A 56981-nucleotide genomic window follows, 5' to 3' on the forward strand; every position below is an offset into this window, starting at 1 on the left:
GCTCGGGCGGCAACGCTTCGCCTTCGTCGGCGATGCCGGGCTGCCCGAGTTCGGCCAGCGGCTCGCCGGTTTCCGCGAGGGGCTGGCGGGGGCGGAAGTCGCGATCGTGACGGCGGCGGCGACGCTCGATGCGGCGGGTGCGGCGGTGCGCGACTGGTGGCAAAGCGGCGGGCGCGCCGACGCGCTGTTCGCCGCGTCCGACGTCGCGGCGATCGGCGCGATGCAGGCGCTGGTCGCGGCGGGACTGCGGGTGCCGGAAGAGGTCGCGATCGTCGGCTATGACGACGTGACGATGGCGGCGCACGTCACGCCCGCCCTGACGACGATCCGCCAGGACGTCGCCGAAGGCGCGCGGCGGCTGGTCGCGGCGCTGTTCGAACGGCTCGCCGGGCGGGCCGCGCCGTCCTGCCTGCTGCCCGCCGAACTGGTCGTGCGGGGCTCGACCGTCTCAGCCGGCATGGCGCGGGCCGCGGACGGCTAGGATCTCGATTGCCGTTCAGACATCTTGAGAAAATTCCTCCCCCGCCAGGGGGAGGTGGCGCGGCGAAGCCGTGACGGAGGGGGAGGTAAGCGACGTCTTCCGTTCCGTGTCCTCCCCCTCCGTCATGCCTTCGGCATGCCACTCCCCCCTTGCGGGGGAGGACTTCGATCGAGTGTCGACCACGGCCAGGGTCGCGACCGCGGCGGCGATCATCAGCCCGCCGGCGAGCATGACGACGTGGCGCGGATCGCCGCCGAGCAGCGAACGGTAGAGCAACGGCATCGTCACGCTCTCGATCATCATCGGCACGACGATGAACATATTGAAGATGCCCATGTAGACGCCGTTACGCTCGGCCGGGATACTGTCGGTCAGCATGACATAGGGATTGCCCATCAGGCTCGCCCAGCCGAAGCCGATGCCGATCATCGGCAGCAGCAGCGTCCACCGATCGGGGCAGACGGGGATGGCGAGCATCGCGACGCCGGCGAGCGCGACGCAGGCGGCGTGGACGATCTTCGGCCCGGCGCGCCGGGTGAACGGCACGAGCGCGAAGGCGGCGACGAAGGCGACGAAATTGTAGACTCCGCCGAGCAGCCCGACGTCGAGCGCCGCCTGGCGGAAGCCGGCGCTGGCGGGATCGCTGGTCTGATAGAGCGAGACGGCGACGCCGTGCGCGATGAACTGCCAATAAGCGAACATCGCATACCATTGGCAGAACATCGCGATCGCCAGCCGCCGCATCGCCAGCGGCATCTCGCGGATCGCCGCCGCGATGTCGGCGAGCGCGGTCGCCGCGGACAGCGGCCGGCGCCGCATCGCCGCGACCGCCGCGGGATCGAGCGGCACCTCGGGCACCCGCCACACCGACCAGAGGATCGTGCCGAGCGACAGCGCCGCGCCTATCAGGAAGGCGATGCGGGTGATGTCGGGAATGCCGTTGGCGTCGACCGTGTCGCGGCTCATGCCGAGCGCGACGAGCAGCGACGGCGACAGATAGGCGAGCGTCTGCGCGAGGCCGGTGAACGCGCTCTGCATCAGGAAGCCGAGCGGCCGCTGCCGCGCGTCGAGCCGGTCGCCGACATAGGCGCGATAGGGCTCCATCGTCACGTTGTTGGCGGCATCGAGGATCCACAGCAGGCTGGCCGCCATCCACAGGCTGCGGCTGTACGGCATCGCCAGCAGTCCCAGCGAACATAGCACAGCACCGATCAGGAAATAGGGCGTGCGCCGCCCCCAGCGACTCACCGTGCGATCGGACAGCGCGCCGACGATCGGCTGGACGAGCAGCCCGGTCACCGGTCCGGCGAGCCAGAGCAAAGGCAGCGTCGCCTCGTCGGCACCGAGATAGCCGTAGATCGGCCCCATATTGGCCTGTTGCAGCCCGAAGCTGAATTGCAGGCCGAAAAAGCCGAGGTTCATCTGGACGATATGCCCGATTCCGAGCCGCGCCCTCGTCGTGCCGCTTGTGCCGTCGTGCATCGTCGCCTCTCCCCCGGAGCCGCCGTCATATGCGCTCGGCTTGACGACCACAATCGATTGTGAAAGGCGGCGCGCATCATCGGGGCAGGGCGCCGTCGCTGTTGATACCCGCGGCGGCAGGGAGAATGGGCATGTGGGGTTCACCAGCGGCGGGCGGCGGGCCCGCCGATCGCGGCGCGGCGCTGATCGCGTTGCTCGATCCGCTGTATCGCGATCATCCGCATTGGGCCGACGAGCAGGTCCGGCTGCGCGGAATGCTCGATGCCGCCGCCGAGGCGCGCGCCTATGATCTGCGCACGCTCGACCGCGATCGCGCCGGGGACCCGCGCTGGTTCGGGGCACCCGACATGATCGGCTACAGCTTCTACGTCGATCGCTTCGCGCGCAATCTGTCGGGGCTGCAACTGCGGCTCGGCTGGCTCAACCGGCTGGGGGTGCGGTTGCTCCACCCGCTGCCGATGACGCTGCCGCAAGCGGGCGACAGCGACGGCGGCTTCGCGGTCGCCGATTATCGCGCGGTCGATCCGCGGCTCGGCAGCGTCGACGACGTGCGCGCGATCGCCCGCGACCTGCACGAGCGCGGCATGGCGCTGGCGATAGACTGCGTGCTCAACCATTGCGCGCGCGATCACGCCTGGGCGCAGGCGGCGCTGGCCGGCGACGCCGACAAGCGCGGCTATTTCCGGATCGTCGCGCAGGCCGAAGAGGTCGCCGCGTGGGAGGCCGGGCTGGACGAGGTCTTCCCCGATACCGCGCCGGGCAATTTCACCCACGAGCCGGCGCTCGGCGGCTGGGTGTGGACGACCTTCTATCCGTTCCAATGGGATCTCGACTGGTCGAACCCCGCGGTGTTCCGCGAGATGCTCGACGTGCTGCTGTTCTGGGCGAACGTCGGCGTCGACGTGTTCCGGCTCGACAGCGCGCCCTACCTCTGGAAGCGGCAGGGGACGGCGTCGCGCAACCTGCCCGAGACGCACCGGCTGGTCGCCGCGCTGCGCGCCGGGCTCGACGCGGTGGCGCCCGGCGTCGCGCTGCTCGCCGAGGCGATCGAACAGACGCGCGAGGTGCTGCCCTATCTGGAGCCGGCGGACGGCAGCCGCGCCTGCCAGATCGCCTATCACAACGGCGCGATGGCGGCGCTGTGGACCGCGCTGGCGACCGGGGATGCGGCGCCGCTGGTCACCGTGCTCGACCAGACGCGGCTTGCGCGCCCGGACACCGCGTGGCTGACCTATCTGCGCTGCCACGACGACATCATCTGGACCGCGTTGCGCGGCATCGTGCCCGAGGCGGTGCTGCGCGATTGTTCGGCCTTCTTCGCCGGCGCGGGCAGCTACGCGCAGGGCCGCTCGTTCCAGGCGCGCGCCGATGCGCCGGTCGCGACGGTCGGCATGCTCGCGTCGCTGCTCGGCGGCGAGGGCGCGGCGACGCTCGCCCGCTATCGGCTGATGCTGGGGGTGCTGCTGGCGCTGCCGGGCATGCCGATGCTCTATATGGGGGACGAGATCGGCCTGCCCAACGACGAAGCGGGTGCGGCGGCGCTCGATGCGCGCTGGCTGCACCGGCCAGCGATGGACTGGACCCGTGCCGAGGCGGCGGCGAACGACGACGGTCCGGGCGCGTCGTTCCTCCGCATCACCCGCGCGCTGATCGCGGCACGCGCCGGCAGCCCCGCCTTCGCCGCCGCGGCGCCGGCGCGCGCCGAGGTCACGGCGGACGGCGTGCTGGCGATCGATCGCGGCGACGTCCTGGTGCTCGCCAATTTCCACGACGCGGCGCGGCCGATCGATCGCGGCGGCGGTCGTGTCGACATGTTGACCTGCGCACCGGCGGGCGAGACGATCCCGGCCTACGGTATCCTCTGGCTGGCGCGCGACTGAGACGTTGCTCCCGGCAGGCTCTTATCGCTAAGCTTCCGGTATCGAGCGGAGGCGGAAGCGATGCGGCGTCGTGGCTGGACGAGGTGGGCCGGGCTGCTGGGGCTGGCGGGGGTGATCGGCGGCGCGGCGCCGACCCCCGTCAAGCAGAGCGGGATCTGGCGACCGCCGTCGGGCCTGCGTCAGGAGCCGATCTGGCCCGGTGCGGCGCCCGACATGGCAGCGGCCGGCCGGTCAGCCGAGCATAGCGAGACCAGCGTCAACCCGCGGCGCTTCGCCGGGCGGCCGGTCACCGGCGTCTTCGACGTCGCCACGCCGACGATCACCGTCTTCCCGGCGAAGGGCATCGCCAGCCATGCGGCGATGCTGGTGTTTCCGGGCGGCGGGTTTCAGATGCTGGCGATCGATCTGGAGGGCAGCGAGGCGTGCGACTGGCTGACCGCCCGCGGCATCGTCTGCATCTTGGTCAAATATCGCGTGCCGAACAGCAACCATCATTGGGATCCCGTCTGCAAATGCGCCGTGACGCCGAAGCGTCTGCTCGCGTTGCAGGATGCGCAGCGCGCCATCCGGCTGGTCCGCAGCCGCGCGGCGACGCTGCGGATCGATCCGCACAGGATCGGCGTCATCGGCTTTTCCGCTGGCGGCTATCTGGTGGCGCAGACCAGCAACATCCTCACCCCCGCCTACCGGCCGGTGGATGCGATCGACCGGGTGAGCAGCCGGCCCGACCTCGCCGTGGCGCTGTATCCCGGCCACCTGTGTCGCGCCGGCGCCACGCTCGATCCGGGTATCCACGTGTCCGCCCGCACGCCGCCGACGCTGCTGGTCCAGGCATGGGACGATCCCACCGATCCGATCTGCAACAGCATCGTCTATGCGCGCGCGCTGGACGAAGCCGGAGTGCCGGCGGAGGTTCATCTGTTCGGCAAGGGCGGCCACGCCTTCGCGTTGCGGCGCACCGGTCTTGCCGTCGATGGCTGGACCGGACTGCTCGAACGGTGGCTCAAGGACAATCGCTTCCTCTAGCCGCCGGTCACAGCATCTCGAGCGGTACCGGGCGGGTCGGGCGGGGGAAGAGGTGGTCGAGGCGGGCGAGGTCGGCGGGGGTGAGCGTCAGGTCGGCGGCGGCGCGGTTGGCGTGGACGTGGGCGAGCGTGCCCGCTTTGGGGATGGCGATGACGTCGTCGCGGGCCAGCAGCCAGGCGAGCGCGAGCTGCGCCGCCGTCACATGCCTGTCCGCCGCCAGCGCGCCGAGGGCGGGGTGGCCGGCGAGGCGGCCCTGTTCGACCGGGCTGTAGGCCATCACCGGGATCCCCCGCTGCGCCAGCCAGGGCAGCACATCGTGTTCGGGGCCGCGGCGGGTGAGATTGTAGAGGATCTGGTCGGCGGCGCAGCCGGCGCCGCCGGCGGCGACCAGCTCTTCCATGTCGTCGGTATCGAGGTTGCTGACGCCCCAGCGCAGGATCTTGCCCGCCGCGACCAGCCGCTCCATCGCCGCGACCGTCTCGGCAAGCGGGACGCCGCCGCGCCAGTGCAGCAGATAGAGGTCGAGCCGGTCGGTGCCGAGCCGGCGCAGGCTCGCCTCGCATGCCTGCGGCAGCCGGTCGCGCGAGGCGTTCTGCGGATAGGCCTTGCTGACCAGGAACATCGAATCACGACGGCCGGCGATCGCCTCGCCGACCAGCCGTTCGGACTCGCCGTCGGCATACATTTCGGCGGTGTCGATCAGCGTCAGGCCGAGGTCGATCCCGGCGCGCAGCGCGGCGATCTCGTCGGCGCGGCGCGCGGGGTCCTCGGCCATCATCCAGCTGCCCTGACCGAGCGCGGGAACAGCGGTGCCGTCGGGCAGGGCAATCGTCTTCATATCGCATCGAACGCCCGAGCGGCGATTTGGATCGACGCGGTCAGAAGCGCAGCGAGCTCTCCACGCCGATCTCGCGCGGCCGGCCGGGCGTGAAGCGATCGATGCCGAAGCCGCCGAAGAAGCCGGTGCGCGCCTGCTGCGTCACCTTGTCGAAGAGGTTGGTGCCCCACAGGCCGATCCGCCACGGCCCGTCGGCGCGCGGGGCGAAATCGAGCCGGAAACCGACCAAGGCATAGGCGGGCAGGCGGCAGACATAGTCCGCCCCCGATTGGCAGGCGGGCTTGGCTCCGACACCGCGCACGTCGACGCTCGGTGTCAGCGTGCCGCCGTCGCCGAGGTGCAAATCATAGGCCAGCGCGGCGCTATAGGTATATTTGGGCGCGGAATTGACCGGCGTGTCGAGCGTCAGCGTCACCGCATTGGGACGGATGCTGTCATAGCCCTGCGTCAGATAGGCGGCGTTGCCGCGCAGCGTGAGGTCCGGCACCGGGCGCAGCACCACCTCCGCTTCGAACCCCGCCTCGTGCGCGGAGGCGGCGCTCTGCACCTGGCGGGTCGAGACGTTGCCGATCAGCACGTTCACGCCCGCCTGGATGTCGGTATATTTCTGGTAGAAGCCGGACAGGTTGATGACCGCGCGGCGTGCGAGCAGGTCGAGCTTGATGCCGGCCTCGTACGACCACAATTTCTCGGGATCGTAGGAGGAGGGGAAGCGGCCGTCGCTCGACGGGCCGCCGATCTGCTGGTTGAAGCCGCCGGCGTTATAGCCGTGCGCCGCGGTGAGATAGGTGAACACGGTGTTCGACCAGCGATAGGACAGCTGGACCTTTGGATCGAAGCCGTCCCAATGATCCCGGCCGCGCGCGGTGAACGGCGCGCCGCCGCAATTGGCGATGCCGCCGAGGAAGTCGCCGGCGAAATAGCCGCACGACGTCGGCACGCCATTGTAGAGGAAGGTGTTGGTGCGGCCGGCGAAGAAGACGTAGCTCGATCCGGTCTTGCGATCGTAGGTGTAGCGCGCGCCGAGCGTCAGTTCGAGCTTCGGCGTGACCTTGTACGATGCCTGCGCGAAGCCGGCGTAGCTGCGGTAGGTCAATGCGGCATCGTAGACATAGCCGAGCGGATCGATCCAGTCGGGGCCGGTGTCCTGCAGGAAGCGGGTCTTCTGCTGGAAGTAGAAACCGCCGGCGAGGAAGGTGAGGCGATCGTCGGCGACGGTGCCGCCGATCGTCACTTCCTGCGTGAACTGGCTGGTGCGGGTGTCGTCATATTCGGCGTAGATGTCGTTGGGGGCATCGTTGACCGGCGTGTAGAAACGCGCGCGCGAGCGGCGATAGGCGGTGACGCTGTGCAGCGAGACGCCGCCGCCGAGATCGTAGCCGAGGCGACCGTTGAACGTCGTCGCCGTCGTGCGGTTGAACGGGCCGAGCCCGCGATAGCGGCCCGCGCCGTCGGCATCGCCGCCGCGGGCGAGGTCGGTGACCGCGGCGCTGGTCGGTGCGAGCAGCGTCGCGCCGCCATAGACCGTGTCGCTGCGCCCGAGTACCGGATAAGCGGTGCAATAGGGCACGCGGTGCAGCGCATCGTAATTCTGGATATAGTCCGCGCCGGGCAGGCAGGCGAGCGGGATGGTCGCGCCGCCGTCGGTCGAGGAGCGGTTGTACTCGCCGAGCAGGTCGACCGTGAGCGGGCCGCCCTTGTCGAAGCGCAACTGCAGCCGGCCCGACTGGTTGTTGACGTTGCCGCTGCGCCCGTCGTCGAGCAGGTGCTTGATGAAGCCGCGGACGCTCTGCGTGCGGAAGCTGGCGCGGGCGTAGATGCCGTCGGCGAGCGGCAGGTTGAGCGCGCCCTCGGTATCGATGCGGCGCAGGCTGCCGGCGCGGACCTGCGCATAGCCTTCGACCCGGTCGGTCGGCCGCTGCGTGGTCAGCAGCACCGCGCCCGCGGTGGTGTTCTTGCCGAACAGCGTGCCCTGCGGACCCTTGAGCACCTGCAACGATGCGATGTCGTAGAAATAGAGGTCGTTGCCCTCCTGCCGGCTGACGTACATTTCGTCGACGTAGAAGCCGGCCTTTGTATCGGAATTGACCTGGTTGAAGGTCTGGCCGATGCCGCGGACGGTGAAGCTCGTCCCGCCCGACAGCAAAGGCACCAGTTCGAGGTTGGAGACCGCGCCGCGCAGGTCCTGAAAGCTGCGGACGTTCTGCTGGAGCAGGTCGCTGCCGGACAGGACGGTGGCGGAGACCGGCGTGGTGGCGAGGCTTTCCGTGCGGCGGCGGGCGGTGACGGTGATCTCGGCGATCTCCGACGATGCGGGGCTCGCGACCGCATCCGGCTGGGGCGCGACCGATTGCGCCGCGGCGGGGGCGGCGGCGATGCCGGTGCCGAGCGCGAGCGCGCACAGGACGTGCGGCGCCGATGATCGAAATACTGCCATGATACCCCCGTCGCGGGCGTGTCGCCCGTCGTCCCCGTCTGCCGATAGCGGCATGAGCGATGATTCCTACCGGACGGTTCGGATTGGCGGACAGAGGAATTGTTGGCCGCGGCATCGCTCGGCTTGGGGCGGCCGGCCGCCGGTGCCGCAGCGTTATGCCGGCGGCGCGACCGCGGTGTGCGCAGCGGGGCAGCTTCCCGGGGGTTGGTGCGGCGGCGGCTCGATGCCGTCGTCATCGGATCGGCTGCCGGCCCTCCGCCGCCTAGGGCCGATCGCCATTCATCGTCGTGACGTAAGTCCTCCCCCTGGCGGGGGAGGAATTTGGCTACGACGATGAGTGTCGATCCTGCCTAGAAGTGAACGTTCGCGCCGAAGCGGAAGGTGCGGCCGACCGCGCCGATCTGCGTATAGGTCGGGTTGTAGTTGGTCGCGGCGTAATTGCCCGCGTTGAGCGGTGCCTTGGCATCGAGCAGGTTGATGACGTTGAAGTAGAAGTTGAACTTGTCGTTGACCTTGACGCTGCCGGTCAGGTCGACGTCGATGAAGCGGCGGACGTGGCAGTTGAAGTTCGGATCGCTGCCGCCATAGGTGCTGCCGCCGTTGCAGTCGGTGGTGCCGAACTGATCGTAGGCGACCGCCTTGTAGCCGGCCACGTAATAAGCGGTGCCGGTGAGCGTATAGGCGCCATATTCGACGCTGTTCTGCCAATTGCCGCGCCATTGCGGCGTGCCCGCGCCCGACGAGGTGATATAGGGCGCCTGCGTGCCGACGAAGTCGCTGTACGGCTGGTCGGCGCTGGGCTTGAACAGATAGTGGAGGATGTAGGTCGCCTCCGCGCGGCTGGTGAAGTGCAGGTCGTCGCTGGGATGGAGCTGGACCAGCGCCGATACGTCGATCCCCGAGGTCTTGAGCGCCGCGGCATTGGCGAAGGGCGAGTTGACGAACAGCGCGCGCTGCGGCGCGTTGGGGAAGGCCGGGTCGATCGCGTCCGGCGTCACCGAATAGCCGTTGGGCAATTGGGTACCGGCATAATAAGCCGCGAGCGCCTGGTTGGACAGCGGACCGCCCGAGATCACGTCGGTCTTCTTGATGTTGTAGTAATCGGCGGTGAAGCTGAGCCAGCGCAGCGGCTGGACGACGACGCCGCCGGTGAAGCTGCGCGACAGTTCGGGCTTGATGTTGGGATTGCCGACGGTGTTGAAGCCGATCGAATAGCTCTGGTTGTAGGCGCTGCCGCCCGAACAGGTGCCGTCGGCGGCGACGGTGCCGCCATGCTGCGCCTGGATCGAACAGGGCGCCTTGGTGGTGGTGAAGCCGATCACCGAGCCCGAGGTTTCGGCGAAGCTCGGCGCGCGGAAGCCCTTCGAGAAGGTGCCGCGGATCGCGAGCTGGCGGAACGGCGTGAACTTGGCGCCGATCTTGGGCGAGAAGCGGTTGTAGCCCTCCTCATAATGATCGAACCGGCCCGAACCGTTGATCTCCAGGCTGGTCAGCACCGGCGCGTTGACCTCGAAATAGCCCGATTCCACCGTGCGGCTGCCCACCGCGGTATACTGGTTAAGCCCGATCGTGGTGAGGTTCGGGTTCTGGTTGGGATCGTTCTGCGCCTCATAGCGGAACGAGCCGCCGACGCCGAGCTGCAGCGGACCGCCGGGCAGCGCGAACAGGTCCTTGGTGATCGTCGCCTGGATCATGTCGAGGTCGCTGGTCGCCTGCGTCCGCACCGCCGGCGACAGCGCGCTGCGCACCGCCGCGCTGTTCTGCGTCGGGTCGACGAAATTGTAGCTGCCGGTGTTGATCGCGTTGGTCAGCGCGTTGAGGTTGAGATAGCCGTTCTGCGTGATGTCGAGCCACGAATGCGCGACCGTCGCCGACACCGAATAGCCCCAGCCGTCGCCGAACCGGCCGTCGATCCCCGCCGCCCCGCGCAGCACGTGGTTCTTGTAATCCGACGAACCGGGGATGTCGCCGAACCGGTAATAGATCGACGCCGGCTGGCCGGTGGCGGCGAAGGGATTGTTGGGGTTGAGCTGACCGTTGCTCAGCAGCACCGGCAGGACGATGTTCTGCGTGTTGATCGGATTGTACGAGCGGATGTTGGCGGCGTTGCTCGACGCCTTCACCTCGTTCTGGAAATAGGAGGCCATGATATAGGCCTGGGTCTGGTCGTTGACCTGCGCCGTCGCGTGGACGGTGACGCCGAAACGGGTCTGTTCGGGCTGGATCTGGCCATAGTCGGAGACGAGGTTCTGCTGGCAGCCATTGCCGGCGCTACCGCTGATCGGCGTCGTCGAACCGGTGCAGCCATTGGGGTTGAGCACCTGGAACGGCCCGTTCGCCAGACCCGATCCGGACAGGATGTTGCCCGGGGTGAGCTGCGTCGTCGGCGCGACCACCGCGCTGCTCGTCGTGCCGGGGACGGCGGAGCCGGCATTGTTGTTGTCGCCGCCGATGCCGCTCAGATCGGCGGTGTTGAGCGGGAAGCCGCGGTTGCGCGCCCAGATCGGGTCGTCGTGCTGATATTCGCCGCTGATGTAGAGGTTGAACCCCTTGTCCTTGAGGTGACCGGTGCCGAGCGTCAGCGTCGCGCGCTGCTCGCCGCCGTCGCCGCGCTGCGACACGCCGCCCTCGACGGTGCCGTAGACGCCGGTGATCTCCTTCTTCATGATGATGTTGACGACGCCGCCGATAGCATCGGCGCCATAGCTGGACGAGGCGCCGTCCTTGAGCACCTCGACCCGGTCGACGATCGCATCGGGGATGGTGTTGAGATCGACGAACGAGCGCTGGCCGTCGTCGGACAGCGGGTAATTGGCGGTGCGCAGCCCGTCGATCACGGTCAGCGTCGAATTGACCGTCAACCCGCGCAGCGACACGCCGGACGAACCCGCGCCGAAGCCCGAGGAGAAAGCGGTCGGGATCGAGCCGCTGCTGTCCGCCGAGATCGAGCGGATCGCGTCGGAGACGGTGGTGATGCCCGCCTTGGCCAGCGATTCCGCGGTCAGCGTGGTGACCGGGGAGGGCGTCTCGGTATCCGTCCGGCGGAACAGCGATCCGGTGACGATGATGTCGGTCCCGGTCGCCGGGGTGGTCGCCTGGGTAGGCGGCGGTGCCGCTTGGTCGGGCGCGGCGGCCGGCGCGGCGGCGGTGTCCTGCGCGGCGGCCGGGCTGACCGCGATCGTCATGCCGATCATCGCTGCGGGCAGCAGCACGGGCAGCGCCGCACCGCGCATCAGGGACGTCCGGATCAGGGAAACTCGGGTCAAGGCTAGATACTCCACCTGACATCCGCGGGACCGGCGACACGGCCCATTGTCGTGTCGCGTGCGGAAGCAGCACTCGCTGTCGGGCGAGTTAGGAGGGTGCCGAGCCCGGTGTAAACGACTGGGACGAGCGGGTTTTCGGAAGCAAATCCGGTGTTGCCCGGCCGCTACGGATAATGACGGATACACCATGGTCCGTCATGGACATGAATGCTGTCATGACGTCTAAGTGTCTCATTTAGAGCGAAAAATTATCGTATACGCGATCGTAAGCTGATCGTAAGCAAACACTTGTCATCAAGCCGTCATACGGCTGATTGGCGGCTGCCGTGGTGTGCGACGGGGATCAATAGCGGATGCGCAACTCCGCGCGTGCGCCGGGCGGGATCTCCACCGACCAGGTCGCCACGCCATCCACCGGCCGGAGCGTCGCATCGTCCGCGGTGATCGTCTGCCCGGCGCGGCCGATCGGCACGTCGAGCTGCACCGGCCGCGGCGAGGCGTTGCTCGCCTCGATCAGCGCCGCCTTCGGGCCGAGCGACGTCTGCGCGACGGTGACCTGTTCGCTGGTGCCGGCGGCGATGCGGATCGTCTCGCCCTCCGCCTTGTCGCCGAGCGATCCCAGGCCGATCAGCAGCCGGTCGTCGCCGCGACGCGCATAAGCGGCGGTGCTGCCCGACGGGAGCGGCAGGCCGAGGCCGCCCTGCGCGCGGTTGCGCAGCACCAGCGTCACGGCGGTCGGCATCGGCGGCGTCGTCGCGCCCGGATCGAGCTGCCGCCGATAGCGCCGCTCGAAGGGCACCGCGGTCCGCGCGAGCAAAGCGACCTGCTTCTGCCCGCGCGCACCGACCGTCACCGGCGCCGGCACGCGATACAGTTTCAGGTCGCCGAGATCCTCGGGCGGGGGCGGCGGCGGGGGCGGCGGTGGCGGCGGTGGCGGTGCGGCCGGCGCGGCCATGTCGCGCATCACTCTTATGCCGGTGACGATGATCTCGGCGGACGCCATCGCCGCAAGGTCCGACGTCGTCGTCCCCAGCGGATAGCAGCGCAGCGACAGCGCCCCCACCGCGGCGCGCAATTGTGGCGTGTAGACGCGGTTGAGCGTGCCCGCGACCGCCGCGACATCCGCGTGCGCGAACGCCCTGGCATTGCCGTTGGCCAGCGTCAGCCAGGCGAACAGATCGAGCGTTCGCCCGTCGGGCGCGAGGGTCGCGACATACGCGGCGCGCCAGTCGAAATCGCTGGCGATATAGCTCAGCCGCACCGTCACCGTGCGTGCCGTCGGGCTGATCGTGGTGACGCTCAGCACCGGTTTGCTGGACAGGCCGGCGGGCACGCCGGGGAACGACAGCCGTTCGGGCAGGCCGGAACAGCGCAGCGTCTCGATCCCCGTGGCGGTGCGCAGCACCACGCCGGGGTGCGGCCCGGTGACGATCGTCGCGCTTTCGCTGCTGGTGCGGCTGGTGGCGCGGTCGGTGCGGGTCAGCGTCACCTGGCGACCGAGCGTGCCGTCGACCAGCGCCGCGGGCGACAGCAGCCGCAGGTCGCGGTTCTTCTCGACCACGCCGCCCGGCAGGCCATCGATCACCGCGCTGGCCGGCACGATCCCGTCGGCGACGCCTTCGAAGCGCAGCGTCGCGCGGCCGCGCGGCAGGGCGATGCGGCGCGTCTCGGTGACCTGCGCGAAGCCGCCCAGCCAGCGCAGGTCGATCGCGCCGCGGCCATAAGCCGCACGATAGACGGTCAGCGCCACCCGCTGCGACGCGGCGGAGGTCACCACCGGCTCGGCGAGCGCCGGACCGGCGACCGCCGCCGCGATCGGCAGCAGCGTCGTAACCAGCACGGCGCGCAGCAGGGCGGCGAGCATCAGTTGCGGGTGTCGAAGGTGGCGGTGACCACCGCTTCCCCGCTGGCGGGCACCGGCACCTGCCATATCGCCGTGCCGGCGCTGCGCCGTTCGCTGCTGCGGCTTTCCTCGACGATCCGGTCGTCGCCCGCATCGAGCCCGGCCTGCGCCAGCTCCACCGTCACGCCGCGGTTGCGGGCGTTGGTCAGGCGATAGCGCATTTGCGTGCGCCAGCGCACATTGCCCAGCTTGGTCCGCGACAGCATGATCGGCTGCACCTTGACGTCGAAGGCGTCGCCGGTCGGCAGCGCGATCGTCGACCCCTGCGGGATATGGTCGATACGGTTCTCGCCGGTGAACTGGGGCTGGCCGCGCGCGTCGCGGACGTACACGCGCACGACGCCGGCGGGGAGCGCATCGCCGAGGCCCGCCGCCCCCGAATTGGCGAAGCGCAGGATGCTCTGCGCGCTGCGCGGTTCGTCGGCGGCGCCGAGCCAGCCATTCTCGAAACGATAGCCGGCGCTCGCGGTGACGCCCTTGGCGTCGAGGAAACTGACCTGCTTGGTCTGCTTGTCGGCGATCGTCGTCCGCTCGGCGAGCGGATAGACGTAGAAGTCGCCGAGCTGCTCGCGCGTCGCGCTCTCCGTGCCGGGCTGCATCCGCACCGGCCGTCGCGGCCGCGGGCGATAGCCGTTCTCGTCGTCGGTGTCGCCGCTGCCGACGTCGCCCGCGACGAGCAGCGTCCGCGCCGCGTTGAAGGTCGTGCCGCTCGTATTGCGCAGCGTCACCCAGCCCTGCATGTCGATCGTGCCGCTTTTGTCGTCGAACAACGCGACGTAATCGGCGCTCCAGCCGAGACCGCGGCTGAGATAGGACAATCGCGCCGGCCGCGTGCCGGCGCGGCTGCTCGCCAGCGTGACCGTCAGCGTCGGCCGCGCGCGCAGCGAATCGGGCACCCGGTCGAACACCGCGCGGACCGGCAGGCCGTCGTCGCGCAGCACCTCGATCCGGCCGGCGATGTCGAGCACGACGCCGCCGTTGACCGCCAGCACCTTCGCCCGCTCGCGCGTTTCGGCGCCGGTCGCCGGGTTGGTCCGCACCAGCGTGATCGTCTCGCCGACCGCTTTCTCCATCAGGCTGGACGGGCTCAGCAGGTCGAAATCGAAATTCTGTTCGACGATCGTCGCGTCGGGCACCGACAGCGACACCGTCTCGGGCCGGATCTGCGCGCTGACGTCCGGGAAGCCCTGCCGCACCCGCCCCGCCGCCAGATCGAGCGTGCGGACGTCCTGTACCAGCGCGACGTCGTTGTTGTAGATGGTGACGGACACGTCGCCCTGCGCGCTGCCCGCCCCCGGCGCGGCGGCGGGCGGCGGCACCTGCTGCGCCCCCGCGCTTGCCGGCACGGCCAGCAGCATCGCCAAAGTCCAACTGCCCCGCATCGCTCCACTCCCCCTCGGCCCGCGCGCATCATGCGGGGCGGGGCGCCGGAACGCAATCGGCGCTGCCCGGTCGCGCGCGCTTGTCACGGCCCCGCCGGTGCCGGCATGATGTGTCTTCATCTTGCAGGAGGCCGTGTGACCCGTCCGTTTCGTCTCGTCGATGTGTTCGGCACCGATCCCTATACCGGCAACCCGCTCGCCGTCGTCGCCGATGCCGAGGGGCTGACCACCGAGGACATGCAGCGGATCGCCGGCTGGCTGAACTTCTCGGAGACCACCTTCCTGTTGCCGCCGACCGATCCCGCCGCGGATTACTGCGTGCGTATCTTCACCATGGCGCACGAACTGCCCTTCGCGGGTCATCCGACGCTGGGCAGCGCGCACGCCTGGCTGGAGGCGGGCGGCGTGGCGAAGGCGGACGGAACGATCGTCCAGCAATGCGGCGTCGGCCTCGTCGCGATCCGTAGCGAGGGCGGGCGGCTGGCCTTCGCCGCGCCGCCGCTGCTGCGCAGCGGGCCGCCGAGCGAGGCGGAGATCGCCGAGGTCGCCGCGATCCTGCGGATCGAGCGCGACGCGATCGTCGATGCCGCCTGGGTGGACAACGGCCCCGGCTGGATCGCGGTGATGCTCCGCTCGGCCGCGGCGGTGCTCGCGATCGAGCCCGCGCGGCATCATCCCGGCCGGGTCGACATCGGCGTCGTCGGCGCGCACGCGCCCGACGGCGACGCCGCGTTCGAGCTGCGCGCGATCTTCAGCGATGCGCATGGCGGGCTGATCGAGGACCCGGTCACGGGCAGCCTCAACGCGTCCGTCGGCCAATGGCTGTTCGCCAGCGGCCGCGTGCAGGGCGGCTATGTCGCCGCGCAGGGCACCCGGCTGGGGCGGACGGGTCGCATCCACGTGTCGCAGGACGGCGACGGGCAGGTGTGGGTCGGCGGCGTGACCCGCACGCTCGTCGCGGGGCAGGGCGGCGGCTGAGCGCAGGTCAGGCCGCGGCGATGCGCGGCGCGAGCTTGCCGAACGGCGCGATCAGCCGGCTGTATTCCGCCTCGGGCTGGCCATAGCCGTCGCCGGCGAGCTCCTCGAGCTTCTGCCGGTCGAGGATGACGACGCGGCCGCGCTTGGAGCGGATCATCCCCGCGCCCTCCAGCACGTGCAGCGAGACGGTGACGCCCGATCGTTCGGCCGCGACCATGATCGCCATGAATTCGTGGGTCAGCGGAATGTCGTCGCTGTCGTAGCGGTCGTGGCACATCAGCAGCCAGCGCGCGAGCCGCGCCTCGATCCGCTGATGCGCGTTCGACACCGTGCTGTTGGCCGCCTGCGTGATCACGGTCTGGACGTAGCGCAGCAGCGCGATCCGCAACGTCCGGCTGTGATCCACCGCGGCGAGGAACGGCGCCGCGGCGATCTTGAGCCCGTTGTGGCCGTTGACCTGGATGAAGATCTCATGCGGTGAGATGCCCGCGCCGAGCAGCAGGGCGGTGCCGGCGAACCCCTCGCGGCCGAAGATGCCGACCTCGGTCGGGCTGATGTCCGCCGACACCGCGACGACCGATCCGACGCCGCCTTCCAGGAACCAGACGTGTTCGATCGGCTGGTTGAGCGGCACCAGCACCTGTTTCACCTGCAACGCCTCGCGCGCCAGATGCGGCGCGAGCAGCGCCAGATCCTCGGGCAGCAAGGATGCGAGCAGGATGTTCATCGTATCGTGACCGTTGAAGTGTGGCATGGACGCGCACCTTGTCTTGGGGCGAAAGCGTCGGCGACTCCCGGTCATTCGCGCCCTGATCAACGGCGAAGGATTGCACCGGGGTAGGCGGCGGCACCCCCGACACCAAGCACATAGGTGAAGCGCGCCGGCCTATATCATCGCCCGCGGGGAACCGTCCGGCGTCGCACATTGGATTGTCACCGACCGGGTGAATGGCGATGCGTCGGATCGTGATCCGTTCCGGATTCACCCCAAGGCGGACCGATGACCGACGAGAACAAGACGGACCCACGATACGTCAATCGTATGGTGTCCGCTCGGGCGCAGGGGGGTGTTCCGGTCCGTCCCGATCGCGTGCTCGACATCACCGTCCCGCCCCGGCCGTCGCCGCCCGTCTTCGACAGCCGCCTGCTCGACTCGCCGTTCCTCTCGCGCGTCGAGCGGCAGGCTCTGCGCGAGGCGATGGGGTCGCCCACGCTCGTGTCGGCCTATACCGATCTGGTGCGCGAGGACGGCCGCGCCGGCGACCTGATCCTGATCGCGCACGGCTGGGGAGGGCGTTATGCGACCACCCGTCAGGGCGGCCGCCAGTTCCTCGCGCTGCTGGTGCCCGGCGACGTCGCCAACCTCGACACGTTGCTGTTCGACCGGCTCGATTATGGCGTGCTGACGTTGACCGAGGCCAGCATCGTCCGGCTGCGCCGTGGCGACGTCGCGGCGCTCGCCGCGCAGCACCCTGGTATCGCGCGGAGCTTCACCTGGCTCGCGATCCAGGACAATGCGACGCTCGGCCAATGGACCTTGTCGCTCGGCCGCCGGTCGGCACGGGCGCGGCTCGCGCATCTCTTATGTGAGCTCAGCACGCGGCTGGCGGCGGAACACCAGGGCCGCAGCCGCTTCCGCCTGCCGCTGACGCAGGAGCATCTCGCCGACGTGCTCGGCCTCACCTCGGTCCACGTCAACCGCATGATGCGCGAACTGCGCGACCAGGGCCTGATCGAGGCGGGCGATCGCGTCATCACCATCCCGAACGTCGCCAAATTGCACCGCGAGGGCGATTTCGACCCCGGTTATCTCCACGCGGGCTCGGTACCGGTTCTCCACCTCGTCTGACGGGATCCCGTACGCAACGCGGGCTACGCCACGCTGAGGGAGGCACGTTCCAACCCGGATCGAGACCGAAGTTAGAAACTAGGGTCGATCGACATTCAACTCGCGGACGATGACAATTCCTCCCCCGCCAGGGGGAGGTGGCGCGGCGAAGCCGTGACGGAGGGGGAGGACACGGAACAGACGTGTCGCTTACCTCCCCCTCCGTCATGCCTGCGGCATGCCACCTCCCCCTGGCGGGGGAGGACTTACGCTATGACGATGAATGTCTATTTCGCCTAGAACACCACTCGGGGCTCGCCGCTCAGCCGTGCGGACGCATCACCACCTTGATGACGCCGTCTTCCTTGTCGCGGAATTTGGCGTACATTTCGGGCGCATCCTCCAGACTGGCCGGATGCGTGATGACGAAGCTCGGGTCGATCTCGCCGGCTACGATCTTCTCCAGCAGCGGCTTGGTGTAGCGCTGCACGTGGGTCTGGCCGAGCTTGATCGTCAGTCCCTTGTTCATCGCGGCACCGATCGGCAATTTGTCTCCCATGCCGACATAGACGCCGGGCACCGATACGGTGCCGCCTTTTCGGCAGCTCATGATCGCCTGGCGCAAGACGTGGACGCGATCGGTGGCGAGCATCACGCTGGCCTTGACCTTGTCCATGACCGCGTCGGCGGCGCCGTGCCCGGCCGCCTCGCAGCCGACCGCATCGATACAGCTGTCGGGGCCGCGCCCCTTCGTGCGTGCCTGCAGTTCGTCGTAAACGTCGGTCTCGGCGAAGTTGATCGTCTCGGCGCCGCCGGCTTCCGCCATGGCAAGCCGCTCGGGCAGCTCGTCGATCGCGATCACGCGCCCCGCACCCATCATCAGCGCGGAGCGAATGGCGAACTGGCCGACCGGGCCGCAGCCCCAGATGGCGACGGTGTCGCCCGGCTCGATCTGCGCGTTCTCCGCGGCCATATAGCCGGTCGGGAAGATGTCCGAGAGGAACAATGCCTGGTCGTCGGTGACGGTGTCGGGGATCTTGATCGGGCCGATGTCGGCCATGGGCACCCGGAGATATTCGGCTTGGCCGCCGCAATAGCCGCCCAGCATGTGGCTGAAGCCGAACAGGCCGGCGGGCGAGTGGCCCATCGCCTTGGCGGCCATCTCGGCATTGGGATTGGTCCGGTCGCACGCGGCGAACAGACCCTTGCGGCAGAACCAGCAGTCGCCGCAGCTGATCGTGAACGGCACCACCACGCGGTCGCCGATCCGCAGGTTGGTGACCTCGGAGCCCAGCGCGACGACCTCGCCCATATTCTCGTGGCCGAGGATGTCGCCCGCCTCCATGGTGGGCTGATAGCCATCGAGCAGGTGAAGGTCCGATCCGCAGATCGCGCACGCGGTGACCTTGATGATCGCGTCGCGCGGATGTTTGATCTCTGGGTCCGCGACGGTGTCGACGCGAACGTCACCCTTACCGTGCCAGCATAATGCGCGCATGAATCGTCTCCGTATGGGCAGGAGCTCCGCCTGGATCGGAAAAGCGACTGAACCCCCTCAACGTCGTGGATCGCGGAATGGGCCCGGCAGGTAACGCGCTCGACAGCGGCAGGGCGGCGCACCACATCCACCCCATGAACAGCTACGCCAAGACCGACGAGGCCATTGCCGCCCTGACTCCGGAGCAGTTCCGCGTCACCCAGCAGAACGGCACGGAGCGCCCCGGCACCGGTCCGCTCCTGAAGAACAAGGATGCGGGCATCTATGTCGACATCGTCTCGGGCGAGCCGTTGTTCGCCAGCGACGACAAATATGAGTCCGGCTGCGGATGGCCCAGCTTCACGAGGCCGATCGACGCCCGCCATGTGAAGGCGAGGCGGGACTGGTCGATGCTCATCCCGCGTACCGAGGTGCGCTCGGCGCAGGGGGACAGCCATCTCGGCCACGTGTTCAAGGATGGGCCGCGCGACCGCGGCGGCCTGCGCTATTGCATCAACTCGGCGGCGCTGCGCTTCGTGCCGCGCGCGGAAATGGCCGAGCAGGGCTATGGCGCCTATCTGGACCAGATCGCGGCGCCGTGCGCGATCACGCAGCGTGCGGTACTCGCCGGCGGTTGCTTCTGGGGCATGCAGGACCTTATCCGCAAGCTGCCCGGCGTCCTCTCGACGCGGGTCGGCTATTCGGGCGGCGATGTGGCCAATGCCACGTATCGCAAGCACGGCAGCCATGCCGAAGCGATCGAGATCGTCTTCGACCCCGCCCGCACCGATTTCCGCGCGTTGCTCGAATTCTTCTTCCAGATCCACGATCCGACCACGGTCGACCGGCAAGGCAACGATCGCGGCGCCAGCTATCGGTCCGCCATCTTCTATACGGACGACGGGCAGAAGGCGGTCGCCGAGGAGACCATCGCGGACGTCGAGGCCTCCGGGCTCTGGCCGGGCAGTGTGGTCACCGAGCTGGCGCCGGTGGGCGAATTCTGGGAATCCGAGCCGGAACATCAGGACTATCTGCAGCGTCGGCCGAACGGCTATACCTGTCACTTCGTGCGGCCGAAGTGGAAGCTGCCGCGGGCGTCGGCACCCGGCGGCGAGAGCGTAGCGACCTGATCGCCTAACCGGTCCGCCCCGCCCGCGCGGGACGCAGCGATCCGAGCGTGGCGAACGCGACGCAACCCGCAGCGACCGCCAGCGCCGCCGCCAGGATCGCCGCCGACCGGAACGTCTCGACCAGCGCCGCACCGGTCTGCGCGATCACCGCGCCGGCCAGCGCGGTCGCGATCAATCCGCCCGTCCGCGCGATCGCGCTGTTGAACCCCGAGGCGGTGCCGGTGTGCGCCTGATCGACCGACGACAGGACCGCGGTGGTCAGCGGCGCGACGGCCCCCGCCATGCCGAGCGCGACGACGATCATGCCCGGCATCACGCTGGTCCAGTAGCTGCCGGTCGGATCGACGCGGACCAGCAGCAGGAAGCCAAGCCCGGTGACGATCGGCCCGACGGTCAGCGGCCAGCGCGGCCCAATCCGTTCCGTGGTCCTGCCCATCAGCCGCGACGCGGCGCCGATCACGAGCGAGAAGGGAAGCAACGCCAATCCGGCGTGGAGCGGTGAATAGCCGCCGCCGACGATCAGCAGATACGGCAGCAGCACGAGCAGCCCGCCCAGCGCGCCGTACAGCAGGAAGGTCAGCAGCGTCAGGCCGACGAAGGGACGCGACGCGAACATCGCCAGCGGCATCATCGCATCGCCATGCCGGCGATGTTCGACCCACACGAACAGCGTCAGGAGCAGGACGCCGCCGATCAGCCCCGCCCAAATCCGCGGTGACCCCGCATGGGTGCTGGACCAGAGCGTCAGCGCCCAGGTGAGCGTGCCGAGCGCCAGCGTCGCGAGGATGGCGCCGGGCACGTCGAGCGGCTGCTCGCCCTCCGCGCTCTCCTCCACATGGCGCCAGGCGAGGAGGATCGCGACGAGCGCGACCGGCACGTTGATGAGGAAGATCGCCCGCCAGCCCGCCGCGCCGACCAGCCAGCCGCCAAGCGGCGGCCCGACCGCGCTCGCGATCGCGCCGGCGGACGCCCAGGTGCCGACCGCCCGTCCTCTCGCCTCGCCCCGGAACGACGCGCCGAGGATCCCGAGGCTGTTGGGCATCAGCATCGCCGCCCCGACCCCCTGCGCAGCGCGCGCGGCGAGCAGGAGGGGCAGGCCGGGCGCCAGCGCGCAGAGGACCGATGCCGCGGCGAACAGCGCCGTGCCGAGGATCAGCATGCGGCGGCGGCCGAAATGATCGCCCGCCGCGCCGCCGACCAGCAGCAGCGCCGACAGCGGCAGGAGATAGGCATTGACGATCCACTGCAGCGAGGCGGCGTCGCCGTGCAGGTCGCGCCCGATCGACGGCAGCGCGACGTTGGTGACGGAGCCGTCGATGAAGGCGAGGCTCGACGCGAGCATCGTCGCCGCGAGGACCCATCCGGCGTGGGCAGGTGACGCATCGGCGTCGTCCGGGACGGGAGTCGGGTCGGGCGCGCCCGGTTGGGCCAAGGCCGTTGGATGATGGTGCACCGTCGGCGTATAGCCTATCGCCCGGCGTTCGGCGCCCCTGCATCGTGCGGATCGTCGCTGAAGCCAGCGCCGCCGATCCCCGCGCCGCCGGACCCGCCCCCGAACCCGCTTCCGGCTCCGCCCCCGCCTCCAGAACCACCGCCTCCGCTTCGGCCACCATCGTCCTTGCCGCCGCCTTTGCCGCCGCCCGACGATGCGGGCCGTGCCGGTCCCTGCATCGCGATGGTCAGGTCGGCCGGGATCGGATCGAGATCGAGGGCATCGCGCACGAACGCGCGCAGCGAGACGACCAGCTCGTGCGTATGCACGGGATGTCCCGCGACCAGCTCGCGGATCGCCCGGTCCGCCAGCCGGACATGCTCCTCGGTGCCGAGCAGGATGATGTCGGACAGCGCGGCTTCCACGGCGTCGCGGATGCGGCGGGTACGGTCCGATCGCGATGCGCCCTCCGCGCTGAGGTCCAGCGCCGCCATCGGCTCCGTCGCGCCACCGCCCTGGTCGCGCCGTCGCAGATCGCGCCGGTGTGCCGGATCGACCGTCAGATCGCCGGTGAACGAGCCCCCCAGCACCTTATACGCGGCGATGAGCGTCCGGAGCCGCTCGTTGATCTGCCGGTTCATGCGCTCGCGACGCTGCTGGAACGTCATCTGGGTGAGCAGACGGATGCCGACGCCGAGCAGCGTGACCAACGTCAGCCCGAAGATGGTCACGAGCAGGTTTTGCCAGGAGCTGAAATCCAGACCGCGCAATCACATCTCCAATTTGATCAACGGGACCAACGGCAATCGCCCGGGTGCGGCAAGGTGCCGCGGCACGAAACGGATCGTGCGATTGCGGGCCATAAGCGGATGCACCGCATCGGTCACTTCGTGCCGGCGACGACGACCAGCGGATCGCCCCTGCTTCCATCGGCCAGTACCTCCGTTTCGACCGCACCGAACCCCGATCGCTCCATGTAGAGGCGGATCAGCTGCGCCTGTCCGGCAATGTCGAGCGCCCGCCAGATCCGCACCGCCTTCGTCGGAAAACATCGGTTGGAATAACTGACGGCGAAACGTCCGCCCGCTCGCAGGACGCGGCGAACCTCGGCGAACACCGGCACCGGCTGCTGGAGATATTGGACGCCGACGCAGCACAAGGCGACGTCGATGCTCGCATCGGACAGCGGCAATATCGGCGTGGCGTTGAGATCGTTGACGAACCAGCGGGCGAGCCGATCATTGGCGGCGAGTTCGACCGCGTTCATGCCGTGGCCGATGACCTCGGCAGTGGCTGGCGTCGCGGGCAGGTGGCTGATCCAGCTCGACATGAGATCGAGCACGACGGCCTGCGCCGGCATGATGCGCGCATAATAAGCGGTCAGCGCCGCAACCGCTGCGTCGTCGATGTGCGAGACGAGGCGCGGTGGCGCGTAGAAGGCGAGATCGTCACCGTCGTCCACCTTGTCGAAGGCATTCGCCGGCAGTTCGGCACGCCAGTCGCTCGTGCTGGCCTTCGTATCGTCCATAAGCCGCCTCGCGCCGTGATCCCTGCGCCTTGAACGGGCGGCATGGCGATGCGCTCCACGCGCTCGCAACGACGTCGACCCGACAGCCTAGCGGAGCGACATTCATCTTCGTGAAGTAAGTCCTCCCCCGCTAGGGGGAGGTGGCGCGGCGAAGCCGTGACGGAGGGGGAGGACACGAAACCGGCGTGTCGCTTTCCTCCCCCTCCGTCATGCCTGCGGCATGCCACCTCCCCCTGGCGGGGGAGGATTTTGGCTACGACGATGGACGTCGATCCCGCCTGGTCGAGTGACGCGTCGCGCGCCTGCGACAGTTCGGAAGCATCCGCGCACCGATGATAGCGCCAGCCGAGGATGACGCGGCGCACCGGTTGCCCTAGGCTGCGCGATCGGCACAGGATGCCTGAAGATTAGGGCATGTCATAATGAGCGATCGAGACAGCGTTGCCGGCTACAAGGACGTCCTGACCGGCAGCCGCGACGGACCGGACGAGGCAGGAGGCGCGGCGAAGATAGCTCCGGCCTCCGCGCCGGAGTTGAGGACGCTCGCGGGGGTCGCGGTCGGTACGCTGGTCATCGCGGCACTCTATTTTGGTCAGGAGGTGCTGATCCCGATCACGCTGGCGGTCATGCTGTCGTTCGTGTTGTCGCCCGTCGTGAACCTGCTTCAGCGCCTGCGGTTGTGGCGGGCGCCCGCCGTGATGCTCACGGTGCTGGCCGCATTGGGAATCCTGGGGCTCTTCGGTACGCTGATCGGCAGCCAGGCCGCCTCGCTCACCGCCAATGCGCCACAATATGCGCAGACGATCCAGGCCAAGGTGGAGAAGGTGCAGGGGTTCGCGCTGTCGCGGATGGCATTGATCACCAAGGAGCTGGGCGGCGGCCGGCACGCGGCCGCTCCGCGCGGCGCCGCACCCGCCCCCACGCTCGCCGCCGGCGCGGCGCAGCCCGCTGCGGGCCAGCGGCGCCCCGTACCGGTCCAGGTCGTGCAGGAGAGCACATCGCCCTTCACGATCGCGCGAACGGTGGTCGAGCCGATCCTGGGGCCATTGGAAACGACGATCATCGTCTTGATCGTCGCGATCTTCGTGCTGATGCAGAAGGAGGATCTGCGCGACCGCTTCATCCGCGTGTTCGGGTCGAGCGATCTCCACCGGACGACGCGCGCGCTCGACGACGCCGGTCAGCGGCTGAGCAAATACTTCCTGTCGCAGCTGGCGGTGAATACCTGCTTTGGCCTGGTCATCGGCATCGGCCTGTGGGTGATCGGCGTGCCGTCGCCGGCGATGTGGGGCGTGATGGCGGGGCTGCTGCGCTTCGTGCCGTATATCGGCTCGTTCCTCGCCGCGGTTGCGCCCGCCGCCCTCGGTGCGGCGGTCGACCCGGGCTGGGGCATGGCGATCGAGGTGGTGGCGCTGTTCGTCGTGGTCGAGCCGATCACCGGCTATGTCGTCGAGCCGCTGCTTTATGGCCATTCGACCGGGCTCTCGCCCGTATCGGTGATCGTGTCGGCGATCTTCTGGACGTGGCTGTGGGGCCCGATCGGCCTCATCATGTCGACGCCGCTGACACTATGCCTCGTCGTGATGGGCCGGCACGTCAAAAGCCTGGAGTTCTTCGACGTACTGCTCGGCGATCGCCCCGCTCTGACGCCGGTCGAAAGCTTCTACCAGCGCATCCTCGCCGACAATCCGGACGAGGCGCTGGCGCAGGCCGAGACGCTGCTCGCCGATCGGTCGCTGGCGGATTATTACGACGGCGTCGTGCTGGCAGGCCTGAAGCTCGCGGTCGAGGATCAGGCGCGCGGCACGATCGATCGCGCCGGGGCGCGGAGCATGACGCGCTCGATGCTCTCGGTGATCGGCGAGTTGAAGTCGCACGGTATTGCGCATGATCAGCCCGCCATCCACGTCGGGACGGTCGCCTGTGTCGCCGGCCATGGCGCGTTCGACGAAGCGGTGACCGCCATGATGGCGCAGCTCTTGGAGCAGCGCGACATCGCGGCCAGGACGATCCCGTATGGCGATGTCGGTCGCGAGACCATCGGCAGTTTGGATCTTGCCGGTGTGACGACGATCATGGTGTCGTATCTGGAGCTGAACGGGTCGCCTGCGCAATTGCGCTATTTGGTGCGGCGTCTGCGCGCCAAGGCGCCTGCGGCGCGGATCATCGTCGGCCTGTGGCCGCAAGGGGAGGCGGCGCTGACCGATGCGGCGATCCAGCGCGAGCTTGGCGCGGACGGCTATGTCGGATCGCTCTCGGCGGCGCTCGCTATCATCGCCGCGCCCGCCACCTCGGAGCAGGTCGCGGCCTGACACCGGATGCACCGGCGGCGCTTCCGTGTGCCGCCGGTCGGGCCGGCCGCGCTCCGATATCGATCAGAACGAGGCGGGATCGCCATGTATCGGCGTAGCGAAATTCCTCCCCCGCCAGGGGGAGGAATTGTCATCGTCCACGAGTGAATGTCGATTGGCCCGAGGTCCGACAGGGGATGCGCTCACGCTTGCGCGCAATCCGCCCCTCCATCCCAGTGGAGGGGCGGAGCGCTAGCCCTCAGGCAGCCGCACCCCCGTCGATGTTGAGCGTGGTGCCCGTGATGTAGCTCGCATCGGGCCCGGCGAGGAACGAGACCGCACCCGCGATCTCCTCGACCTTGCCGTAGCGGCCGAGCGGAATGAATCCGATCATCTGCTGCGCGAACGCGCCGTCGGCGGGGTTCATATCGGTATCGATCGGACCCGGTTGCACCGTGTTGACCAGGATATTGCGCGCTGCGAGATCCTTCGCCCAGCCTCGTGCGAGCGCCGCCACCGCGGCCTTGGTCGCGCTGTAGACTGCGGTCGCCGGGAAGGCGAGTTCGCCCGAGACGCTGCCGATCAGGATGATCCGCCCGCCATCGTTGAAATGCGGCAACGCCGCGCGCGTGCCGACGTGCAGGCCCTTCACGTTGACGCCGAACTGGCGATCGAAGGTCTCGTCCGTGTCGTCGGCGACCGCCGAGAATTCGGCCACCCCCGCGTTGTGGACCAGGATGTCGATCGCGCCCAGCGCGGCGGCGGCCTGCTCGACGCCCGCGCGCTGCGACACCGGATTGCCGGCGTCGGCCTGGAACGCAAAGGCGCTGTCCCCGGCGCTCTCGATCGCCGCCACGGTAGCGTCTGCGGCAGCCTTGTTGCCGGCGTAGGTGATCGCGACGGTCGCACCGTCGGCCGCCAGCCGTTTGGCGATCGCCGCACCGATGCCGCGCGATCCACCCGTGACGAGCGCCTTTTTGCCCTGAATTGACATGTCGATACTCCGAAATGTGGCCCGCGATCACGCCGTCGTGCGCTGTCGGCAGGGGAGAAGATAAGGCGATGCCTCGACAGTTCAACATATCCGAACTATTAAAATGGTACGGTCTTCCTATATGAGGCGGATGCCTCGCTTCACGCATCCCAGGCTGGAGGACGTTCCACTCGGTCTGGCACTCCATGCGCTGGCCGATCCCAATCGGCTGGCGATGGTGGCGCGCCTCGCCGCGACCGAGCGGCTGAGCTGCACCGGCGCCGCGCCGTGCGAGTCGATCCCCAAGAGCACGCTGTCCAACCATCTGAAACTGCTTCGCGCCGCGGGGCTGATCGAGACGACCCAAGCCGGGCGCGAGATGATCAACACGCTGCGACGCTTGGATTTCGACCGGCGCTTCCCCGGCCTTCTGGATGTGGTGCTCGCCAACCGGGCAGCCTGAAACGTCCGAAGCTGGGGACGACGCTGCTTGTGGTCAGCGCGTTTGCGTTACGGACGATCCCATCCTAGACCACGCCCGCTGCGAAAAACGACGGCGTGGTCGACACCACCCTCGCGCACACGCCGGTCGATAGCCGGCGAGCGGCTCCATGATGGCAACGCAGGCTCGACCTGCGCGGGCTGGGAGCGCGGACGAATGCTGGAAGACGTTACGATCATCGGCGCAGGGCTGGGCGGCTTGGTGCTCGCGGGCGCGCTCCATCGCCGCGGCATCGGCGTCGTCGTCCATGAAGGCGAACGATTTCCGGACGCGCGCGGCCAAGGTGGCCTGCTCGATCTGCATGCAAACAGCGGTCAGCAAGCCCTACACACCCTCGAATTGCATGACGCGTTCCTGAAGCTGGTCCGGCCGGGCGAGGATGCCAAGCGGGTCGTCGACAGGCATGGCACGGTGCTGCTCGATCGACCGGGCAATGCCGACTGCGCTTGCCCGGAGGTGGACCGTGGTGACCTGCGCCGGCTGCTGCTGGATGCCCTGCGGCCAGGGATCGTGCGTTGGGACCGCAAGGTCGCGTCGGTGCAGAATGTGGGCGATGGTCGCCACATGGTCGCATTCACCGACGGTTCGACGGTGGAGACGACGCTGCTGATCGGCGCGGACGGCGCTTGGTCGCGCGTCCGCACGCTCGTGACCGACGCCCGGCCTGCTTATACCGGCACCTGCTTTCTGGAGCTTCACTTGGACGCGAATGATCCGCGCGCGGCGGCGGCCGCGGCGGTGATCGGGGCGGGCACGCTGATCGCGGTGGCACCCGGCCAGGGCATTTTGACGCATCATAATGCCGATGGCAGCATCCACACCTATTTGGCGGCCAACCGGCCTGTGGAGTGGCTGGCTGCCGACCTGTCGACCGCGACGGTCCGTATGGCGACCCTGTTCGACGGCTGGGCGCAATCGCTGCGTGCCTTGATCGCCGGCGGCGAGGAGCTTCCGGTGATACGTCCCATCTACGCGCTGCCGCCGTCGCTGGCCTGGCCGCGCGTTCCGGGCGTGACGCTGCTGGGGGACGCCGCGCACCTCATGTCGCCGTTCGCAGGTGAGGGCGCCAATCTGGCAATGCTTGACGGAGCGGAGCTTGCGCGCGCGTTGATCGACCATCACGATCGGGAAGACGCGCTAGCCGCTTATGAGCATCAGCTGTTCGCACGCAGCCAACCGATCGCACGGATCAGCGCCGGCAACCTGTCTTCCTTCTTCGGCCCGGACGCGCCTGCGAGCGTCGTGGATCTGTTCGAGACCCGCTGAGCGGGATGTCGGCTTCTGGACGGCTGTATCGCGCTGCGACGATCGGCCGGATCGCTGACGTCACGGTCACGGCGCGGGATCGTCTGCGGGAAACGCTGCAATGCCTGATCGCCGTCATTAGAACGCGAAACCAGAACCTGCAGCGGATGGTCGGGGAGACAGGATTCGAACCTGCGACATCCTGCTCCCAAAGCAGACGATAAAGCCGCTTTCCTGCCGCCTGTTCTGTAAACCTAGTGCATGACACGCCCCTTTGGTTTCAATAGCTTAGACGGAGCCTGTAAACCGTTTGCCGGGCGTTGCGGCTCGCTGGCGTGCCGCCGGCGGCCTGCTTTTCCGGCGCGCAAATCAAGCTGGGTAGGGCGTTGATGTCGCTGCTCGCCGGTCCTGACAAAGCTTGAGGGAGTGGTGCGCGTCAGGCCAGCTGCTGATTAAGAGACAGCGGCCCGCTCTCCTACGTTTCCGACTTTTCCCCTCTCTGTTCCCCGTAGCACCCCCTTAGCGGGGTGGAACTTGTCGGAAGGGCAATTGGGTGCTCAAGGTCGTCATGTTGAGCGGTAGTGATTCTGTTCAGAGAGGACGCCCCTTGGATAGCCAAAATCAGCCAGCGCCGGATCGGCGAACCCTGACCTTTTCTCAGGCGGAGGGCGCCGAAGCGATACCATCTCAGTTGGCTCTGCGGCAAATTTCACGGCCATTAGCTGTCCAGTTGTGGGATATTTTGTATTCCAGCATCGTTGGCGATATGAGGATGTATAATAAGTCGTATTCACTAGGTGTGATGTGGACAAACGTTCTTATTGAATATCACATGGAAGTATTGGGGCAGTTTTCAAGTACATTTAGTGACGAATTTGTTACATGGCGCGACCGGCTTCAAAAGCTATTCAGTGATGGAAATTATATTAAGATATTGGAGTTGGTGCAATTCGTTATTCGCAGCCCGCACAAACCAGAAGGAATTGTCAAGCAATTTGCGGCTGCACTTTCAAGGCATCAAGCCGCGTACTTCATAGACGGGGATACTATATATCCTAAAGCCTCTCTGGAGGAAGGTGTGGCGCTTGTGGATGCCTTAAACGCGCTCCGCCAATCGGAATACGGCGGGGCGAGGTCCCATCTATCGGCCGCGTCCCGACTCTTAGGCAGTGGTGATTATTCGGGAAGCGTCCGCGAAAGCATTAGCGCCGTTGAAAGCATCGCCCACGTTCTTGAGCCGAACGCCACCAAATTAGGAGCCGCTCTGTCAAAGCTTGAGGGAAGCGGACGTATCCATGGGGGGTTGAAAGTAGCTTTCGCGGCGCTGTATGGATACGCATCCGATGCCGAAGGTATTCGGCACGCGCTTGTGTTCGACAGTAAGGCTGAAGTCGATGAAGCAGACGCGCTTTTCATGATTGGCGCATGTGCAAGTTTCGTCACATTCGTGATTCGAAAAGGCGAACTTTCGGCTGGGCCGCGCTAATTTGATACCTGATGGTCGAGGATGAAGCGGCTCGCCAGCGAAGTAATTGCAATTAGTGCAATCGCGTTAACCGTCTTTGCATTCGCCAGCGACAGGTGCGGGAGCAATACAAAGGGTGCCTTTTAGGCATCCTCTCCTAAAACCTCTCACGGGTCGCTTTGCAGCGGCCCTTTTTTTGCGCGCTCGACGGAAGCTCAGTTGCAGCATAGGCTCGACAGATGACAGAGGACGACGCGACTTACCGGCTGGGCGAAGCGCTCAACCACCTCCACGCCTTCGCGGCGCGGTTCAGCGGCGAGGAATATGTCGATGAGGCGAGCGCGCTGACCACGGATGACCTCGGCCACATCCTCGACCTACTGGAGAAAACCCACGCGATCGCCAAGACGGCGCCGAAGCTCTGATGTGCAATCGAGCGCGTTTCGCCGGCGAGCCTGAGACCCTGTTCGAGCGCTTCGGGGCGAGTTGGGCGCAGGACGTGGTCCGGCCGAACAAAGACCCTCAAGAGCTGTTCCCGAAATCAAAGGCGTTCGTCGTGCGCGAGGAGCGCGGGCGGCGCTCCGTCGACGTGATGCTGTGGGACGTCCTGGGCGGGGGCGCGAAGTGGCCGATGACCAACGTCCGCAACCTCGGCCTCCCGCAATGGCGGAAGCTCGCGGCCGAACCAGAGAACCGGTGCTTGGTGCCACTCACCGAATTCTGTGAATGGACGCCCGATCTGCACCAGGTTGGCGAGGGCAAGCCGATCAAGGGGGAGATGTGGTTCGCGGTGCCCGCCCAGCCGGTGTTTGCGGTCGCGGGGTTCTGGCAGCAGACGGCCAAGGGGCAGGGGTTCACGATGGTGACCTGCGATCCGAACGAACTTGTCGCGCCGATCCACCCAAAAGCGATGATCACGATCCTGCACGAGGCGGATTGGGATCGCTGGCTCCAAGGATCGTACGACGATGTCGTCGCTTTGCAGCGGCCATATCCGGCTGACAAGATGACCGTCAGGGGGCCGGTGTTCCCGACCCGCGGGGGTTAGGCCGCGCCGATTCAATGGGTTGCCCGAATCAGAACAAATGTGGAACATGGTGGCCGCTGATCGAATCGGAGCCGCCTCATGTCGTCGCGCGAAAATCTGCGCCAGCTTGCCGCTGAGCGGGGCGAAAGCCTCGCTGCCCTATCCGCCCTGATCGGGCGCAATGCTGCCTACCTCCACCAGTTTGTTACGCGGGGATCGCCCAAGCGGCTTGAGCCGGATGACCGGCTGCACCTGGCAAAATATCTCAACGTGGATGAGCGCAAGCTGGGCGCACGGGACCCGTGGGAGCCAGTCATATGAGACGGCTCGGCCGCGAACAGCTGCGGACGAACATCTGGGTCGCCCTTTCCGTCCTCAAGCCTTACGAGAAGCGGGCGCTTGGCCTCAACATCGAGCGAATCCGTGAGGCCGTCGCCGACGATCTGGTCCGTAGGATCATGGGGTCGCCCGATAGCGAGACGGTGATCCTCCAGCCGGATATGGCTGGCCCAGCGCACGCGCCGTGGCTCGGACGCTGGGGCATCGACGAGCCGCACCCGCATCCTGATCTGGAGCCCCGCTGATGTCCCGCTGTCGCCTATGCACCAGCAACGACATCGACGCCGTCAACGAACACCTCGCCGAGAAGCTATGGGATAGCCGGATCGCGAACCTTGAAGGGCCGATCCCGTGGAGCGAGGCGGGCGCAACGTGGCAGGCCGCCTTCCGCGAGCTTGCCGTCGCGGCCCGGCAGGCGCTGAGCCAAGCGTGACCCAACCGCAATGCCGGTTACGCTTCCAGATCAATAGCCTAGGTTCGAGACACGCCGTCGCGCTAGGCGTAGCCTTCGAAATGCCCGAGTCGCTGACCTCGCATTCGGACATGCAGCCTTCGAGCCCGCCTGCCGCCCCCCCCGTGCGGGCGGGCTCCCTTTTCGTTGGCAGCAGATCGCCGGCAACGCGGCAACCGGGGCGTTGCCCGTCGAACGACAGTAAATGCGCGCTGATGGAGTAGGGCTGGCAGATAAATAAAAGAGGCCCAACCTCTCTTTTCCAATTGACGGAAGAGAGGTCAGGCCCCATAAAGCTCTTGTCAGAAGGCAATTCCGCCCCTGACAATCGGAGTACGAGAGATGCTAGCTCTCTACATCCGGTTCATCACGAAGTGGTTTACGATCGAAATCGGAACCCGCTTCTAACATGACCGGCCCCCGGACCTAGAAGACTAGGCCGGGGTGCCGGCACCAGAAATAGGGCGACCCCGATGGTGATGCAAGGCGAAGAGATGAAGGCGCTCCGGACCCGTGCCGGGCTGTCGCAGGCGGAGCTCGGCGAGGCGATCGGCATGGCTCGCGAGACGATCGGCGCGATGGAGCGGGGCACGCATGGCATTGAGCTGAGGACGGAGCTTGCGGTCCGTTACGTTGCGGAACCTCGGATCAAGGTGCGTCAGGAAGCCGCCACCGAAGCGACTGGTCAGGTAGTGGCTGCGGTCTTCGGTCAAGGCCCAGCGGCGACGATGAGCATCGCGGAAATCGAGAAGGCGCTGCGCCCGCTGCTAGACAAGAGGTATCAGCGCAAAGCTGATTAATTTGGAAGATGGCCCGCGAGCGCCGGATAAGGGGTTCGAAGCAAGTTACGGCATAGGTGCGGAGCCGGGGATCGATTGGCGTCGGCGGGCGAGGCTCGACGATAGGTCGATCACTCCCTCACCAAATTTTGCCTCGACGCCGTCGAAATCCACCAAATCCCTTATCCTGCGCGCGCGCACCGTTCCGGTTGCCCCAGCGACGTTGACGTAGAGCCCATTCGGTTCTGTATCTTCCGTCACCACGCAACCGGCTCCGATCATGCATCCATGCTCGATTGTTACGCCCGGATTCACGGTCACCCGCGCCATGATCCAAGAGCCCGCTTTCACGGTGATAGGCGCCACGATGATGCTGGGCGAAGACCGACGCGCCGGGTCGCCGCTGTGCGGGTGCGAGCTGGTCGTGAAGATGCTGTACGCGGCTACGCGGGCGCCATCTTCAAGCGTTAAGCGGGCGCCGCCGTCGTAGTAGGCGAAGTTGTTCAGCATCGCATTGCGACCCATCACGATGTCCGCCGACGCCAGCCAGCAAGAGTGGCGCACGGTTGCCGTGGGATGAATCTGCGCGCCCGCGTAATTGAGCAGCGCGCGCCGTATCCGATCGGAGAGAAACACGGACCCTTGGATGCGGAGGATCACAGAGCGGAATTTTGTTCGCCGCCAACCTGTGTCGCTCATCGTTGAATCTCCCGATGCCTTACCGACGGTCAATGGCAGGCATGCTGACCCATGAGCAAGTAAATTAACTATTCAGGGCATAGCCCTTATCATCGATCAATCAATGAATGATCGTGGCTCTGCATCTTTTAGCCGGCCGCGTCGTGTCTATGGCGTCTCACGGGCTCGCAAATTGTAGTATCCGTGGGGTATAAAATCGCTATGGGCGGACACAGACGGATGCGCATACCGTCGGGGGTCATGGGGGGATGGATAGTGCGTCGAGTAATTGAAATCGCAGAAGTGATCGTCGGCGTTCCGGTGCTTATTGCACTCATTGCCGGCAGCATGATCGCCGCCCTCTTTCGAGACACGTCAATAGGTTAACGGGAAAGCGCGCGATCGCACGCCTTCCCGCCAGACCTTACGCCTTTTCGATGATGCGGCCGCCGCTGAAATAGCCGAAGCCGCTCAACGTACCGTTCGAGCCTCGACCATTCTTGAAGCTGAAGGCGATTTCGCCGTTCGTCGGCGCGATCCCGGTGAAAGTCACGACCTGGGTCGAGTTATTGCCAGCGTCGAGCTGTTTCGTCACGCCGTTGACCGTGAAGTCGGTGTACCGCTCCGTCGCCGTGCGCGATCCGAATAGCTCAAGATCGTAGAGCTTGGAGTTATCAAGCCCCGAAATCTTGAGCGTGCTCGATGCTTGGTTCTGGTTGAAGTAATAGCTCTGCATGACGTTATCGGGATAGACGCCCGAATTGCTGCCGGTCGTGACGCCGGTGTTGGTCGCGCCGCCGTCTCCGTTGACGACCGTCGACCCGGTCCATCCCGTATCGACGCCGGCCGGGGTCTTGAAGGGCGTCGCGACGAGGCCCGTTCCGGCGGCGTAAGTCCAGCGGTTCCAATCCGCGGGCGTTGCCGGCGACGCGCTTTCCCCAGGATCGAACTGCGCCATCTTCAGGGTGCTGCCCTCGGCAACGTCGGTGATGGTGACCGTGATCGTCTTATCGGTCGCATTACCCGCGGCATCGGTAGCCCGCACAGTCACCACATAGGAGCGGTTCGCATCCGCGTCCGTGGGCGTTTCATAGTCCTGCGCCGGCAGGGTGAGCACGGCGCCCGCCAGCGTGAACTTGGCCGCGTCGGCGCCGCCGACCTTGCTCCACGTCACCGACTCATTTGCCGCGAGGGTAACGCTGAAGGCGGCATTTTCCGGCTGACTGAAGGCGCTGGCCGTCGAGATGACGGGTGCAGTGGTATCAGCGGTGCTGCTGCCGGAGCCGACCGCGAGCGCGGAGCTGGTGACGTCAATCGGCAGCGCCAAGGCGCTATTGTCATGCAGCACCGTGGCGTCGTCTGCTGCCAGCGCAGTCGGGTTATAGATGATCGTCGCACCACTTCCGCGGGAGGCATGGGTAAGGCGGACGCTGGTCGCCGACTGCCGAGCCGCGGCACTGATCGCTAGCGCCGCACCCGCGCTGTCAAACATGCGGAAACCGGTGATGCCGGTCGTCGGCGTGAAGTCGGTGCCGTCGACGTGCTTAACGGTGATATCGGTCTGCGTATCCGACACGGCGACTGCCGCTGACAGGTAAGCAGCGCGCTTCTGAGGCGTGCCATTGACCAGAGCAATGACCTGCGCCGCGAAGCGGGCGGCGGTGATGATCTGCGAGGGTTCGGTCTGATGCGTGTTGTCGCGCGTCGGCAGATCGTAAGTCGAAAAGCCCAGCCGCACATTGGCGTCGTTATTGGCGACCTGCATTTCGGCCTCGCGCTGCCAGCGGAGCGCGTTTTGATTATCCGGCTCATCCTGCGTGGTGCCGATGAAGAAGGTCAGGTTCGGCAGCCCGGTGCCCGCCCGGACTTTCGAAATGACCGATCGGAGCAACGCCGCCTGCGCAGCCGTCGACGAGCTGTTGATCTGGCCATAATCAACGTCATTGTATCCGACCTGAAGCAGGACGGCGGTCATGACGCGGCCGGTGGCGATCGCGTTCTTGATGCTGTTGATTACGCCCGTCAGGACGCCGCTGGTATCGCTCTCCCAGCCGGCCAACGTGGTGCCGCTGGCTCCGCAGCGCATATAGTGGACCTGCCGGCCGGTGGCGGCATAGATAGCCGTGCCCGCCTCCATCCCCATGCGCCCCTTTTCGAGGCGACCGTAATTCGTGCCCCCGTCGGAGGCGAGGACGTTGTCGTTCGGCGTGCCGCCCGTGTAATTGTTGAGGTACTCGGCGGGGCTCGAAGAGCCCATGAATGCCATGACGATCGGCGCAGTCGATGCCCCGGCCGCCGTGACCGTCCGCGATACGACCGACGACAAGGCCGTTCCGCCCGAGCCCGCCGCCGTCTCCTGATAGGTGAGCGTGCCGCCGGCCGTCGGCGTCGCGGTGAGGCCCGTGCTGATCACGCTTCCGTTGAGCGACCACGCGCGCGAAGTGATCGAGCCGTTGCTGACGGTGCCCGGCGTGGCCGTGAAGGTCGCCCCGGCGCCGCCGGTGCTCGGGCTTACGGTCGGCTGCGCGGTGAAGGTTGGCGCGGCGGCGGCGGCGGAGCCGACAGCAACCTGCAAGACCGTCGATTGCGTCGTGCCGCCCGAGCCCGTCGCCGTTTCCTGATAGGTCAGGGTGCCCGACGATGCGGGCGACGCGGTCGTGCCGGTGCTGATCACCGTGCCGTTGATCGCCCAGGCGCGCGAGGTGATCGAGCCGTTGCTCACCGTGCCCGGCGTGGCGGTGAACGTCGTCGCACCCGCGGTGCCGCTGCTCGGGCTGATGCTGGGCTGCGCGGTGAACGACGGCGCCGGGGTGGGCGTCGACGTGGCGGCGGCGACGCCGGCGGCCTGGACCGACGACGAGGTCGTGCCGCCGGGGCCGGAGGCGATCTCCTGATAGGTGAGCGTGCCGGACTGCTGCGGCGTGCAAGTCAGGCTGGTGCTGATGGCCGTTCCGTTGAGCAGCCACGAGCGCGAGACGATCGCCCCATTCGTAACGGTGCCGGCGGTGGCGGCGAACGTCGTCGAGCCTGCGACGCCATTGCCCGGGCTGATGCTCGGCTGCGACGCAAACGCCGGTGCCGGGGTGGGCGTGGGCGTGCCCGCGGCCTTCAGCGCTGCCAGATCGATCAGCATCGCATTGATGGTATCGCGGATATCGCGGTTCGACGCTCCGTTGGGGATGTTCGTCAGCACGGTCATGGTCGGTAGCTCCTGCGGGTCGGCATGGGTGAGGTCGCGCGCTCGTCAGCCAAGCGGCGCGGCGGGGTCGATTTCGTTGGTGAGCTTGCGGACGCGGCGGCCCGGCCAGCTCGCGTGATGCGGCCCCCAGGTGATCGCCGCACCCTCGGGCGGGGCGGCGCCCGCGGGGATGAAGAACAGGAGGCGGTCGCCGTTCGGGCGATCAATGAGCACCCGCTGCGCTGCTTCGTTGGTGTTGGGGACCGTGCCGGGATCGACGTGAACGACGCGCCCGGTGCCGCTCACTCGACGCCGAACAGGGGCAGGAGGACGCGCGCGAGCAGCGCGGCGCGGGGCGATGCGACCTGATTGTAAAGGGTCTGCACCAGCTCGCGGGCGATATCCTCGACGTCGCCGGCCGGCACCTCCATGCCCTTGTCGGCGATCAAGCTGACCAAGGCGGGCAGGGCCTTCGACACGACGAGGTCGGCCTTCTGCTTGCCGGAAAGGCTGTCGTTCGCGAGCGACAGGATGTTGTCGCGGGCATCTGACGCAATCGGCAGCGTCAGCAGGACGGCGACGATCTTCTGCGTATCGGTGGGGGTGACCTTGATCAGCGCCTTCGGGAGGACGCTGCCGAGCAGGCCACGGAGGAACGATTTGACGCGCATGGGGACTTCCTTCGGTGAACCGGGGGTGACGAGCTGGTTCAGCCGCCGGCGGGCCGCGCGCTGGTACGCGGCGGCATGAGACGACTGATCGAATGGGTGGCGGAGCTGGTGCGGCGGTTCAGACGAGCCGCGTCAGATCGGGGCGGGGCGGCGCGACCGGCCCCCACCCGCCGGACGCGAGCCCGTCCTGAAAGACCGCGGCGATCGCGGCGATCTGGGCGGCGCGATCGGCCCCGTTGATGATGCGGCGCGCCTGGGTGAATTGCGCCAGCGTGGCGAACCCGAACGGCGGCAGGTACGTGGCGAGCTTCCGACCGGTGAACCAGCCTTCGTACATGCCGCGGACCATGATCTGCGAGCTGATCACGGGTTCGAGGGCGCGGCTATAGTCGGCGATCAACGCGCCCTTCAGCCCGAGCTCGGCGTCGGCGCGGGCGTAATTGTAATCCCAGGTGAGTTGCACGTCGCTGCGGCCGTAGGCGATCTGGCCGCGGTGCTTGCCGGGAACGCCGTATTCCTTCCCCCGCCCGCGGCCGATCTCTTCGACCGGCTGCATCTTCTGCCCGGTTTCCCAGAATGACGTCGCCAAGCCGTAGGCGACGAAGGCGATTGGCGCGCCGACCGCACCGAAGGCGTCGAGCTTGCACTGCATGCCGGCGAGTTGCAGCGCGTTGATGGCGCCGCCCCTGAATAGCGGGCGGACGCGATCAAAGAACGCCTTCGGGCTGACAAGCGCGCACGGCGCTGCCTTCGCCGGCGCGGGGGCCGTCGTCATGTCGATTATCTCCGAAAGGGGGTCTCTGCGAAACCGCAGGGACGGGTCAGGGGGTCTTGTCGATCTCGCGCAGCGTGGCGGTCATGTCGGACGGCACGGGCCGCTTGCCGGGGATGACGGCGTCGAGCGCGTCGATGGCGCTCTGCCCGCGGCGCTTGAAAAAGGTGATGATGCCTGCGCCGGCCGCGCCGCACATGCCGCCGGTGCCGAGTGCAGCGAAAAGGTCGACCTGATGCTCGACGATCCACACAGCGGTGACGAGCAGCGCGATCCCGGTGACGATGCCGTCAAGAAGCCAGCGCTTCGGCCCTTTGGCGTCGAGGGTGATGAAAAGCCGCACCATGAAGCAGGTCAGGAGCCCGACGCACATGGAGCCCGCCGGGAACGAATAGCCCAGCACCGACCAGATCACCGGTACGGTGGCGGCGGGAGCGGCAGCAACGACCGCCTCCCTCATCATCGAAGCCCGACGGCGGCACCCGCCATCAATAGGCTGACGACCAGCACCAAGGCGGGGCGGCGCAGTTGCGGCCAGCGCGACCACATATCGACGGGCAGCGGCGTCTTACGAAGCTGGTGCTCGATCATCGGCTCGGCGAGCATATGGAGCCCCATCCATATGAAGCCGCAGGCGATCGACGCGGGATCAAAATACCGCTTCATTTCGGCGACGCGCTCGACGGTGGCGACGTCCCCCGACGACCATGACCAAAGGCTGATCGCCTCGGCAGCGCCGCGACTGGCGATCGCGCAGCCGGCGAGAAAGACGATGATCCGATAGATCGATACGGGGTGCGTCGGGTGATCGATGTGGCGGAACGCCCAGAGCCGCCGCGCCTGCTTCCCCGCCATCATTGTCCCGAGACAGGTCGCCGCCGTCATCACGAACAGGTTCCATGCAAGCAACGTCGGGTTATCCGCCAGAGACGGCGGCGCAAGGGTTGCAGCGTTGCGCATGGCTTCGCCGATATAGTTGCTGGTTGCGGTCGCGTTCATGCGGCACCTCGATCGGTCGGCGAGGGAGGGATCGAGCTCCACTCGATGCGGCTTGCGGCTACGATCGCGCCGAGTGTCTTGGCATTGGCGACAGCGGCCTTGGCCCCCATCCGAAGGCCCTCGATCGCCGATCCCGCGGCGGTCCACTTGTCGGCGCGCTCGATCACCGCTGCGACCAGATCGGCCACCGACATTCCTCGAGCTGCCGCTTCAGCGGCGAGGAACGGGACGGTGGTGCGCTTGTCGATGATCCACGCCCGCGCCTCCGCTTCCTTGCGCTGGTAGATCAGCGCCTGGCCGGCGCCGGGGGTGAGAAAGACCTGCCGCGCCTGTTCGGCCTGCATGTCGATCAGGTTCGAGCTCATCTTGCGCAGCACGTCGAGGTCGAGCGCCTCACCTTCGAGCGCTTGGGAGGGCACCAGCACCAACGCGAGGCCCTCCGGCAAGACCTGCCCTGCGGCGGCCCCGGTGACGCCGCTGCCGCGCCAGCGTTCCGCCCCTGAAGCGAGGTCGTAAACGATCCAATATTCCATGACGTGCCCCTTCAGACGGCTGCGCGCTTCAGCTCGGTGATTTCCATCGTCGAGCCCGCCAGCACCGTCAGGGCGCCGTCCGGCTCAAGATTGCGGATTGAGAAGATGATGGTGTGATTGCCGGCCGCGAGGCCGGTGACGAAGGCGGGCAGGGTGATCGGCATTGCGCCCGCCGAGCGCTGATTATCGAGCACGATATTCACGGTGCCGGTCTGGTAGAGGGCGCCGTCGATCGTGATGTAACCGACGAACTGAAGATCGTCGGGGCTTTGCAGGCTGGCGTATGCGAGGATGCGCAGCGTGCTGTTCGCCTCCACTTTGTTGAAAGTGGCCTGAAAGATGGTGGTGCCGATCACGCGGCCACCGCCGGTCCCCCCGGTCCCACCACCGCCGTCGCCGGGATCGTCATAAGTCGGGTACGGGAGCGCCATGGCGGTTCATCATCCATAGGGGATCGACATGCTGCCCGGCAGCGACAGGAACATGGCCTGTTGTACCGATGAGGCACCCATCTTCGTCGAGGTGATCGAGCCGTCGACGAAGAGGTCGCCGCCTATTCTGCCGTTTCCGATCAGCTCCCAGGCGCCGCCGAATTGATCCGACCAGAGGCTGAGCCGCGCGACGCCGTTGCCGCCATCGGCGAGCAGTCGAACGTAAGCCGTCGCCTTGCCGGCGAGGTCGACCAGCGTGCCGGCCTGCTGCTGCACCGTGGCTACCGTGCCATTGTAGGCGCTGCGCAGGTCCGTCACGCTTTGCGTCACGACGCCGATCTTCGGATCGACGACCGCGGTCACTCGCTCGTCGATCCTCGCCGACAGGTCGGCTCCGACCTGCGCTTCGACGGCGGCCACTCGCTGGGCGGTCGCGAACCGTCCGTCGGTGACAGCCGTCTCAACCGTCGACAGGCGGCCCCGCGCATCGTTGAGCGAAGCCGTGATCGTGTCGCTGCGCTGGCTGAGGGCGGTGTCGCGGTCGACCGCAGCGCGCTCGACCCTGCTGATCTCAGCGCGGACGTCGGTGTTCGTTGTCGACAGCGCCGCCGACACGGTATCGACGCGGATGCCGAGGGCGCGATCGGCCTCGCTCATCGCGCTGTTGGCCTGGTCGACGCGCGTGTTCGTCTTGCTGTCCCGGCTGACATAGTCGGTCGTGATCGAGTCGATCCGTTGCCCGATCGCCGTGTCGGCATCGCTGAGCGCCGTCACCGAAGTGGTGATGCGCGTGTTTGTCGCCGCGTCGCGCCCCAGATAGTCGGTAGCGATGGTATCGATTCGGCGGCCGATGGCGGCGTCGGCGCTGCTGAGCGCCGCGACCTCCGTCGTGATCCGGGTGCCAGTTGCCGTATCGGCCGCCTTGTAATCGGTGGTGACGGTGTCGATGCGCTGGCCGAGGGCGGTGTCGCGGGTCGACGAAGCCAGCTCGACCCGGCTGATCTCGGCGCGGGTGGCGGTGTCCTTGGTGGTGACGTCGGTCACGATGGCGTCGACGCGCTTGCCGATCGCCGTGTCGGCAGCGGAAAGGGCGGCAATCGAGTCAGTGATCCGGGTGCTCGTCGCCGCGTCGGCCGCCTTATAGTCGGTGGTGACCGTGTCGATCCGCTGCCCCAGCGCCTGGTCGCGGGTCGACGATGCCAGCTCGACCCGGCTGATCTCGGCGCGGGTGGCGGTGTCCTTGGTGGTGACGTCGGTCACGATGGCGTCGACGCGCTTGCCGATCGCCGTGTCGGCGGCGGAGAGGGCGGCGACCGAATCGGTGATCCGCGTGCTCGTCGCGGTGTCCGCCGCCTTGTATTCGGTGGTGACGGTGTCGATCCGCTCGCCCAGCGCCTTATCGGCGGCCGACAGGGCGGTGACCTGGGTCGTGATCCGCGTGTTGGTGGCGGTGTCGCGTCCGGTAAAGTCGGTCACGACGCTGTCGATGCGCTGGGCGATTGATCGAACGTCGTCGGTGCGGACCAGCCGCTCCGTCTCGATCAGCGCCCGAACCTCGACGTCGTTCTTGTTGGTGACGACCGTCAGGCTGTCGATGCGCCGATCGAGCAGCTCGTCCTTGCCCTGCGCCCGGTGCGCCTCGGCGTTGAGGTCGGTCATGGCCGCGTCGATGCGGGCGTTCGCGCGGCTCGCCGCCAGATCGGTTGCGACGCCGGCCGCCGCCAGCTTCGCCTCCGTGCCCGCGATCGCCGCGTCGAGCGCGATGCCGGCGGAAACGAGCTTGCCGTTCAGGTCGGCCAGCGCCTGATCCGCCTTCAGCCCCGCCGTCTTGATCAGCGCGTTGGCCGCCGCGACGGCGCTGTTCACGGCCGGGATCGTGACGTTTTCGAGAATATCCGACCGCTGCTTCACCGACTTGGCGTCGGCGATGATCTGCGCCGCCGGCACCCCGCCGACCGCGTTGGTGTCCTTCGACGTTTCGTCGCCGGTCTTGTCCGCGTCGGTTGCCGGCTTGGGGCCGCTGACGTTTTCCCATGGGATCGTGAGGGGTGCGGCGGTCACCGCCTCGCTGAAGCCCTCGATCGACAGCGTCAGCTTGCTGATGCTTTCGCCGACCTCGACGCTGAAATCCTTGAAGAAGCCGTAGACGATCAGGCTGTCGACACCCGCGTCGCCCAGCCACAAGGACGGGATCGCGCGCACCGCGGCAATCCGGCCGACGACCTGATCGACTGCGTCGGTGCGGATCGCGGCCTTCGCCGCCATGCGCTTCGCCCAGGCGCGCGGCACGATCGCCACCTCGCCGAAATCGTCCGTCTCGCGGCGGCTGTAATCGGTGATGCCGGACGTCGCCGAGCCTTCCGTGACGCCGAGCGGCCGGAGCGCGCCGAGCAGCAACGTCCCGACTGATACGGTGCCGTCGCCTGTGGCGGTGTCGCCCCATTCCTTGACGTCGCGCCAGCCGCTGCCGTCATCCCATGACGGGGTCGGCACGCTGGCGGTGCCGTCGATCGCGTCGCGCCATGGGTCGGTATCCGCCCAACTCGCCCGGTCGTCCCACGGACGCGCCTGCGCCGTCTTGCCGAGCGGCGTCAGGGTGACGGTGATGCTCGCGCCGGCCGCGGCGAACAGATCGAGGAACAGGGCGGAGCCCGAGCCGTCGGTGACCGCCTGGGTCCGGTCATAGCCCGGCGCCTGCGCGCGCACCGTGGCGGCGTTGGTGTCGAGGATCGCAAGGCCCGACACCCTCGACGTCGGCTTCAGCGTCACGGCGATCGGCGCGCTCGCCAGCGTGGCAGAGCCGATCGCCTGATCGAACATCGCCCAGCGGTTGGTCGGGCCAACGTCGAGCCATGCCCCGGTCGTCGCTGCCGGATCATTGCCGGCGTTGCGCGCGATCAGGCTTTCGAAGACGCGATGCGTGGCGCCGCGGGTGACGCGCTGGCCGATCGCATAGGCGCCGGCGGCTGTCCATTCGACCGCGTCATCCTGGGCGACGCTGGTCGAGGTCAGAATCGCGTCGGTGACGGTGATCGGTTGCAGCACCTGAAGGTTCGACACCATGCCTGCCGGCGCGGGGTCGGTGCCGTCGTCGGTGAAGGCTTCCTCGCCGGTGAGGCCCTCGACCGTCAGCGCGCAATAGCTGAGCGGCGCGACCGCATGGTCGACCTCGAATTCCTTGTAGAAACCGCGCACGGTGAGGCTGCCGAAGCGATCGTCTCCGATCCACGTCGCCGAGGTGGCGCGCAGGTCGGCGAGCTGGCGCTGGATCGCGTCGACGTTTTCGAACGGCACGGCGAGGCGCACCGACATGCGGCGCGAGAAGCCGCGCTGAACAACGGTGGTGACGCCATAGTCGTCGGTGACGCGCCGGCTGCGGTCGATGATGCCGATCGTCGGCGCCGTCTCGACATCGCCCAGCTCGATCGTGCCCGCCTCGGTGACGACTCTCATCGCGCGGCGCTCGCATTGCCGACGCTGATCGCCATGCCGCCATGATCGGCGGTGATATCGTCGAGCTTGCGGTCGATCCCCTTCGTGTTGCCCGCGATCGCGGCCAATCCGGAATTGATGTCGCGGCGAAGGCCCTCCAATTCTTCGCGCAGCGCCGCGTTGTCGGCGGCAAGGTCGTCGTTCGCCGGCGCCGGTGCCTTGCCGGTGGCGACGTCGGCGGCCGCGATCATCGTGTCGATCGGCATCACGGCCTTGCCCGACGCGGCGGCGCCGCCGGCGAGCGCGCTGACCACGCCATAAGCGGCCTGGCGGCTGGCGTCGTTCATCGCCTGCACCCGATCCAGCTCCTGCCGGCTGGTGGCCTGTTCGGCGGTGGGCGCGGCGGCCCCGTTGCCGAGCGCGCTGATCACGCCATAGGTCGCCTCAAGGCTCGCCGCGGTCATGGCGCGGACGCGTTCCAGCTCCTGCCGGCTGGTCGCCTGCTCGGCGGCCGCGGCGAGCAGCGCCTGGCTGAGCGCCGGCAGGCCCTTCGCCGCGTCCTGATCACCGCCGCGCGCCGCGCTGGTCGCCGCATTGAACTGGCCCTGCAAGGCTGCGAAGCCGTTGCCGTTGCCGGCGTCGGTCAGCCCGCGAATGCGCTTCACCTCATCCATGAGTCCATCGCCGACCGACGTCCACGCATCGCGCAGCGCCTCGGCGGCCTTGGCCGCTTCCTGCGCATCCTGAATCGCCCAAATCTGCTGTTGCAGGGCGCGGTTGCTGACGTCGAGCTTGGCGAGGTCGAGGGCGCGCAGCGTCGCGGTGTCGCCCTTCAATTCGAGCAGCTTGCGCTCAAGGTCCTGACGCTCTGCGGCGATATCGGCCGCGCTGCGGGCACCCTCCATCGCCGATTGCAGATCGGCGAACGCCGGCGCCAGCTTGAGCAGCGTGGCATAGGTCGACTGCCCGGCCGCGGTGGTGAGGTCTTGCGCCTCGACCAGCGCGCGGAAGCCCGACAGGCTCGCCGGCATCGCCAAGCCCAGGCTGTCGAAGACGCGGGCGAACTGCGCCGTCTTCGCCGCGGCCTGCTCTTCCTTGGTATAGAACGCCTCGAAATAGGCGCCCGCCGCACTGGTCAGGTCGCTGACGCTGTCGAACTGGTCGGCGAGCGCGAGCTTCGCGTCGATGCTGAAGCCCTTCGCCGAGGTGCCGAGCAGGTCGAGCGAGTTGCCGACCGCCTCGATCGTCGACGCCACCCGGACCAGCGTCTCGAACGCGCCTTCGCCGACCTTCTGGAAGCGCTCGAAACCGGGGAAGGCCGTCGTCGCCATCTTGTCGGCCGCCGCGCCGAAGACGGCGGTGAGCTTCTCCTGAATCTGCTCGCCGGTCAGGCCCTTGAGGTCGATCTTGCCGATGCTGACCACGAAGCTGTTGAGCCGCGCCTGCACCTCGCCGGTGGCGACGCCGAGCGGCCCGGCCGCGGCGGTGATCGCGTCGTTGAACTGCCGCAGGATGAGCGTGAACTGATTTTCGAGGCCGGCGTCCGCGCCCGTATATTTGGTCGAGTAGGACGTGCCGGTGCTGATCCCGAGGAATTTCTTCTTCTTCTCGACGTCCGAATAGTACGACGCGTCGAACCCGCCGCCCAGGATGCTGCCGAGCTGCTGATCCTTGCCGTAGAGGCCGCTGCCGACGACGGTCGTCTTCGAGCCGAATAGCGATCCGATCAGGCCACCAACGGCACCGATGATGCTGCCGACCACCGGGATTTTGCTGAACAACCCGCCGCCGGTGACAATGCCCGAAAGCAGCTTGCCGGTGGTGTCGGAGGCGAACCCCTCCTTCACGCCCGCTGACGCGTTGACGTCGCCCGCGCGCACGACCAGCGCCGCGACGTTGCCGATCTGGCTGTCGATCGACTTCAGGGACGCGGCCATCTGGCGCGCATAGGTGTTGGTCAGGGTGTCGACCTCCTTGAGCGCGTCCATCGAGCGCTTCAGGCTTTCCGACTGCGCGCCGGTATCGCCGAGCACGGTGCCGGTGCCTTCGTTCGCCTTCGGGAGCGTGTTCTTGCCGCCGCCGCCAAAAAAGCCGGTCACGATGCCGAGCGAGGCGAGGGCGGCGGCCATCACGGCCATGCCCGCTAGGTTGAACGGGAACGGCGAGGATGCGGCGGTTTTCGCCATGGCGGCAGTGCCGTCGGCGGTCGCGCGCAGCGCCGAATTGGCGACACTGCTCGCGGTGAAGGCGGTATCGGTCGCCGCGCCGGCCGCAGCCGCAACGGTGCGCGCGGTGGTGACGCCGCCGATGAGGCCGAGCTGCACCGCGGCGTTCTTCACGGCCATGGCGAACTCGATCGCGCGGAAGACCTTTTCCGCGGTCGCCATCGCCTTGTAGCCGGCGGTGCCTTCCTTGAAGAAGCCCTTCGCCGCGGCAGCCATGTCGCCATAGACGGCGGTTTGCGCCGAAGCGGTGCGCAGCGCGAATAGCTGGTTCTCGCGCGCGATCCGGTTCTGGTCGGTGCCCGCTTCCTTGATCGCGGCATCGTGCGCCTGCTGAAGGCTCGCTTGCTCCGCATAATAGGAGGTCATCACGGTCGCAGCGTTGCCGATGGCGGCGCCGACCTGGCCGAACGCGTCCGCCATGCCCTGCGCGGCGCGCTGGGCTGTCTGGTCGACTGTGTCGAACAGGTCAGCGGTGGCGCTGAGCGACGCATTGAGCGCGTCATTCGCGTTGGCGACCGCCTGATGCCCCTTCGTGATCTCGACCTGCTGCGCGATGTACGCGGCGCGGCGGGCGGGGTCGGTGAACTTGGCTTCGGCCTCCTGCGTCGCCTTGAGCGTCGCCAGCCCGATCTCGCGCGCATCGTTGGTGGCGCCGACCAGCCGCAGCTCTTCGGCAAGCGTGGCGATCTCGTTGCGGCCGCCGGCCATGTCGGAATTGAAGCGCCCGGCCTCTTCAGCGTCGGTGAGGTCGGCGCGCGCCTTCCGCTGATCCTGAAGCGCCTTCGTCGCGCGGGCGGCGGCATCGGCCAGCCCGAGCTTTTCGGCGGCCTGCACCGCAGCGAGCAGCGGCAGGTCGGCGATCTGGGCGGCGATGAGGTCATTCGCGCGCTCGGCGGGAACCAGCCCGGCCGCCACCGCCGCGTTGACCTGCTGCTGCGCGGCGATCTGATCCCGCATGCCGGCGGTCGATTTGGCGGCGTCGGATACGCGCTGCGCAATCGCGAGCTGCACCTGGCGGGACACCGCCGCCGTGATATCGGCCTGCTGCTTGATCGCCTTGCTTTCGGCCTTCACGCGCGCCTCGGCGATCAGCGCCTCGGCACCGGACACGCCATAAGCATCGGCGAGCTTGTAGAGGTTGCGGATTTGCGCCTCGACCGCCTCCGCGTCGCGTACCAGTGCTTCGGCATGCTTGTCGGTCGCCGGCTTCTTCGGCGTCCGGTCGGCGATCAGCTCGTCGGCCTTCTTCTTGAGCCGCTGCTGCGCCTTTTCGGTGGCATTGGCGCCGACCTTGGCGACGAAGGCGTTCGAGCCGTTGACGAACCCGGCGACGCGCGCCGCGTACGCCTTGCCGAACGTCTCGCCGATGCCGCTGCCGGCGTTGCTGATCGCGGTAGCAGCCTCGCCCTTGCCGATCGCGCCGAGGATCGGCGAAATCCAACCGGCGATCGACTTCACCCAGCCGGCCACCCATTGGTAGACGGTGTTGAAGACGGACCCGACCGTCTTGCCCGCCCACTGCGCCGCGGCCACGACCGGGGCGAAGAACTGCGACGCCGCCGCGGCGATCGCCGAGATATACCTCGAGACGGTCGACGACATGCTGCCCCAGAGGGCAACGATGGCGTCATAGGTCCCCGCGAACGTGCCGTAGATGCTGGCGAGAAAGCCCTGCACCTGCTTCATGTCGTCGGGCGCGAACAGGTGATCCATGATCGACTTGCCGCTGCCGCCCAGGTCGGCGCCCTCGGATACGGTCTGCCAGAGGCCCGCGAGCAGGTCGCCGGTGGTGATCGACTGATCGCCGAGCTTCTTCATTTCCTTCTGCGTGAGGCCGAGCCCCGCCGCGTACTTCTTCATGTCCGCGTCGTCGTTGAGCTGGTTCTGCCAGCGATAGACGGCGACGCCAGCCACCGCGGCTGCCGCGGCGAGGGGGAGGAACGACAACGCCAAGCCGCCGATCTCCTTGGCGAACCCCTTGACCCCACCCTCCGCCATCATGGCGATCTGCGCAATCTGGCCGCCTTGCTGGATGAAGACGGTCATCGGCTTCTGACCGGTGAGCAGCCCCTGCACGATGTCGGGCATCTGGATCGCGAACTGCTTCACCGCGAAGCCGCTCTTGTTCGCCGACGTCGCCATCGCCTCGTGCTGGCGCGCGGTCGCAGTCAGACGCTCGGCGAGCACCTGCTGCTGGCGCGCATATTCGGCCGGGGCAGTCGCGCCGGCATGGTAGAGCCGCGTGCTTTCCGCAATTTCTTCGTTGAGCCGGCGCGTGGCGGCATAGAGCGGGTCGGTGGATGCGCGCAGGCGCTCCGCCGCGGCCGCGTCAGCCTCCATTGCAGCTTGCGAGCCGCGGACCATGCTGGCGAGGCGGGATTGCTCGTCAGCGGCCTGCCGGGCGGCGCTGGCGACCAGCGCCGTCGCGCGCGCCTCATCCTCCGCCGCCTTCGCCGACAGCGCACCGAAGCCGGCACCGGAATCGACTGCGCGCGGGCGATCGGCGCCGCTCGTGCGATCGAGCGCGCCCTGCAATAGCGCGCGCTCGCGAAGCTGGCCGTTCGCGTCAGCGATCGATCGCGCGAGGTCGCGAGCCGCGGCGGCCTCCGCTGCCATTTGCGCCGCGTGGCGATCCTCGGCGTCGGCCTGGCGGGCCGCCGACAGCGCGCGGGTGCTGGCGAGCAGGCGATCGGCTGCATCGGTGTTGCCGTGCTGCGCGGCGGTGAGCGCAAGCGTCTCGATCCTCATGTCGCGCAGCTCGTCACGGGTCTTGCCGACGGCTGCGGCCTCGCCGTCGAGGCGGCCGATCATCAGCTCGATCGCCCGCTCGGTCTTGTTGATCTCGGCGCGCGCGGCAGCCGCGCCGCGAGTTGCCGCCGGCGCAAAGGCGGAAATCATCGAGGGGCGGGCGAGGGTGGCGTCGAGCGAAGCCTTCGCCTCGCCTACGCCCGCGAACGCCGCCCCGGCCGTGGCGAGGTCACGCGTGGCGGCATCGGCGAAGGCTTTGACACTCGACGTCGCGCCGCCGAGCTTGATCCCACCGGCCGCCGCCTCGATCTCCGCCGCCTTGCGCACGAACTGCGCCGTCTTGTCATCGAACATCTGGGCGAAGCGGAGCATTTCCGCGAATGCGCCTTCGGTGTTGATGACAAAGCCGACCTCAAGGGCTTCGCCGCCGGCGTCGTCGTCGATCATCGGCGGCCCCCTTTCAGTATCAGCCCAGCACCGCGCGGAGCTGAGCTTCTTCGATCTCGATCTCGCGAGCGGTCACTGGCGCGGCCCATGGCGGCGGGCAGTTTTCGTCGTCAGCCTTGTGGCTTTCGGCGAGATACGCGGCGGAGAGACGGCGGATCAGCCGCCCCTCCCACGGTTCGAGGTCAACGGCGGTGCGCTCGCACCATGCGTTGATTTCCCGCCACGACAGCGGTGCGGCGCTATCGCCGGCCGGCTGGGTCAGGCCGATTTCGAGCAACCGGTCGATAATATGCGGTGCCGGGTTGGGCGGCATTGGCGGAACGACCTTCTTCGCCTTCAGTGCGGCGATCCGGCTGAGCCTCGGCGCGGTCGACTGCTCGGCGAGCTTCCCTCGCCGCGACCGGGGGTCCGGTTTTGGCGTGGCCTGAAGCCACGCCATGTGCCGGATATAGAGGGTCAGGCCGCGTTCGAGGCGGCCTTGAAGTTTCCCCAATCGCCGACGAACTTCGTCACCTGCTTGGTGATGAAGCCGAGGCCCTGGTCGGCATAGGCGGCGCGGAACATGTCGGCGCCGACGAGCGCCGGGCCGCCCTCGGGGGGCTGGTATTCGAAGCCTTCGAACGCGATCGTGATCGAAGCGAGGTCTTCGGCCGTTTCGGCGACGCGCTCTTCCTGCGTGGCGGCGGTGATCTTGCCGTCATTGTCCTGCATGCGCTTCAGCGCGCGGGCGGACTGACGCGACTCGACGGCGCCGTATGCCTTGCTGCCGGGGCCATGGACGATGATGCGCATCGGAACGGTGCGCTTATCGTCGGCGTAGAGCGGTTCGCCGTCGGCGCTCTTGATATGCAGGGGGGCGGTCGCGGCAACGGCGGCCGTGGCGATGTTGAAAATCTTGGTCATTGGAGAGTCCTTCGCGGGAGGATGGTGCGCCAACCCACCCCGCGACCCGCGACGACGGGGCGAGCTGGCGCATAAGGACCGGCGTCGCGGGCGCCGGGTAGGGAAGGGGATCAGGTCGTCGGTGCGGCGACCTTGACAATCTTCGTGCAGATTTCGATCGTCGGCGCGCCCGTCAGCATGCTGTCGGCGCCGTCGGCGGTTTCCGGCATGCCGAAGTTCCGGCCCTGGAAGTAGCGCTTCGCGCCATCGGGATAGGTGACGCGGAACGAATAGAGCTTCTGGCTCTCGTCGTCGGCCGACGTCTGCATGATCGCCTGGCCGGCATCGGAGCTGTCGAGCGCCATCGACGGTTGCAGGGCGCCGTAGTCGGCCGATCCCTTGAACTTCTGCTTCGCGCCCTTGAGGGGCTGGAACTCGACTTTCGCGAAGCTCGCGCCGATCGAGCCGAGCTTCTCGACCTGGCCGACGTCGGTGAAGGTGAGGGCGGCATAGCCGGTGGCGTCGGCGGTGGCCGGCGAGGCGACCGAAATCGCAAGCGCCGAGCCTGCGGCGGTAAGGGAACCCATAGTGATGATCCTCGTGTCGTCATACCGGCAGGCGCCGGCGGGGGATCGCCCGCCGGGCGGCGGGCGAGCGGGTTACGCGGCGGCCTTCGCCCGGCGAACGGGCGCGGCGCGGACCAAGCCGGCGGCCTTGAAATTCTCGAAGCGGCCGGCTTCCAGCTCGGGCGTATCGTTGGCGGAAAAGCGCTCTTCGGTGGTGGCGTCGGTGAAGTCGCGAAGCACGACAGCCTTGATCGGCGCGGCGGTGGTATCGGCCATGGTAGGTTCCTCTTTTCTCATGCTGCCGCGTCGAAGCTGACGCGGAAGTCCTGGGTCTGCTCGAAGCTGTTCGCCGGGCCGCCGACGTCGGGGCCTGTGCCGGCGGTGAGGATCGAGACGCGAAAGCAGCCCGAGAAATCGCCCGTCAGCCCTGCGCAGCACGCGCGGATGAGGCGGATCGCGGCCTTCTGATCACGATACGTGGCGGCGCGCACCGCCACCGAAACGCGCTCTTCGGAGCGGATGAGCGGCCCGCGCTTCAACCGCTGGCGATCGACGACGCTGACGCTGCGCACCAGAATAGCGGGCAGGGCGACACCGTCGGGCAGCTTGCCCGCCTTGATGCTGGCGGGCAGCACCAGCGCGGTCAGGGGTTCGTATGCGCGCAGAAGCGCGCCGATGATCTCGACCCCGCTCATTCGCTCGACCCTTCCGGTTCGTCGCTGCCGATGATCCCCGAGGGGGTGACCCGCGCGCTGATGTAACTCTGCATCGCGGCGCGGGAGGCGCTCGCGCTCAAGTCGAGCGACGTGCGCATGAACGGATTGGCCTTGGCGCCTTTGTGCCACACGGTCTTGCCGACGAACTTGCCGCCGATGAGCAGTGACCCGGTTTCGGTGTCGTTGATCCGCCGGACGGTGCGCCCCTCCCGCTGGCTGTCGTCCACCGATATGAAGTGCGGGTCCGTGCCATATTCCGCCCAGGTCGCCAGCGACCGCGGCCATTGGCCTTTGACGCTCACCTTGACCACGATCCGACCTGGCTCGCTCTTCGTGCGGAGCGTCAGCGCTTCGGTGATTTCCTCCGCAGGCGACCGGCGCTTCATCTCGTCGAGCAGCACCGCGCCGCCCGCGCGCCCTGCGCCGCGCAGCAGCTTCGCCTCGATCTGGGCGGGCAGCCCTTCGATGTAGCGCCGCGTCTCGGCGCGACCGCGGACGGTCGGCATCAGGCGGGATTGCCTGCCGAAGTGTAATCTTCGACCATGAATTCGACTTCCTCGCGGACGCCGAGCTCGGCGGGGCCGGAAATGATCTGCATCACCCGGGCGCCCATGACGAAGCGCATGCTCGCGTCGACGTCGGCGCGGTAGCGCATGCGGACGCGCGCCGGGCGCTTGGCGATGTTGATTCCGTCGGCGAGACTTTCGGCTCGGCTTGGGAGCACGTCCTGCACCTCCGCCCAGGCCCCGGACACCTTCTGCCATTCGCCCGATCCTGCGCCGTCGAGGCTGTCGTCGGCGACGGGGCGTTCGATGATGAGGCGCCGATTGTAGCGGCTGGCGCGTCCCTTCCCGGTCGCCATCAGAGGCGGCGGAGCCGGAAGCGGCCGCAGAGGCGTTCCGCTGCCTTGACCGCCTTCAGGAACAGGTCGCCGCCTTCCCGATCCTCGTCATAGGCCGTGATGAGGATGAGCATCGCGCGCTTCATGTCGCGCGGCACCTCATCGACGGTGGCATAGCCGGCGGTGATCGTGACGGTGAACGGCTGGGCGGCGTTGCGGAAGGGCCAGAATAGCCCCGTTGCGGGGAAGATGCGGGCCGGGCGGCGGGTGACGTCAAGCCGCGCGTTGGCGATGCCGATCGGCGACCCGTCGGCGCCGAGGTATGCCAACGCGGGCAGCGCGGTCGCGGCGATCGGCCATGCGGTCAGAGCGACCGGCTTGAAGCCGGCGACGTGCTCGACGACCTCGCGCTCTGTCAGCAGATGGCCGGTATAGCCCTCGACCCAGGCGGCGGCATCCTCGATCCAGCCGCGCAGCTCGTCGTCACGCGACGCGTCGTCGCTTTCGAGCCGGAGCTGCCGGCGCGCTTCCTCGAACGAGACGGGAAAGGGCATCGGTCACCTCACTCGCAAGCGGGTGCTGACGCCGGGCAAGGGGGCAGCCCGGCGCCAACTTCGGTCAGGCGTCGGGCGACGCCTTCAACTGCTCTTCGACGATCTCGTGGCCGGGGCGCGCGGGGTCGTTGAAGTCGATGCGGTTCTGATCGACCGTGGTGCCGGCACGCGGGTCGTTGTCGACGGCGGGATGGTCGACGTCGATATCGGTCACCTGCCGCGGCGCGCCCGACGGCGAGAAGTCGCTGGCGGCGGCAAGGTCCGCCGGCCCGGAGGTGTCGAGCGCGGCCGCGGTGCCGACGACGGCGCTGTCGCCCTCATTGCGGACGGTGGCAGTACGAGTCTTGGCGGTGGTGGCCTTCGCCTTGGGCGCGGCGGGAGCTTCTTCGGTCATGTCTACCTCGGGAAGGTTGGGCGCGAGCGATAGGCCCGGCGTGTCACGCCCCGGCCGGGATGGCCGGGGCGGTTGGCGCAGCTTACGAAGCCGCGATCTTCATGGCCTTCATGGCGTCCGGGTTCTGGACGCCGCCGCCGACGCGCTTCGTGGTGTAGAAGCTGACGAACGGCTTGTTCGTGAAGGGATCGCGCAGGACCCGCGTGCCCATCCGATCGATGATCAGATAGGTGCGCGCCATGTCGCCGAAGAGCAGCGCCGTGGCGTCGGCCTTGACGGCCGGCATGTCGGGCATGTCGACGAGCGCGTAACCCGCCAGCGTCGAGGGCTGGCCGGCGACGAAGGTGGGCTGCCAGATGTAATTGCCCTGGCCATCCTTCAGCTTGCGGATCGCGCCAAGCGACGAGCGGTTGGCGTAGAACTTCGCATTCGCCGCATAGGCCGCCGGCAGCGAATAGATCATGTCGATGATCGGATCGGTCGCGAAGTCCGCCGCCTTGCCCGACACGGTCTGCTTGATATCGCCCCACGGATGCCGCGCAGCGTTCGCGCCACCGGTGACGTAGGTCAGCAGACCATACGGCTTGACCGTGCCGTCACCCGACAGGAAGGCGATGCTCTCCTGCCGCTCGAACTCGGCTTCCACCTCGCTCGCCAGCCACTTCTCGATGTCGATCTCGCTGTCATCGAGCAGCGTCTGCGATGCCGCCGGGTTCGCGTAAATCTCGCCCACGCCGAAGGTCAGCGCCGTGAACTGCGGCGTCGAGGTGGCGGGACGCGATGCCGTCTCGCCGACCCAGCCGCTGCCGACCGCGCGATCGGTGAACAGCTTGGTGAAGCCTGCGCTCGTGATGGCCTGGACCGTGGCATTCTGGCGCATTGGCGAGATGAGCTTCAGGCGGCCGGTGATCGTACGGTCCCACTCGACCGGGGTCGTATAACCGCCGTTTTCGTTCGAGCCTTCGGTCATCGCCGCACGGATGCCGGTCCGCTGCGCGGCCTTGATCTCGTGCTCGCTCTGGCCGTCCTTGAAATACGAGAAGAACTTCTTCGCGTAATCCTCTTCGTCGGCGGAGCGGGGGCGGTGGCCGCCGGTGCCTTCGAGCGCGGACGCGGCCAGCTTGGCGTTGATCCCTTCGAGGGCCTTTTCGAGGTCGGTGACGTTCGCGCTGATCGCGTCGAACTTCGCCACGTCGAGCGGGTCGACCTTGGCCTCGATCTTGTCGAGCCGCTGATCGTTGGTGTCGCGCATTTCCTTCACCGCGGCCTGAATCTGCGCGATCAGGGCCTTCGGATCGGTGCCGTCCATACGAACGCGCGAACCCGCGATGGCGCGGGGCATCGGCGCGATCGTCGCACCGGCCGCCAGCAAGGCGGTCTTGGTCATCAGCTTGGACATGATCTTCTCCGGTTATCGGAACGCTTCGAGGAGGCCCGCCAGCGGCAAGCCCAGGTCGGTGGTGGCAGCGCCCGGCGTGCCGTCATCTTGGGCAGCGCCTGGCGTGCCCTTGATCTTGGTGATGTGCTCGCGCGCCTGTGCGCGGGTGTCCCCGCCGGCGACCAGCTTCAGCTCCAACGCCGTTATGGCGGTGCGCTCGCGATCGGCGGCCTTCGCGTTCTCGTCGCGCGTGGTCTGGTCGGAGGCGAGCAGGCTGTCGGCGAAGCCGCGCTCGATCGCGACGGACCCCGACATATAGGTTTCGGCGTCCATCCACTTGGCGCATTCCGCCGCGGTCTTGCCGCTGCGCTGCGCGTAAACGGCCGCCATCGCCTGATCGAAGGGTTCGAGGTACGTCGACGTTTCCGTCATGTCGTGCCGATTGCCGACCGCCACGACCCAGCAATTATGGATCATCAGGAACGACGCGGCGCCGATCTCGACGGTGTCGCCGGCCATTGCGATCACGGACGCGGCGGATGCCGCCATCCCCATGATCTTGATCGTGACCGCCTGCGAGTGCTCGCGCAGCACGTTGTAGATCGCGATGCCCTCGAACATATCGCCGCCGGGGCTGTTGATCTGGACCTCGACCGCGCGGTCGCCGATCGCGCGCAGTTGCGCCGTCACCGTCTTGGCCGTGATGCCGCCGCCGGACCAATAATCCTCGCCGATCGCGCCGAACATGGTGATGACGTTGTCGCCGACCTCGACCGCTCGAATGCCCGCCGCATCGGCGGACCACTTTTCGAGCACGTTCGGCCGGGCGAGCGCCGAGACAGAGCGATCCGGGGGAAGGGGGAGGGCCGACGGTCGGTCGCGCCCGTTCACGCCGTTGATGGCGCGCGGCATGGGTCGGTCCGGGGTGGCGATCGGCGGCTTGCCGGGCACCGGGCGGCCGTTGATGGATTGGACGGCGGACGGCTTCCCTGGCGCCTGCGGCTTGTCAGTCATCGGCTGATTCCTTCGATGGTTTGGCCGGCGTTGCGACAGCGGTCGCCACGGGCAGCTTGTCTCCGCCCTCGATCGGGTTGAGGTCGAAGGCGCCGCGCACCTCGTCGGGGGTCCGGTAGGCGCTGTTCGGGCCGAGGGCCTTGGCGAAGAAGTCGGCCTGGTCCTTCAGCGAACCACGGAGCAGCGCGCCCTCGTTGAATTTCACGTAGAGCTCGTCAGCGTCCTGCTCGGCGACCGTAAGGCATGAGCGCTCGATCGCCTGTTCCCAAGCGACGAACCACGGCATGAGGCAGTAGGTGACGAAGTAGAGGCCGAGCTGCTCGATGCCGCTGCCCCAACTCGTCTCATCGAACATGAGCAGGGGGCGCGGGACGCCGGTGAAGCGCGACACCTCTTCCGCCTGACGCTTGCGCATTTCGTCATACTGCGCGTCCTTCGCGCTCGCGATGAACGGCTTGGCCTTCATGCCCTCTTCGAGCACCAGCCACTCGCCCGCGTTTTCGCCCTCCATGCTGCGCTCGCGCATGCTGACCTTGAGGTTCTCGATGGCCTCGTCGCCGAGCGACGCGTCGGTTTCGAGCGCGCCGCCCGCCATCACGCCGCCCTTGAGCATCTTGCCGGCCGCCCGTTCCGCCTGGCTGGCGATGCCGATGGCGTTCACCGCGACGTCGAGCAGATCAATGCCCTTGAGGCCGTCCCGCGTCATCGGGTGTCGGAAGTGGAAGACGTCCTGCGCCGGCAGCTTGACGGTCCCGCCGCTCGGACGGCGATATTCGAAGCTGAGCTGCCAATCGGCCGACAGCTTCGGCGTGATCGACTTGCGGGCGAGCGGCACGATTGCCACCGGCTTGTCTCGCAGGCCGCGCAGAATGAGGCCGTAGGCATTGCCGTCGAGCAGCGCCAGCAACTGCATGTAGGATTTGAACTCGAAGGCCGTCTGATAGCTGTTCGGGCGCTTATGCAGCAGCCGGTACAGCGGATGATCTTTCGCTTTCTCGCGCGTCCCGTCGGGCCTCAGCCGCATGAGGTGCGTGGGAAGCATACCGATGGATGAGGCGATGAGGTTTGCGGCGCGGAAAAAGGTGCTGTTCCGCAGCGCCGTCATTTCGTTGACGGTCACGCCGCCGGAGGAAACCTTCCCATCCCGCAGGAATTCGGCCAGCACGGGGCTGTCCATGTCGTAACTGTTCCACGCCTGGACGATGCCGCCGCCGCGCGCGATCGTCTTCGGTGCGTCGGCAAAGGACGCGCTGGGGCTGGCGCCGAAGATGCGGTCGAGAATACCCATCCGCACTCCTTCAGACCCGGATCACGCCGCGGGCGGCGTAGACGGACTTCTTCTTCGGCTTTTCGTTCATGCGCGCGGCGCCAGCGCCCATGGCGATCGTCACCATGCCGTCGATCCGGCCGCGCGACTTCTTCTTGTCGAATGCCCGGTTCGACTGCCCGTCGGTGATCAGCTCGACGTTCGACGCGCAGCTATAGGTCACCGGGCTGTCGTCGATCGTGATCCGGTTATCGAGGATCGAGTCTTCGAGCTTCGTGATCGAGGTCGGCATGCAGAGCTGCCGGTCTTCGAACATGACCTTCGTGCCCTGCGCGTGCGCGACGAGCTTCAGGCCCTTGCCCTCCGGCTTGCCCGGACCTTCCCAGCGCCACACCTGCAAGCCGACCTCGACGCACGCGGCTTCGAACTCCGCCATGAACGCGGCGTCGAACGCGAGGAAATCGATCTCCTGCTCGGCATTGAGCGCCGCGACCTGCTTCGCCACGAAGGTATAATCGATGACCGCGCCGGGGAGGGCGGTCAGAAACTTGTCTTCGACCCATTCGACATAGGGCGCCTGGTCGCGCTCGGCGCGATCCTTGAGCCCGTCGGCGACGGTCCAATACCAGCTCTTCGACGACAGGTGGCCTTCGTCGCCGATCCACGTCGCGGTGAGCGCGGTCAGATCGTTTTTGAGCGACAGATCGAGCGACAGGTAGCAGGGCTGCCCCTTCAGCGCGCGGGTGTCGATCGGCCCGAGCACCGCCTTGAACCGCTCTTCGTCCATCCAGAAGTCTGCGGCGCCGACGTCGATGCCGAAATAGAGGCGCTTGACGCTCGACTTCGTTGACGGTCGGAGCACCGCGCTCGCGACCGTCTCGCGGATATTCTCGATCGGGAACGTCTCGCCGAGGGCGGGAAGCGACTTCTTCCAACAGCTTTCGTTCTCGAAGACCGTCTCGCGATCGGCCTTGTCGATCCGCGCGATGAACGCGAACGCGCTATCGTCGCGCTTCTCGCCGCGGGCGATCTGTTGATAGACGTTCGAATACGATTGCCCGACGTGCTGGTTCGTGGCCGGCGTGTTGGTCCCCATGACCATGATGGCGTTGCCG

The 56981-nt window shown here is 67.6% G+C and carries 52 protein-coding genes (2 of these 52 only partly in view); 16 read left to right on the forward strand and 36 right to left on the reverse strand.

From position 1 onward, the window contains the following. On the forward strand, positions 1–481 hold the 3' portion of the coding sequence (locus SFC76_RS02775) for a LacI family DNA-binding transcriptional regulator (RefSeq protein ID WP_322847950.1). It extends 539 nt beyond the left edge of the window; the window shows 481 of its 1020 coding nt (coding positions 540–1020); its start codon lies off the left edge, out of view; it ends in the stop codon at positions 479–481. Positions 482–496: 15 nt separating this feature from the next. Here the strand turns inward: SFC76_RS02775 and SFC76_RS02780 are convergent, their stop codons facing one another. Further along, positions 497–1963, reverse strand: a complete 1467-nt coding sequence (locus tag SFC76_RS02780; RefSeq protein WP_322847951.1) for an MFS transporter — start codon at positions 1961–1963, stop codon at positions 497–499. Between the two features lie 131 nt (positions 1964–2094). Between SFC76_RS02780 and SFC76_RS02785 the strand changes: the two genes are divergently transcribed. Together SFC76_RS02785 and SFC76_RS02790 are read left to right on the forward strand one after the other, a co-directional pair. Next, entirely contained in the window at positions 2095–3843 is a 1749-nt protein-coding gene (locus SFC76_RS02785; RefSeq protein ID WP_322847952.1) for an alpha-amylase family glycosyl hydrolase, read from the forward strand. 60 nt (positions 3844–3903) lie between these two features. Next, on the forward strand, positions 3904–4869 hold the full coding sequence (locus SFC76_RS02790) for an alpha/beta hydrolase (RefSeq protein ID WP_322847953.1): 966 nt from the start codon (positions 3904–3906) through the stop codon (positions 4867–4869). Between the two features lie 7 nt (positions 4870–4876). On the opposite strand, the gene SFC76_RS02795 is transcribed toward SFC76_RS02790, so the two are convergent. From SFC76_RS02795 to SFC76_RS02815, 5 genes are all read right to left on the reverse strand, one after another. Then, positions 4877–5707 carry an aldo/keto reductase gene (locus SFC76_RS02795; protein ID WP_322847954.1) on the reverse strand — a complete coding sequence of 277 codons (831 nt, stop codon included), beginning with the start codon at positions 5705–5707 and terminating at the stop codon, positions 4877–4879. 40 nt (positions 5708–5747) lie between these two features. Next, the gene (locus SFC76_RS02800) at positions 5748–8144 is read right to left on the reverse strand and encodes a TonB-dependent receptor (RefSeq protein WP_322847955.1); all 2397 of its coding nucleotides are present in this window, start codon (positions 8142–8144) and stop codon (positions 5748–5750) included. 350 nt (positions 8145–8494) lie between these two features. Further along, positions 8495–11377: a TonB-dependent receptor domain-containing protein gene (locus tag SFC76_RS02805; RefSeq protein WP_322847956.1), complete on the reverse strand. Its 2883-nt coding sequence runs from the start codon at positions 11375–11377 to the stop codon at positions 8495–8497. A 376-nt stretch (positions 11378–11753) separates the two neighbouring features. Then, on the reverse strand, positions 11754–13274 hold the full coding sequence (locus SFC76_RS02810) for a hypothetical protein (RefSeq protein ID WP_322847957.1): 1521 nt from the start codon (positions 13272–13274) through the stop codon (positions 11754–11756). Then, positions 13274–14695, reverse strand: a complete 1422-nt coding sequence (locus SFC76_RS02815) for a DUF4139 domain-containing protein (RefSeq protein WP_322847958.1) — start codon at positions 14693–14695, stop codon at positions 13274–13276. Before SFC76_RS02815 ends, SFC76_RS02810 begins: the two co-directional genes overlap by 1 nt. A 135-nt stretch (positions 14696–14830) precedes the next feature. Between SFC76_RS02815 and SFC76_RS02820 the strand changes: the two genes are divergently transcribed. Next, positions 14831–15673 (forward strand): PhzF family phenazine biosynthesis protein, encoded by an 843-nt coding sequence (locus SFC76_RS02820; RefSeq protein ID WP_322847959.1) that lies wholly within the window; start codon positions 14831–14833, stop codon positions 15671–15673. Positions 15674–15680: 7 nt separating this feature from the next. On the opposite strand, the gene SFC76_RS02825 is transcribed toward SFC76_RS02820, so the two are convergent. Next, complete coding sequence (locus SFC76_RS02825) at positions 15681–16427, reverse strand: Crp/Fnr family transcriptional regulator (protein ID WP_322847960.1); 747 nt, start codon at positions 16425–16427, stop codon at positions 15681–15683. A gap of 246 nt (positions 16428–16673) precedes the next feature. On the opposite strand from SFC76_RS02825, the gene SFC76_RS02830 reads away from it, so the two are divergent. Next, positions 16674–17522: a Crp/Fnr family transcriptional regulator gene (locus SFC76_RS02830; protein ID WP_322847961.1), complete on the forward strand. Its 849-nt coding sequence runs from the start codon at positions 16674–16676 to the stop codon at positions 17520–17522. Positions 17523–17823: 301 nt separating this feature from the next. On the opposite strand, the gene SFC76_RS02835 is transcribed toward SFC76_RS02830, so the two are convergent. Continuing rightward, positions 17824–18999 carry a zinc-dependent alcohol dehydrogenase gene (locus SFC76_RS02835; RefSeq protein WP_322847962.1) on the reverse strand — a complete coding sequence of 392 codons (1176 nt, stop codon included), beginning with the start codon at positions 18997–18999 and terminating at the stop codon, positions 17824–17826. A gap of 134 nt (positions 19000–19133) precedes the next feature. Between SFC76_RS02835 and SFC76_RS02840 the strand changes: the two genes are divergently transcribed. Next, the gene (locus SFC76_RS02840; RefSeq protein ID WP_322848063.1) at positions 19134–20108 is read left to right on the forward strand and encodes a bifunctional methionine sulfoxide reductase B/A protein; all 975 of its coding nucleotides are present in this window, start codon (positions 19134–19136) and stop codon (positions 20106–20108) included. Between the two features lie 4 nt (positions 20109–20112). Here SFC76_RS02840 and SFC76_RS02845 read toward each other — a convergent pair whose 3' ends face one another. The 3 genes from SFC76_RS02845 to SFC76_RS02855 form a co-directional block, all read right to left on the reverse strand. Next, positions 20113–21540 carry an MFS transporter gene (locus SFC76_RS02845; protein ID WP_322847963.1) on the reverse strand — a complete coding sequence of 476 codons (1428 nt, stop codon included), beginning with the start codon at positions 21538–21540 and terminating at the stop codon, positions 20113–20115. A gap of 35 nt (positions 21541–21575) precedes the next feature. Next, on the reverse strand, positions 21576–22310 hold the full coding sequence (locus SFC76_RS02850) for a hypothetical protein (RefSeq protein WP_322847964.1): 735 nt from the start codon (positions 22308–22310) through the stop codon (positions 21576–21578). Positions 22311–22423: 113 nt separating this feature from the next. Continuing rightward, positions 22424–23068 carry a methyltransferase domain-containing protein gene (locus SFC76_RS02855; RefSeq protein WP_322847965.1) on the reverse strand — a complete coding sequence of 215 codons (645 nt, stop codon included), beginning with the start codon at positions 23066–23068 and terminating at the stop codon, positions 22424–22426. 422 nt (positions 23069–23490) lie between these two features. On the opposite strand from SFC76_RS02855, the gene SFC76_RS02860 reads away from it, so the two are divergent. Continuing rightward, the gene (locus SFC76_RS02860; RefSeq protein ID WP_322847966.1) at positions 23491–25380 is read left to right on the forward strand and encodes an AI-2E family transporter; all 1890 of its coding nucleotides are present in this window, start codon (positions 23491–23493) and stop codon (positions 25378–25380) included. A 238-nt stretch (positions 25381–25618) separates the two neighbouring features. Here the strand turns inward: SFC76_RS02860 and SFC76_RS02865 are convergent, their stop codons facing one another. Continuing rightward, positions 25619–26353 (reverse strand): SDR family oxidoreductase, encoded by a 735-nt coding sequence (locus SFC76_RS02865; protein ID WP_322847967.1) that lies wholly within the window; start codon positions 26351–26353, stop codon positions 25619–25621. Between the two features lie 130 nt (positions 26354–26483). Here SFC76_RS02865 and SFC76_RS02870 point away from each other — a divergent pair, with 130 nt between their 5' ends. The 9 genes from SFC76_RS02870 to SFC76_RS02910 all read left to right on the forward strand — a co-directional run bounded on the left by SFC76_RS02870 (position 26484) and on the right by SFC76_RS02910 (position 32161). Next, a complete protein-coding gene (locus SFC76_RS02870) occupies positions 26484–26795 on the forward strand; it encodes an ArsR/SmtB family transcription factor (RefSeq protein WP_322847968.1) in 312 nt (103 codons plus the stop codon). 195 nt (positions 26796–26990) lie between these two features. Next, complete coding sequence (locus SFC76_RS02875) at positions 26991–28100, forward strand: NAD(P)/FAD-dependent oxidoreductase (RefSeq protein ID WP_322847969.1); 1110 nt, start codon at positions 26991–26993, stop codon at positions 28098–28100. 532 nt (positions 28101–28632) lie between these two features. Next, positions 28633–29565 (forward strand): AbiJ-NTD4 domain-containing protein, encoded by a 933-nt coding sequence (locus SFC76_RS02880; RefSeq protein WP_322847970.1) that lies wholly within the window; start codon positions 28633–28635, stop codon positions 29563–29565. Between the two features lie 218 nt (positions 29566–29783). After that, entirely contained in the window at positions 29784–29969 is a 186-nt protein-coding gene (locus SFC76_RS02885) for a hypothetical protein (RefSeq protein WP_322847971.1), read from the forward strand. Next, positions 29969–30592 (forward strand): SOS response-associated peptidase family protein, encoded by a 624-nt coding sequence (locus SFC76_RS02890; RefSeq protein ID WP_322847972.1) that lies wholly within the window; start codon positions 29969–29971, stop codon positions 30590–30592. Before SFC76_RS02885 ends, SFC76_RS02890 begins: the two co-directional genes overlap by 1 nt. A gap of 78 nt (positions 30593–30670) precedes the next feature. Further along, positions 30671–30892, forward strand: a complete 222-nt coding sequence (locus tag SFC76_RS02895) for a hypothetical protein (RefSeq protein WP_322847973.1) — start codon at positions 30671–30673, stop codon at positions 30890–30892. Then, complete coding sequence (locus SFC76_RS02900) at positions 30889–31155, forward strand: hypothetical protein (RefSeq protein WP_322847974.1); 267 nt, start codon at positions 30889–30891, stop codon at positions 31153–31155. Before SFC76_RS02895 ends, SFC76_RS02900 begins: the two co-directional genes overlap by 4 nt. After that, complete coding sequence (locus SFC76_RS02905) at positions 31155–31343, forward strand: hypothetical protein (protein ID WP_322847975.1); 189 nt, start codon at positions 31155–31157, stop codon at positions 31341–31343. Before SFC76_RS02900 ends, SFC76_RS02905 begins: the two co-directional genes overlap by 1 nt. A 491-nt stretch (positions 31344–31834) precedes the next feature. After that, entirely contained in the window at positions 31835–32161 is a 327-nt protein-coding gene (locus SFC76_RS02910; protein WP_322847976.1) for a helix-turn-helix transcriptional regulator, read from the forward strand. A gap of 45 nt (positions 32162–32206) precedes the next feature. On the opposite strand, the gene SFC76_RS02915 is transcribed toward SFC76_RS02910, so the two are convergent. The 24 genes from SFC76_RS02915 to SFC76_RS03030 all read right to left on the reverse strand — a co-directional run. Further along, positions 32207–32839 (reverse strand): acyltransferase, encoded by a 633-nt coding sequence (locus SFC76_RS02915; protein ID WP_322847977.1) that lies wholly within the window; start codon positions 32837–32839, stop codon positions 32207–32209. A 403-nt stretch (positions 32840–33242) separates the two neighbouring features. Continuing rightward, entirely contained in the window at positions 33243–36017 is a 2775-nt protein-coding gene (locus SFC76_RS02920) for a sialate O-acetylesterase (RefSeq protein WP_322847978.1), read from the reverse strand. 45 nt (positions 36018–36062) lie between these two features. Beyond that, positions 36063–36302 carry a hypothetical protein gene (locus tag SFC76_RS02925; protein WP_322847979.1) on the reverse strand — a complete coding sequence of 80 codons (240 nt, stop codon included), beginning with the start codon at positions 36300–36302 and terminating at the stop codon, positions 36063–36065. After that, positions 36299–36667, reverse strand: coding sequence for a hypothetical protein (locus SFC76_RS02930; RefSeq protein WP_322847980.1), 369 nt, complete (start codon positions 36665–36667; stop codon positions 36299–36301). The genes SFC76_RS02925 and SFC76_RS02930 overlap by 4 nt, the downstream gene beginning before the upstream one ends. A 118-nt stretch (positions 36668–36785) precedes the next feature. Continuing rightward, on the reverse strand, positions 36786–37442 hold the full coding sequence (locus SFC76_RS02935) for a hypothetical protein (RefSeq protein ID WP_322847981.1): 657 nt from the start codon (positions 37440–37442) through the stop codon (positions 36786–36788). A 46-nt stretch (positions 37443–37488) separates the two neighbouring features. Then, entirely contained in the window at positions 37489–37899 is a 411-nt protein-coding gene (locus SFC76_RS02940) for a hypothetical protein (RefSeq protein ID WP_322847982.1), read from the reverse strand. After that, complete coding sequence (locus SFC76_RS02945) at positions 37899–38480, reverse strand: hypothetical protein (RefSeq protein ID WP_322847983.1); 582 nt, start codon at positions 38478–38480, stop codon at positions 37899–37901. Before SFC76_RS02945 ends, SFC76_RS02940 begins: the two co-directional genes overlap by 1 nt. Then, positions 38435–38971 carry a hypothetical protein gene (locus SFC76_RS02950; RefSeq protein WP_322847984.1) on the reverse strand — a complete coding sequence of 179 codons (537 nt, stop codon included), beginning with the start codon at positions 38969–38971 and terminating at the stop codon, positions 38435–38437. The genes SFC76_RS02945 and SFC76_RS02950 overlap by 46 nt, the downstream gene beginning before the upstream one ends. A gap of 11 nt (positions 38972–38982) precedes the next feature. Next, complete coding sequence (locus SFC76_RS02955; protein ID WP_322847985.1) at positions 38983–39402, reverse strand: hypothetical protein; 420 nt, start codon at positions 39400–39402, stop codon at positions 38983–38985. A 9-nt stretch (positions 39403–39411) separates the two neighbouring features. Next, positions 39412–42855 carry a hypothetical protein gene (locus SFC76_RS02960; protein WP_322847986.1) on the reverse strand — a complete coding sequence of 1148 codons (3444 nt, stop codon included), beginning with the start codon at positions 42853–42855 and terminating at the stop codon, positions 39412–39414. Next, positions 42852–48254, reverse strand: a complete 5403-nt coding sequence (locus tag SFC76_RS02965; RefSeq protein ID WP_322847987.1) for a phage tail length tape measure family protein — start codon at positions 48252–48254, stop codon at positions 42852–42854. The genes SFC76_RS02960 and SFC76_RS02965 overlap by 4 nt, the downstream gene beginning before the upstream one ends. A gap of 19 nt (positions 48255–48273) precedes the next feature. Then, on the reverse strand, positions 48274–48693 hold the full coding sequence (locus tag SFC76_RS02970; protein WP_322847988.1) for a hypothetical protein: 420 nt from the start codon (positions 48691–48693) through the stop codon (positions 48274–48276). Positions 48694–48710: 17 nt separating this feature from the next. Beyond that, positions 48711–49190: a hypothetical protein gene (locus SFC76_RS02975; protein ID WP_322847989.1), complete on the reverse strand. Its 480-nt coding sequence runs from the start codon at positions 49188–49190 to the stop codon at positions 48711–48713. Between the two features lie 77 nt (positions 49191–49267). Next, on the reverse strand, positions 49268–49723 hold the full coding sequence (locus tag SFC76_RS02980) for a hypothetical protein (RefSeq protein WP_322847990.1): 456 nt from the start codon (positions 49721–49723) through the stop codon (positions 49268–49270). A gap of 72 nt (positions 49724–49795) precedes the next feature. After that, a complete protein-coding gene (locus SFC76_RS02985) occupies positions 49796–49978 on the reverse strand; it encodes a hypothetical protein (protein WP_322847991.1) in 183 nt (60 codons plus the stop codon). A gap of 17 nt (positions 49979–49995) precedes the next feature. After that, entirely contained in the window at positions 49996–50397 is a 402-nt protein-coding gene (locus tag SFC76_RS02990) for a hypothetical protein (RefSeq protein WP_322847992.1), read from the reverse strand. Further along, the gene (locus SFC76_RS02995) at positions 50394–50924 is read right to left on the reverse strand and encodes an HK97 gp10 family phage protein (protein ID WP_322847993.1); all 531 of its coding nucleotides are present in this window, start codon (positions 50922–50924) and stop codon (positions 50394–50396) included. Before SFC76_RS02995 ends, SFC76_RS02990 begins: the two co-directional genes overlap by 4 nt. After that, complete coding sequence (locus SFC76_RS03000) at positions 50924–51280, reverse strand: head-tail adaptor protein (protein WP_322847994.1); 357 nt, start codon at positions 51278–51280, stop codon at positions 50924–50926. Before SFC76_RS03000 ends, SFC76_RS02995 begins: the two co-directional genes overlap by 1 nt. Then, complete coding sequence (locus tag SFC76_RS03005; RefSeq protein ID WP_322847995.1) at positions 51280–51813, reverse strand: head-tail connector protein; 534 nt, start codon at positions 51811–51813, stop codon at positions 51280–51282. The genes SFC76_RS03000 and SFC76_RS03005 overlap by 1 nt, the downstream gene beginning before the upstream one ends. Positions 51814–51877: 64 nt before the next feature. After that, positions 51878–52207 (reverse strand): hypothetical protein, encoded by a 330-nt coding sequence (locus SFC76_RS03010; protein ID WP_322847996.1) that lies wholly within the window; start codon positions 52205–52207, stop codon positions 51878–51880. An 82-nt stretch (positions 52208–52289) separates the two neighbouring features. Next, on the reverse strand, positions 52290–53606 hold the full coding sequence (locus SFC76_RS03015) for a phage major capsid protein (protein WP_322847997.1): 1317 nt from the start codon (positions 53604–53606) through the stop codon (positions 52290–52292). Between the two features lie 12 nt (positions 53607–53618). Further along, on the reverse strand, positions 53619–54599 hold the full coding sequence (locus SFC76_RS03020; protein WP_322847998.1) for a head maturation protease, ClpP-related: 981 nt from the start codon (positions 54597–54599) through the stop codon (positions 53619–53621). After that, entirely contained in the window at positions 54592–55887 is a 1296-nt protein-coding gene (locus SFC76_RS03025; RefSeq protein ID WP_322847999.1) for a phage portal protein, read from the reverse strand. The genes SFC76_RS03020 and SFC76_RS03025 overlap by 8 nt, the downstream gene beginning before the upstream one ends. A 10-nt stretch (positions 55888–55897) precedes the next feature. Further along, positions 55898–56981 carry the 3' portion of a terminase large subunit gene (locus SFC76_RS03030; RefSeq protein WP_322848000.1) on the reverse strand. 725 nt of this gene lie beyond the right edge of the window, so the window shows 1084 of its 1809 coding nt (coding positions 726–1809); the start codon falls outside the window, past its right edge — the gene reads right to left on this strand; the stop codon is at positions 55898–55900.

The organism is Sphingomonas sp. CD22, assembly GCF_034556155.1.
GTDB lineage: Bacteria > Pseudomonadota > Alphaproteobacteria > Sphingomonadales > Sphingomonadaceae > Sphingomonas.

Excerpts from the sequence above, each read along its gene's own strand:
- SFC76_RS02980 (WP_322847990.1), bottom strand. The coding sequence starts at position 49,723 with ATGGGTTCCCTTACCGCCGCAGGCTCGGCGCTTGCGATTTCGGTCGCC.
- SFC76_RS02780 (WP_322847951.1), bottom strand. The coding sequence starts at position 1,963 with ATGCACGACGGCACAAGCGGCACGACGAGGGCGCGGCTCGGAATCGGG.
- SFC76_RS02860 (WP_322847966.1), top strand. The coding sequence starts at position 23,491 with ATGAGCGATCGAGACAGCGTTGCCGGCTACAAGGACGTCCTGACCGGC.
- SFC76_RS02890 (WP_322847972.1), top strand. The coding sequence starts at position 29,969 with ATGTGCAATCGAGCGCGTTTCGCCGGCGAGCCTGAGACCCTGTTCGAG.
- SFC76_RS03010 (WP_322847996.1), bottom strand. The coding sequence starts at position 52,207 with ATGACCGAAGAAGCTCCCGCCGCGCCCAAGGCGAAGGCCACCACCGCC.
- SFC76_RS02785 (WP_322847952.1), top strand. The coding sequence starts at position 2,095 with ATGTGGGGTTCACCAGCGGCGGGCGGCGGGCCCGCCGATCGCGGCGCG.
- SFC76_RS02815 (WP_322847958.1), bottom strand. The coding sequence starts at position 14,695 with ATGCGGGGCAGTTGGACTTTGGCGATGCTGCTGGCCGTGCCGGCAAGC.
- SFC76_RS02905 (WP_322847975.1), top strand. The coding sequence starts at position 31,155 with ATGTCCCGCTGTCGCCTATGCACCAGCAACGACATCGACGCCGTCAAC.
- SFC76_RS02915 (WP_322847977.1), bottom strand. The coding sequence starts at position 32,839 with ATGAGCGACACAGGTTGGCGGCGAACAAAATTCCGCTCTGTGATCCTC.
- SFC76_RS02950 (WP_322847984.1), bottom strand. The coding sequence starts at position 38,971 with ATGGAATATTGGATCGTTTACGACCTCGCTTCAGGGGCGGAACGCTGG.
- SFC76_RS02985 (WP_322847991.1), bottom strand. The coding sequence starts at position 49,978 with ATGGCCGATACCACCGCCGCGCCGATCAAGGCTGTCGTGCTTCGCGAC.
- SFC76_RS02810 (WP_322847957.1), bottom strand. The coding sequence starts at position 13,274 with ATGCTCGCCGCCCTGCTGCGCGCCGTGCTGGTTACGACGCTGCTGCCG.
- SFC76_RS02855 (WP_322847965.1), bottom strand. The coding sequence starts at position 23,068 with ATGGACGATACGAAGGCCAGCACGAGCGACTGGCGTGCCGAACTGCCG.
- SFC76_RS02995 (WP_322847993.1), bottom strand. The coding sequence starts at position 50,924 with ATGCCGACCGTCCGCGGTCGCGCCGAGACGCGGCGCTACATCGAAGGG.
- SFC76_RS03000 (WP_322847994.1), bottom strand. The coding sequence starts at position 51,280 with ATGGCGACCGGGAAGGGACGCGCCAGCCGCTACAATCGGCGCCTCATC.
- SFC76_RS02965 (WP_322847987.1), bottom strand. The coding sequence starts at position 48,254 with ATGATCGACGACGACGCCGGCGGCGAAGCCCTTGAGGTCGGCTTTGTC.
- SFC76_RS03020 (WP_322847998.1), bottom strand. The coding sequence starts at position 54,599 with ATGACTGACAAGCCGCAGGCGCCAGGGAAGCCGTCCGCCGTCCAATCC.
- SFC76_RS02875 (WP_322847969.1), top strand. The coding sequence starts at position 26,991 with ATGCTGGAAGACGTTACGATCATCGGCGCAGGGCTGGGCGGCTTGGTG.
- SFC76_RS02795 (WP_322847954.1), bottom strand. The coding sequence starts at position 5,707 with ATGAAGACGATTGCCCTGCCCGACGGCACCGCTGTTCCCGCGCTCGGT.
- SFC76_RS03005 (WP_322847995.1), bottom strand. The coding sequence starts at position 51,813 with ATGCCCTTTCCCGTCTCGTTCGAGGAAGCGCGCCGGCAGCTCCGGCTC.
- SFC76_RS02920 (WP_322847978.1), bottom strand. The coding sequence starts at position 36,017 with ATGACCGTGCTGACGAACATCCCCAACGGAGCGTCGAACCGCGATATC.
- SFC76_RS02830 (WP_322847961.1), top strand. The coding sequence starts at position 16,674 with ATGACCGACGAGAACAAGACGGACCCACGATACGTCAATCGTATGGTG.
- SFC76_RS02970 (WP_322847988.1), bottom strand. The coding sequence starts at position 48,693 with ATGGCGTGGCTTCAGGCCACGCCAAAACCGGACCCCCGGTCGCGGCGA.
- SFC76_RS02895 (WP_322847973.1), top strand. The coding sequence starts at position 30,671 with ATGTCGTCGCGCGAAAATCTGCGCCAGCTTGCCGCTGAGCGGGGCGAA.
- SFC76_RS02990 (WP_322847992.1), bottom strand. The coding sequence starts at position 50,397 with ATGAGCGGGGTCGAGATCATCGGCGCGCTTCTGCGCGCATACGAACCC.
- SFC76_RS02940 (WP_322847982.1), bottom strand. The coding sequence starts at position 37,899 with ATGAGGGAGGCGGTCGTTGCTGCCGCTCCCGCCGCCACCGTACCGGTG.
- SFC76_RS02790 (WP_322847953.1), top strand. The coding sequence starts at position 3,904 with ATGCGGCGTCGTGGCTGGACGAGGTGGGCCGGGCTGCTGGGGCTGGCG.
- SFC76_RS02825 (WP_322847960.1), bottom strand. The coding sequence starts at position 16,427 with ATGCCACACTTCAACGGTCACGATACGATGAACATCCTGCTCGCATCC.
- SFC76_RS02910 (WP_322847976.1), top strand. The coding sequence starts at position 31,835 with ATGGTGATGCAAGGCGAAGAGATGAAGGCGCTCCGGACCCGTGCCGGG.
- SFC76_RS02935 (WP_322847981.1), bottom strand. The coding sequence starts at position 37,442 with ATGACGACGGCCCCCGCGCCGGCGAAGGCAGCGCCGTGCGCGCTTGTC.
- SFC76_RS03025 (WP_322847999.1), bottom strand. The coding sequence starts at position 55,887 with ATGGGTATTCTCGACCGCATCTTCGGCGCCAGCCCCAGCGCGTCCTTT.
- SFC76_RS02900 (WP_322847974.1), top strand. The coding sequence starts at position 30,889 with ATGAGACGGCTCGGCCGCGAACAGCTGCGGACGAACATCTGGGTCGCC.
- SFC76_RS02835 (WP_322847962.1), bottom strand. The coding sequence starts at position 18,999 with ATGCGCGCATTATGCTGGCACGGTAAGGGTGACGTTCGCGTCGACACC.
- SFC76_RS02865 (WP_322847967.1), bottom strand. The coding sequence starts at position 26,353 with ATGTCAATTCAGGGCAAAAAGGCGCTCGTCACGGGTGGATCGCGCGGC.
- SFC76_RS02930 (WP_322847980.1), bottom strand. The coding sequence starts at position 36,667 with ATGCGCGTCAAATCGTTCCTCCGTGGCCTGCTCGGCAGCGTCCTCCCG.
- SFC76_RS02800 (WP_322847955.1), bottom strand. The coding sequence starts at position 8,144 with ATGGCAGTATTTCGATCATCGGCGCCGCACGTCCTGTGCGCGCTCGCG.
- SFC76_RS02955 (WP_322847985.1), bottom strand. The coding sequence starts at position 39,402 with ATGGCGCTCCCGTACCCGACTTATGACGATCCCGGCGACGGCGGTGGT.
- SFC76_RS02885 (WP_322847971.1), top strand. The coding sequence starts at position 29,784 with ATGACAGAGGACGACGCGACTTACCGGCTGGGCGAAGCGCTCAACCAC.
- SFC76_RS02870 (WP_322847968.1), top strand. The coding sequence starts at position 26,484 with ATGCCTCGCTTCACGCATCCCAGGCTGGAGGACGTTCCACTCGGTCTG.
- SFC76_RS02840 (WP_322848063.1), top strand. The coding sequence starts at position 19,134 with ATGAACAGCTACGCCAAGACCGACGAGGCCATTGCCGCCCTGACTCCG.
- SFC76_RS02805 (WP_322847956.1), bottom strand. The coding sequence starts at position 11,377 with ATGCGCGGTGCGGCGCTGCCCGTGCTGCTGCCCGCAGCGATGATCGGC.
- SFC76_RS02960 (WP_322847986.1), bottom strand. The coding sequence starts at position 42,855 with ATGAGAGTCGTCACCGAGGCGGGCACGATCGAGCTGGGCGATGTCGAG.
- SFC76_RS03015 (WP_322847997.1), bottom strand. The coding sequence starts at position 53,606 with ATGTCCAAGCTGATGACCAAGACCGCCTTGCTGGCGGCCGGTGCGACG.